Genomic DNA, 57,321 nt, shown 5'->3' with positions numbered 1-57,321 from the left:
CGGCCGCGATCCGCCCCGGACGGCCGTACCCGCAGGTGGGCGCCGGGGTCGAGCCGGGCGCACGGAGATCCGCCGGGCGGGCCCTACTACCCGGCGGTGCCGTACAGCCGGTCGCCCGCGTCGCCCAGGCCCGGGACGATGTAGCCGTGCTCGTTGAGCCGCTCGTCGATCGAGGCGGTCACGACGGTGACGTTGGCCTCGGTGTCCTGAAACGCCTCCTGCATCACCTTGACGCCCTCGGGCGCGGCGAGCAGGCAGATCGCGGTCACGTCGTGCGCGCCGCGGTCCAGGAGCAGCTTGGTGGCCGCGATCAGGGTGCCGCCGGTGGCGAGCATCGGGTCGAGGACGTACGCCTGCCGGCCGCTGAGGTCGTCCGGCATCCGGGTCGCGTAGGTCGACGGTTCGAGGGTGTCCTCGTTGCGGATCATGCCCAGGAATCCGACCTCGGCCGTCGGCAGCAGCCGCACCATGCCGTCGAGCATGCCCAGCCCGGCCCGCAGGATCGGGACCACCAGCGGACGCGGGTAGGAGAGCTTGACGCCGGTGGTCTCGCTGACCGGCGTGCTGATCGCCACCGGGTCGACGCGTACGCCTCGGGTTGCCTCGTAGGCGAGCAGCGTGACCAGTTCGTCGGCGAGCCTCCGGAAGGTCGGCGAGTCGGTGCGCCGGTCGCGCAGGGTGGAGAGCTTGTGGGCCACCAGAGGATGGTCGACGACGTGAATCCGCATGGTGCGACATTAGCCGTTTGGCCTGGCGGCGACCCTGCCGGGTTGTCGGTTTCGGGGCGTGTTCGGCGGCATTCGCCGCCCGGTCGATCGGCCCGACTCGCGTGTATGCGGGGAATGTCGGGCGAATTGCGTTCGTTGCACCCATTTGCGAACACACATTCGGCGTGACATGCCGGTGTGATGACTGAGCCGGCGTGTCCCGGGAACTACAGCCACGTTGGTTTCGGCGGCGTTTCGAGCCCTGGGGCGTGGTGATGGAGAGTCGGGAACCTCGAACGACGGCGGCCGAGCGCCGCGAGGAGGAGGCGGCGCGCCGACGCCGACGCACCCTTTTCCTGCGAGAACTGGCCGAGGCGCGCGAGTTGCGGGCCCGCATCCAACCGCGACGCGTGCGCAATGAGCGGCTACGGCAGATGATGCGGATGCGTACGTTCCGTTACTGAAACCGGCCGTCCCTTGATCGTCTCGGCGACCTTGCCCGTCTACGTGCGCCAATTCCCGTCGTGGTGGTCCGATATCTGCCACGATGCGAGGGACAACGCCGAAGCGAACGATCTTGGAGAGTCCCGTGGCGTACTTCGCCGCAGTGCTCGTGCGTACAGACGAGCAGTGGGAGGCCCGTGAAGCCGACCTCGACGACGTCGAGGACTCGGCGGGGATGACCGCGCTGGCACGGTCGGCGGCGGTGGACGACGAGCCGGTGCTTTTGTTCGTCGAACAGGAGGACACCTGGTTCGCGGTCGTCCGAGTGGACGGTGAGGAGGATCCGCGCATCTACGTCTCCGACGTGGCCGCGGTGTCCCGTAGCGCCTACGCGGACGCGTTGCTGACGGCCGACGTGCTGGACGGCCTGGAGGAGGACGACGAGGCCGTGCTGCCGCCCGGCCCCGCCGGCGACGAGACGGTGCTCGTGGACCTGGGGGTGTCGGCTCAACTGCTTGCCGACCTCGCGGGCGAGGCGGGTCTGCCGGCGGACGCCATCGCGGTGATAGCGGAACGCCTGGGCTGCGCGGACGAGTTGGAGACGGTCCGCTGAGCACGATGCCCCCGCCGGTGCCCGAGCCCCGGTTCGACCCCGCACTGCGTCGGTACGAGCCGGCCATGCGGCTGGCCTTGGCCGAGGCGGCCCTGGCGGTCGACACCGGGGATGTGCCGGTGGGGTGCGTGGTGCTCGGCCCGGACGGCGCGGTGCTCGGCCGCGGCCGCAACGAGCGCGAGGCGCACGGCGACCCGACGGCGCACGCGGAGATCCTCGCCCTGCGCGAGGCCGCCAAGGCCGTCGGGGAGTGGCGCCTGTCCGGATGCACCCTGGTGGTCACCCTGGAGCCCTGCACGATGTGCGCGGGCGCCATCGTGCTGGCCCGGGTGGACCGGGTGGTCTTCGGCGCGTGGGACCCCAAGGCCGGCGCCGCCGGCTCGCTGTGGGACGTGCTGCGCGACCGGGGCCTCAACCACCGCCCCGAGGTGGTCGGCGGCGTCGCGGCGGCGCAGTGCACCGCCGTCCTGCGCGACTTCTTCACCCATACCCGCCCCCCGGAAACCGGTTACGAAGCACACCCCGGCATCCGGTAAGCTCTCTCTCGGTAGCGTGTCCGAGTGGCCTAAGGAGCACGCCTCGAAAGCGTGTGATGGTGCAAGCTATCCGTGGGTTCAAATCCCACCGCTACCGCTCTTGAGCAGGACATACGAAGGACCCGACCGCGTGCGGTCGGGTCCTTCGTCGTTGTGGCCTTACACCGGTTACTCAGGCGGGGACGGGCTCCAGGGTGGCATCGTCGAAGGGTGGGTAGCTCTCGCTGCCCGTTTGCTCGGCCGCGTCGATGTAGGCGGTGAGAGCGTCGCGGGATCGGGCGAGTCTGTCCAGCTGATCCTCCAGTCGCCGCAGCCGCGAGCGCATCGCGGTCAGCAACTCGGGACACCCGGGCAGCTCCGGGGCCTCTCCGACCGCGCAGGGCAGCAAGTACGCGATGTCCTCGGAGGACAAGCCGGCACCGAGCAGGTGGCGGATCTGCTTCACCCGCAGCACCGCGTTCTCGTCGTACTCGCGATAGCCGTTTGCGCGGCGGTCCGCCTCCAGCAGACCCTGGGCCTCGTAGTAGCGCAACTGATGGGCGTTGACGCCCGTTCGGCGGCTCAGTTCCCCGATTCGCATCGAAACCTCACTTGACCTTCGCACCGGTATCAACGTTGACGATGCTGCCATGAACAACGAAACCGCTACTCCCGTGACCGTCATCGGACTCGGACTGATGGGCCGGGCACTCGCCGGCGCGTTCCTGAGGGCCGGGCATCCCACGACCGTGTGGAACCGTACGACCTCCAAGGCCGACACATTGGTGGCCGAGGGCGCCCGGATGGCGCCGACGGTCGGCGACGCGCTCGACGCGGGTTCCCTGGTGATCGTCTGCGTCACCGACTACCCGGCCATGTACGAGCTGCTCGGCGCGAGCGCCGTCGAGCCGGCCGGCAAGATGTTGATCAACCTCACGTCGGGCGACTCGGCCCAGGCCCGGGAAGCCGCCCGATGGGCCGAGCAGCGCGGCGCCCGCTACCTGGACGGCGCCATCATGGCCATCCCGTCGGGGATCGGGACGGCCGACGCGGTGATTCTGCAGAGCGGGCCGCAGTCGGACTTCGAGGCACACCGGTCGACGCTTGAGGCGCTCGGGACCGTCGGTTACCTCGGTGCGGACCATGGGCTGGCGTCCCTGTACGACGTGGCCGGCCTGGCCATGATGTGGAGCGTCCTGAACGCCTGGCTCCAGGGCACCGCCCTGGTCCGGACGGCCGGGGTCGACGCCGCGACGTACGCGTCGTTCGCGCGGCAGATCGCCGTCGGAGTGGCCGAATGGTTGCCCGGGTACGCCGAGCAGATCGACCGCGGCTCCTTCCCGGCCGAGGTGTCGGCCCTGGAGACCGACGCGCGGGCGATGGCACACCTGATCGAGGAGAGCGAGGCGTTGGGGGTCAACGCCGAACTGCCGAGGTTGATCAAGGCGATGGCCGACCGTTCGATCGCCGCCGGACACGGCGGGGAGCAGTATCCCGTGCTGATCGAAGAGTTCGGCAAACCCGGCAACGGCTGATCGACACCGGCCCCGACGCAGACCCGACACCGCCCCGGGAGTCGGCCCGGGCCCGTCCGGCAGCGTGCGGCGGGGCCCGATGTGCCGCTGCCGCCTCCGCGGGGTGCGGGGGCGGCAGCGGGTGGGGTGCGTGCGGCGGGTCAGCAGCCCGGGGGGCGGCTCGGGGCCGGCGGGGGCGGCGGGGACAGGATCGCGGCGGCCTGCTCCGGGGTGGCCAGGTCGGTCCAGCCGTCGCCGATCACCAGGTCGACCGAGCCGTCGGTGCGCTGGTCTTCCTTGCCGGTGCTCGCCGCCACCTGGGCCGCGACCACCTTCGCCGGGGTGGTGCCGGGGAAGCCGTGCCGGATCTCGGCGGTGGCCGCGATCGGCTGGTTCAGCGGATCGTTGGTCACCTTGCCGATGAGGAAGCCGCGCGCCTTGAGGGCGTCGCCGACGGTCTTGGCCAGGCCGGTGCGCTTGGTCGCGTTGTAGACGTTCACCGTGATCGTCTTGGGCTCGGGCAGCGCCACGGGCGGGGTGGCCGGCGAGGCCGAGGCCGTCGGCGAGGGGCACGCGGCGGCCTTGTCGCCGCCGTCGTCGGACGTGAAGTGGTACACGCCCCAGCCCGCGGTGGCCAGTACGACCAGGCCGACCACGATCGCGATGACGACGGGCATGCGCCGCCTGCGCCGCGTCATCCGCGGATACAGCTTGCCAGTGATCTTGTACTGGCCTCCCATGCCGCGGGGAGTGAGCATGCTCATCGGTGTGCCCCCGTCCTCCTCCTGCACGGCATGGCCGTGATCCCGGTCGCCATGGAGTCGAGGTTAGCGCCGACGCGGCACCTTGCGTATCTGGGCACGGCCGTACGCGAGACGACCACCTGATCGGGCCGCCGGGGTTGCGTGCTCAGCCGAGTTCGAGCACGCGCGCGTGCAGCACTTGGCGCTGTTGGAGCGCGGCCCGAACCGCGCGATGCAGGCCGTCCTCCAGATAGAGCGCACCCTGCCATTTCACGACGTGCGCGAAGAGGTCGCCGTAGAAGGTCGAGTCCTCGGCGAGCAGCGTGTCGAGGTCGAGTTGCCGCTTCGTCGTGATGAGTTGGTCCAGACGCACGGGCCGCGGGGCGATGTCGGCCCATTGCCGGGCACCCGACCTCCCGTGGTCCGGGTACGGTTTGCCGTCACCGATCCGCTTGAAGATCACAGGCTCAGCCTACCGGGATCGCGGTCGCCTAACCCCCACTCGGCGCCGATGCGAGGGAGCGGGGGTGTGGATCAAGCCGGCTCGGATGGCCGATCCGCCGGGGCAATCGGGATATTTCTTGTCCTATCGGTGTATTCGTCTTCCGCATTTCGGCGAGCGGAGGAGCGAATGAGCGAGCAGGACGACACGATCGCGGCCATCACGGCCGGATACGCCTTCACCGGGCCCGCGCTCGAACTGGGCGCGGCCGTGGTCGAGGGCGTCGCGCATCCCCGGGCGCGGGTGCGCGTTCCGCTCGCGGTGCTCAATCGGCACGGCCTGGTCGCGGGCGCGACCGGCACCGGCAAGACCAAGACGCTGCAACTGATCGCGGAGCAGTTGTCCGCGCAGGGCGTGCCGGTCTTCCTCGCCGACGTCAAGGGCGATCTGTCCGGCGTCTCCGCACCCGGCGTTCTTGGCGACCGGGTCGCCGCGCGTGCGGCCGAGGTAGGGCAGGAATGGCAACCGGTCGGCTGTCCGGCCGAGTTCCACGCGCTCGGCGGGATCGGGCCGGGTGTGCCGATCCGGGCCACGATCACCGACTTCGGGCCGACCCTGCTGGCCAAGGTGCTGGACCTGAACGAGACGCAGGAGTCCTCGCTCGGCCTGATCTTCCACTTCGCCGACGAGCGCGGGCTGGAACTGGTCGACCTCAAGGACCTGCGCGCGGTGATCCAGTACCTGACGGACGATCAGGGCAAGGCCGAACTCAAGGGCATCGGCGCTTTGTCTGCGGCCACCGCCGGGGTGATCCTGCGCGCGCTGATCACGCTGGAGAACAACGGTGGCGGGGCGACGGGCGGGCCGACGCCGACGGCCACGCCTTCGGACACCGGCCTTGGCCTGCTTCCTCGGCCTACTCCCTCGGCATCTTCGCGAACGCCTCGATCCAGAACCGCTGCTTGTCCACGGATTGGCCGACCAGGTAGCTGGAGCGCAGCTTCGGCGGCAGGCCGGCAAGCAATTGCGCCACGGTGTCCAGGTGTTCACGCAGCTGCGACAACTCGGCGTTGGCCAGCACCTGGTGCACGATGTCGGTGTCGTCGGTGCCCTCGCCCGATTCCTCGTTGGCGGCCTCCAGCCGGCGCACCCACTCGGCCAGATTGGCCGAGATGTCGCCGAGGCCGGTGGCCGGGTTCTCCGCGAACCGGGCCTCCAGCGCGTTCAGCGGCACCGGCGCGTACTCGCCGTCGCCGAGGTAGACCTTGGCCATCTCCAGCGGCAGTTCGCGCTTGTGCAGCTTGATCAGCCGCTCCAGGGTGCGCTTGGTGATCCAGTCGCGGCCCTCGTCGTCGATGTCGTTCTTCCACCACTCCAGCACCGTCTCGGCGACCGGGCCGTAGGTGCTGATCAACCACTCGTTGGCGGGGATGTCCTCGGGACGGATGGTCAGCGACGCGGTGAAGCGGGTTGCCTGCGCGATGTTGTTGCGCGAGACGAGCATCTTGCGGCCGAGGTGGTACGGCGGGTTCTGCAGCGCGATCTGGGCGCGCAGGCCGGGAATCGGGCGGCCCGCGATGGACCACTCCTGGGTGACCTCCATCAGCTTGGCGAAGGTCGACTTGTCCTTGGGCCGGTTGTACTCGTCCCAGACGATCACCTTGGCGCCGGGATCGGTGAACTTGGCGGCGAGCAGGTTCTCCAGCGAGCCGTCCGGGGTGGGCACCGGTGCGCACAGGTCCTCGACGTTGGTCACCGGCAGCGAGAAGTAGATCGGTTCGCGACCCAGTTCGGCGCGCACCACCTCCCGCACCACCTCGGTCTTGCCGCAGCCGGGCGGGCCCTGGATCAGCACCGACCAGCGGCGGTGGATCGCCTCGCGGACGATCCGGCGCACCGAGTCCGGCGTCTGGTCGGGGTTGCGCACGTTCAGGCCTGCGGCGATCCGGTCGAGCACCTCGTCGGTGCGGTCCGGGCCGGGGGAGCCGTCCTTCTTGGTCTCGGTCAGCGCGAGCCGGTCGCCGTTGACCAGCGGCAGCCCCCACACCAGCGGGAAGCCGGCCAGCGCGCAGTCGATCACGTGCTCCAGGGTGCGCGGGGACACCAGTTGGCGCAGCGCCGGGGACAGGCTCGTCCAGACCTGGAAGACCGGGGTCAGGTCGGTGCCGGCGAAGCGCTCGGCGAGCTTGTACCGCCACGCGGTGTCGGTCGCGGTGATCTTGACCGTGACCATCCGGTCCAGGATGGCCAGGTCGGTGCGCCGGGTCGCGGTCTCGGCCAGCGATTCGTTGTCGGTGAGAAAGACGCCCACGCAGCCCAGTTCGCGCAGGTCGTGCTCGCCGAGCGTCCAGTTGCAGGCGATCTGCATCAGTTGCGACTGGATCGTCTCTCCCGCCTGCAACGCGTCGTCGATCAGCAGCACGAACCGTTTCCCGGGCCGCAGTTGACGCATGATCAGCTGACGCAGCACCAGCTCGCCGGTGCGCGTGTCCCGGACGGGCGCGTTGATCAGCAGATCGTCCGGGGTGAGGTTGGCGGCGGGTACGAAGACCAGGACCGTGTCCTCGTGCCGGTCCGGGATGTGGCTGAAGAACGTCGCCGTCTTGCCGATGCCGTGCTCGCCGAAGATCTGGCCGGTCTGGCCGAGGTCGATCATCGCGTCGATGAACTCCTCCAGCTTCGACACGCCCTTCCAGCCCTTGGGACGTTCGGGGTAGGTGGCGGTGGCCTTCCACTTGGGCTCGGACGCGGGGCGGCCGGCGCGCGTGGTGTCAGCGGTGATCGTCATGGTTCCTTCCGGGTGCTGCGCACGGCGTGCTGCGGAAAGCTCTTCGGCGAGGCGCGTCGGCATGGACGGGCCCCGATCAGTGGTCGCCGGTGACGACGCGATGGCAGTCCATCGGCGGGTTGTGCCGCTCCGGCCAGTCGTCCCCGCCCTGGGTGATCAGCCAAATCCACTTGTCCGGGTCGGCGGGGGTGATCGCCGGCGCGTAGCCGTCGGTGAGCATCACCACCGCGTCGACCGATTCGTCGAAGCGGCCCGACCCCTCGATCTCCAGTCGGCCCTCGACGTAGTCGGCCACGTTCTGGAAGTTCGTACCGCCGCCGCCCAGCACTCGTTCGCCCGGCTTGAACGGCATCACGGTGCCGTCGAAGCTGAGCCAGTGCGTCTCGACGCCGTCGGCCTTGCCGACCAGCTCGGTCAGCCAGTCCACCACCTGGTCGGGCATCGACCCCGAGGTGTCGTAGGCGATCACCACGACCTTGGTGCGCTCCAGGCCGCGCCGGGCGAGCATCGGGTCGTGGCCCAGCGCGGCCAGCAGTGCGCCGCGTTTCTTCGGGTAGACCAGGCGCTCGCCCTCGCGCAGCTTGGACGCGAGCACGTCCACCAGCCATTGCTGCCACCACTCGACCCGGCGGGTGCGCTGGGTCTCGCCGCGCAGGAAACCCGCGCCCAGGTCGCCCCACAGCTTGGAGGTGCGGTCGGTGGCGCCGTCGGTGCGCGCGAGCAGGTCGAGCAGCTCCTGTCGGGCCAGCCGTTCGCCCCGGCGCGCGGCGAGCAGGACGCTGCGCAGCACCTCGGAGGCCACCCGGCCGACGGTCTCGCCGTCCATGCCGTCGTTGACGCCGGTGCCGTCGCCCAGGATCACGTGCACGCACAGCGGGGGCGGCACCGGCGGGTTCTTCATGCGCTTGAGCTCGGCGTAGACGGTCGCGTCGGTGTCCACGAAGTCGTCGTAGGACAGTGCCGCCAGGCCCTGCTCGGTGAGGTCCTGGACGTAGGTGCGGTGGATCAGCCGCGGGTCGATGCCGGTGGGGTCCTCGATCAGGGTTCCGCTGTCCGGGTCGACCCGGCGCAGGATCGGCAGCGTGCTGCGGCCCAGGCGGGCCATCGCGACGTGGTTGATGGTCACCTCGGCGGCCAGCGTGAACACCGGGTCGGCGCGCAGCTCGGTCTCGGTGAACAGGTGTCGCTGGATCAGGTGCCGGGCCTCGTGGAAGAGCACGAACTTCACGCCGTCCAGGCCCAGATCGCAGAAGAACTGCGGGTTGTACAGCAGTAGGCAGGTGCCGTCGCCGGAGGCCATCACGGCCGCGGTGTCGATCGCGGTGGTCGGGATGTGGTGGTGGCACTTGGTGTACAACCACGAGGCGATGACCGACAGTTCCATGCCGAAGTCGAGCAGCGCCTCTTCCTTGAGTTTGCGGGCCCGCGCGATCACCTCGTCGTCGGCCGGTCGCCAGGCCTCCAGCGCCCGACGGTCGGTCAGGCTCACGATCGGCGCCTGCGGGGCACGTTCGCCGTACGCCACGTCCGTCACCTCCCCTCGGTGTCGTTCGATGATCCCAGTGCCGACCGACAGCGGCTCGACCGGCCCGGGGCACTGCCGGCCGCCGCCGCGGCGGTCGCGGCCGGCTCGGTCAGGCCCATGCCGGCGCCGCCCTGGGCGAGATGCGCGGCGACCACCCACCCCCGGGTGTCGGCGCCCAGGTGTTCGCGCAGGATCCTGGCCACCGGCCGGGCCAGGCGGGGCCGGCGGGGTGCGGCGTCGAGCACCTGGACGGCGGGTGCCTCGGCGAGGAAGCGCTCGACGGTCAACGCGCCGCTTTCGAGCAGGTCGATCAGGTTGGGCCGGTACGGGTGGGCGCGGCCGGGCGCGGCGAGGGCCACGTCGTGGTGTCGACCGAAGCTGCCGCCCGATGGGTCCCGCTCGGCCGAGGCCCGGGCCAACGATGCGCTCACGTCGGGGCGTTCGCCGAGCCGGCGGCGGACGATCAGTTCGGCGCCGACCTCGGGGCCGGTGTGCCACAGCAGATCCCGCACCGCGTTGCCCACGCCCCGCCCCCATCCCCCTCGCCCGGTCCGCCGGATTCACATTGTGTGCCGCGGTGGGACCCGGGGTCAGGGGGTTTTCCCGCGATCGGCCGGCGGCGGGACGGGCGGGAAGCCGATGTCGCTTCCCGCCGCCCGATCGGGTGGTCGGGCCGCCGTACGCCCGGCCCGAGCGCAGTGGTGAACCGGCTGGGGCGGCGGCGAGCGGACTCGCGGCTCACGCGGCGACGATGAACTCGCGCACCTTCTCCACGAACTCCTCCTGCTTCTCGAACATCACCACGTGTCCGGAGTCGATCTCCGCGTACGTGCTGCCTGCGATCGCGCCGTGCAGCGCACGGCTGTGCTCCACCGGGATGGTGGCGTCCTGCGTGCAGCCGACGACCAGCGTGCGGGCCCGGATTCCGGGCAGCAGCGGGCGCAGGTCGGCGGTGAGGTTGTAGTCCACGTGCCGCAGGGTGCCCGGTGTGGGCGGCATGTTCGCCAGCATCGCCTCAACGGCGTCGCGACCGATCGAGTTCAGGAAACCCCGGCTGAAGCCGGTCATCGTCACGTTGCGGGAGAACGACTCGGCGTCCGTGCGACCCAGCCGCTGCCACACGGTGAACAGGTTGCGCAGGTATTCGTCGCTGTCCACGTGCGCCCACCCGGCGACCAGGACCAGTCGGCGGACCAGATCCGGGCGCAGCGCGGCGACGGCCGCGACCACGGTCGAACCCATCGAGAAGCCGAGCAGGTCCACCGCGCCCAGGCCGGCGTCCTCGATCACCGCGATCACCTGGCCGGCCAGGATCTCGACGGTGAGCTCGCCGCCGTCGTCGGGGGTGGCGTCGGTCCCGGACAGGTCGGGTGCGATGACCACCCGCTCGTGGTCGAACAGGGGAACGGTCGAGCCCCAGTTCACCGGCGCGCCCACGGATCCGGTGCCGTGCACGAGCAGGAGCGCGGGACCGGAACCGGTGCCGGAGACGGTGTAGTGGACCTGGGCGTCGGCAACCTCGACGACGGTGCACTGAAGCGAAGAGGTTTGCCTGTTCGGAAAGGCCGCCGGCGGGCCGGGGCGCCGAGGGGGCGGATGCGGTCACCGGGTCGGGAGGGCGTTCGGGTCGCCATAGGGGATCGCGTCGGTGAGCGTGGTGTACGTGCCGGTCTCGAACATTTCCCGGGCCGAGCGGCGCACCACGGCGTACGGCCTCGGCGATCGCGGAGCCGAGGCTGTCCCGGGCCACGCCGAGCTTGCCGAGATCGGCGACGGTGGGGGCGCCGGGGCCGACCAGTACGTTCAGCGGGACGGGCAGGGCCTCGGTGAGGCCGGCCACGGTGGTCGGGTCGGTGGCGCCGGGGCTGGGGCAGCCTGGCCACATGCGGCAATGGGTGCCGGAGCCGAGCGCTGCCCCCGGGCGACGTGCACCCCCGCGTACGGCGGCCGGCCACGTTCACCGGCCGACCGATGACGCCCCGGAGCGTGGTGCGGACAGCGTGGTGCGGAATTGCAGCGTCGCGCACTCGGCGAGAGGCTGGATGGGAAAGCCCTGCGGCGTCCGGTGACCTGCAAGCCACGGGCGGCGCCGGGGCATCGGCGCACGATTGCTTACCGAGGGTCGGCCGGCGGGAAGGCCGAGCGGGTTTGCGGTCCGCGTCCCGTCAGGGAGATGGTCATGGACGGCAATATCCTCGAAGACATGCGCGGCGCGCTGCGCGGCCCGGTCATCGGACCGCAGGATCCCGACTACGACCCGGCACGCCGGATCTACAACGCGATGATCGATCGACGGCCGGCCGCCTTCGTGCGGTGTGCGGACGCGGGGGATGTGATGGCCGCGATCGACTTCGTCCGCGAGCACGACCTCGAATTCGCGGTCCGCGGCGGCGGACACAGCGGCCCGGGCCTGTGTGTGGTCGACGACGCGGTCACCCTGGATCTGGCGCCGATGCGCTGGGTACGCGTGGATCCCGTCGCCCGCACGGCCCGGGTCGGCGGCGGCAGCCTGCTCGCCGACCTCGACCACGCCACGCACGCCTTCGGCTTGGGCGTACCCGCCGGAATCATGTCCACGACCGGTGTCGGGGGCCTCACCCTCGGCGGCGGGCACGGTCACCTCACCCGCAAGTACGGCCTGACGGTGGACAGTCTGGTGGCCGCGGACGTGGTGTTGGCGGACGGCAGCTTCGTCACCGCGAGCGAGTCCGAGCACCCGGACCTGTTCTGGGCCCTGCGCGGCGGTGGCGGCAACTTCGGCGTGGTCACCTCGTTCCGCTTCCGGCTCCACCCGGTGGGCACCGTGATCGCCGGGGTCACCCTGTGGCCGGTCGCGCAGACCCGCGAGGTGCTGCGGTGGTACCGCGAGTTCCTGCCACAGGCGCCCGAGGACCTGAACGGGTTCTTCGCGGCGCTCACGGTCCCGCCGGGTCCGCCGTTCCCGGAGGAGATCCACGGCCGGAAGATGTGCGGCGTCGTATGGTGCTGGACCGGGGACCCGGAGACCGCCGAGAACATCCTCGCGGTGGTGCGCGAACCGGGCCCGCCGGCCTTCCACTTCACCGCGCCGATGCCCTATCCCGTGCTGCAGACCATGTTCGACGAACTGATCCCCACCGGCTTGCAGTGGTACTGGCGCGGCGACTTCTTCGACGCGATCCCGGACGACGCGATCGACGTACACGCCAAGTACGCGGAGAACCTGCCCACGGACCTGTCCACGATGCACCTCTATCCGGTCGACGGGGCCGCGCATCGGGTCGACGCGCAGGACACCGCGTGGGGTTACCGGGACGCCATGTGGTCCGGCGTGATCGGCGGCATCGACCCGGACCCGGCCAACGCCCGGGCCATCCGGCAATGGTGCGTCGACTACTGGCAGGACCTGCACCCGCACTCGATGGGCGGCGCCTACGTCAACTTCATCGGCGCCGACGAGAGCCGTGATCGGGTGGAGGCCACCTACCGCGACCACTACGACCGGCTCGGCGGGATCAAATACAGGTACGACCCGCACAACCTCTTCCACGCCAACCAGAACATCAAGCCGACCGCTTGAGGCGGCGATCGGTTGAGCGCCGATCGGCCGGGGCGCCGATCGCCGCGCCGGTCGATCGAGGCGGCGACCTGTTGAGAAGAACACGTCCGGGGGCGTATCGGCTTGGCCGTTCGACCGGTTCGGCCCTCGTGGCGGGCTTGCGGGCGGTCGATCGGTATGGGGGCGCAGCGCGGTCGCGGCCGAGGCGCAGACGCTGCGCCGGCTGGAACGGGATCTGCACGACGGTCCACAGCAGCGGCTGGTACGGCTGACCATGGACCTGGAGACGGTGGCGCGTCGGCTGGACGACGATCCGGATCGGGCGAGGCCGCTGGTGGCCGAGATGATCTCGCAGAGCCACGAGGCGTTGTCCGAACTGCGCGCCCTCTCCCGGGGGATCGCCCCGCCGATCCTGGCCGACCGGGGCCTGGCCCCGGCGCTGACCGCGGCGGCGGCGCGTCGTCCGATCCCGGTCGAGCCGACCACCGATCTGCCTCGTGGGCGACGGTTCGCCGCGGCGGTGGAGAACACGGCGTACTTCGTGGTCGCCGAGGCACTGACCAACGTCGCCAAGCACGCCCGGGCCGAGCACTGCACGGTGTCCGTGAGCGTGGACGAACGGGCGCTGTTCGTACGGGTATGGGACGACGGGTGCGGCGGGGCGCATCCCGGCAAGGGGCACGGTCTGGCCGGCCTGATCGATCGGCTGGCCGCGGTCGAGGGCAGGCTGGACGTGGACAGCCCGGTGGGCGGGCCGACCACGCTCACCGCCGAGGTTCCGTTGGGCGGTGTGGGGGAGCATTGATGCGGGTGGTGTTGGCCGAGGACTCGCTGCTGTTGCGGGAGGGCCTGGTGCGGTTGCTCGAGGAGATCGGCGCCGAGGTGGTGGCGGCGGTCGGCGACGGTCCCGCGCTGGTCGAGGCGGTTACCGCGCATCGCCCGGATGTCGCCGTGGTCGACGCAGGATGCCGCCGACCTTCACCGACGAGGGCCTGCGCGCGGCCCTGCGGATCCGCCGCGAAGTACCCGGCACCGCCATCCTGGTCCTGTCCCAGTACGTGGAGGAGGCCTACGCGGAGGATCTGCTCGCCGACGGCGGTGGTGTCGGCTACCTGCTCAAGGACCGCGTCTCGCGCCTGGACGACCTCTCCGACGCCCTGACCCGAGTCGCGGCCGGCGGCACCGTCCTCGACTCGGAAGTCGTCTCCGCCCTGTTCACCCACCGCCACCGCCACGACCCGCTGGCCGCCCTGACCCCACGCGAACGCCAAGTCCTCGGTCTGATGGCCGAGGGCCACCGCAACAGCGCCATCGGCCGGATCCTGTCGCTGACCCCGGGCACCGTCGAGAAGCACATCTCGGCCATCTTCGAAAAACTGACCCTCCCGCCGTCCCCTGACGCCCACCGCCGAGTTTTGGCGGTGTTGACCTGGCTCCGCACCACGACGACCTGAGCGTTTCGGGGAGGGGGCGCGGGGGCGATCGAGGGCTTGGGCTTGCGATCGGGCTCGGGCTCGGGGTTTGGCTTGGGCCCGCGTGACCGGCTGCTGCGACGTGGATGTCGACCCTGGTGATCCCGATGCAAACCGCCGAGTCGGGGACTGGCCGACGCGGTTTCGGCGCGGGTTCGGGGCCGCGGAACCCGTTCGGGGTTCGGTATCGGCAAGCGGGCCGAGCGGGTGAGGGACTCCCGGCGGACTCGGTCGGTACCGTGCGATGAAATGATCGCCTGCCACGGGTAGTTCGGGGCCTTGGCGCCCCGACGCCCTCGGCGGAGCGCACGTCGCCGACGGGCGGAAACTCGGGAGCCTACGGGGGAGCGGGGCATGTGGGGTTTGGGCACGGTGCTGGGCGGCCGGTACACGCTGGCCGAGCGGCTGGGCGGCGGCGCCATGGGCGAGGTGTGGCGCGCGGACGACGGCGTACTCGAACGGCAGGTCGCGGTCAAGATCCTGTTGCCCGCGCTGCTGGCCGACGTCAAATTCGCCGAGCGCTTCCGGCGCGAGGCCAAGGTGCTCGCCGCGCTCGACCACCCCGGCATCGTCGACGTGCACGACTACGGCGAGAGCGGGTCGGAGCCGCGCGTCGCGTACATCGTGATGGAACTCGTCGCCGGACGGCCGTTGGACGCGGTCATGGCGGACGGTGAAGACGATGGCGACGGCGCGGCCATGCCCACCGGCCGGGCGCTCGGCATCGTCGCCCAGGCGTTGGACGCGCTGCACGCGGCACATCTGCGGGGCATCGTGCACCGCGACGTCAAGCCGTCGAACCTGATGATCGGCACCGACGACCGGGTGACCGTCACCGACTTCGGCATCGCCCACTCCACGGCCGAGACCAAGCTCACCGCTTCACACGCGGTGCTCGGGACGGCTCGGTACATCGCCCCGGAGCAGGCCCGCGGCAGCGGCGCGGTGCCGGCTTCCGACCAGTACGCGATCGGCGTGCTGTGCTACGAACTCCTGACCGGGGAAGCGTTGTTCGCCGGTGACGCGGTATTCGAGGTGCTGCTCAAGCACATTCGGGAGCCGGCGCCCGAACTCCCGGCGGACTTCCCCGAGGCGGTCCGCGCCTTGGTGGCGAAGGCGCTGGCGAAGGAGCCGGAAGACCGCTACGCCGACGCGGCCGAGATGGCGGACGTGGCTCGCGCGGCGGCGCGCGGGGCGGTGGCGGGTACGCCGGAGACCGCGGTGACCGCGGTGACGGCGGTTGCCGTCGCGGGCGCGGTGGGCGGGGACGCGGGGGCGGGTGAGGCGAATTCGGGTACGGCGGGGGCGGCCGACGGGTGTGCCGGGGCCGACCTCGGCGCCGACGCCGGGGTTGCGGTCTCGGGCTGTGTCGCTTCCGATGGCACGGGTGCGGTCGACGCCGACGCGGACGCCGACGCGGACGCCGGTGACGCGGTAGCGAGCGACGCGGCCGGCGTAGGCGCAGCAGCAGGCAGCGCGGGTGGCCTCGATCCGGCTTCGGGCGGAGCCGACCTCGACAAGGCGGCGGCACCGGGCGGGTCGGTGTCGGAATCCGCAGCCGACCACGTTCCCGGCGCGCCCGAGGCATCGGCCCCGGCCGCCGCGTCAGTCGCTACGGACGCTCCGCCGCCCGCCGCCGTACCTGCTTCCGCTCCCGCTTCTGCCGCCGCGCCCGGATCCGCTACTGCTTCCGCGGCAGTTCCCGTCGCCGTCCCCGCGCCCTCCTCGACCCCGCCGGAGTCGACCTCCGTTCCGCGCGACACAACACCACCGCCCGCGAGCACTCGCGCCTGGAAGCGGCACGGCATAGCCGCCGTCTTACTGGTTCTGGGCGTCATAGCCGGAGTCGTCGCCACGGTCGTGTTCGTGCAGCCCCCCACCGGCCGATCCGATGCGGACCGCAACGCACCGAACGCACAACCGACCGCAACCGAGAGGTGGACCCCCTCAGCCGCATCGGCCGATCCGGGCCTGGGCTCGGCGCCCCCTCCGACAGCCGCCACGGGCACCCCGAGCACGAACGCCGGCGCAAGCCAATCCCCCGGCACCGCCCAAGTCGGCGGCAGCGCGGGCGGCCCGGTTCCCCCTCCCGGCGGTACCAACGCCGGTGGCGCGAACGGTGGTGGCGCGAACGGCTCCGCGTCCGCTGGGGCAGGCGGCTCACCCGGCGGCGGCAGCGGCGGCACACAATCGAAGCCGCCCGCGTCCACCCCACCCCCGGCCCAGAACACCCCGCAGGGTTGCGGCGGCGACCGCTGGGGCGCCATTACCAGCGTCGCCGACGGACGCAGGATCGGCCTCGCCGCCGACAGCCCCACCCAGGGCAAGGGACTGATCATGGACGGCAACTCCCAGTACGGCTGGGTGCACTCGGTCTCCACCTGGGACACCTTCCACACCTGCAGTTTGAGCGGCCCGGCAATAGGCCAGCCGTACGGGAATTCCGCCCGCCCCGAACTCGCCGTCGGATACACCTACTCCACCAACTGGAGACTGGTCGAAGCTCCCACCTCGGGCGCGGTCTACATCAAGGACTACGCGGGCCAGAACTGCCTGACCAACAACGGCTCGGGCAAGCCGCTGTCGGTCGTCGACTGCACACCCGGGAACAAATACCAGCAATGGCGCATCCCGTAACACCGACCCGCAGGCGACCTGCGTATCCCGAGCCCGCTCCCCGCGCCTCGTCCTGGACCTCTGACCCATCCGCCCCGGGACCGACACCCCTCCCGGCCTCCAGGACCCGATGACGACGAACGCCCCGATCGCATGGCGGTCGGGGCGCTCCGAACGACGTCCGTGGGCTCACCCGCCTCACTCCGGTGGGACGTGCGCGCTTTCGGCGAAAGTCTCGTCGAGGAACCGGACCGTCTCGGGCGAGGCCACCAGCAGGATCTTGCGCAGGGCGTTGCGCAACTGGGCCAGTTCCTCGTCGGTCAGGGCGTCGACGACCATGCGCCGGACCTCGCGCACATGGAACGGAGCGGCCTCGACGATCTTCTCGTAGCCGGCGTCGGTGAGGACGGCCTCGACCGAGCGGGAGCCCTCCGAGCAGTTGCGCCGCTCGACCCAGCCGGCTTTCTCGAGTCGGCTGACCGCGTGTGACAGGCGCGACTGGGAGCCGTTGGCCATCTGCGCCAGCGTGGCCATCTGCATCGCCCGGTGCGGGGCGCCGGACAGGCCGGCCAGGATCGAATACTCGAAGAAGTTCAAGCCCGAGTCGCGGCGCAGCTGGGTGTCGATCACCGCAGGCAGCTGCGTGATCGCGCCTGTCAGTTGCATCCATGCGTAGAGCTGCGGCCGGGTCAGCCAGGGTGCGTCGTCACTCACGCCTCCACCCTAGTGGATTGAACCTTCAACTCAATCGTGGCATCATTGAGCTGCGGGTTGAACGTTCAATCCGCGACTCGTGCCGGGCCGGGAGGTCTGTGTGCGCTCACGACAGGACGAGCTCCAGGGAGTTTCCCCATGACCCTCTTGCGTATCGACGCGAGCATCCTCGGCCCGATCTCGGCCAGCCAAGAGCTGGCGGACCTGGTCCTGGCCGAGTGGGCCGCCGAGCGCCCGGACGAGAAGGTCGTGACCCGCCATCTGGGTACCGACCCGCTGCCCCCGGACGCGTGGGCGATCACCGTGGACGCCGCGCACAACACACCCGAGGACCAGCGCAGCGACGCCCAGAAGGCGGCCGGTGCCCTGGCCGAGGAGCTCTACGACGAACTGGTCTCGGCCGACGCCGTCGTCCTCGCGTTCCCCCTCTACAACTGGGGTGTGTCCGCCCACGTGAAGAACTGGATCGACCTGGTCATCGCCGGGGCCGTCGTCGCCGGGGGCAACTCCGGTGACCGCATCCTCGAGGGCAAGCCGGTCGTCCTGCTGACCACCCGTGGCGGCAACTACTCCAAGGGCACCCCGAAGGAGGGCTGGGACCACAGCACCCCGTTCCTGCGCCGCGTCCTCACCGACGCCTGGGGCGCAGACCTCACCGTCGTCGAGCGTGAATTCACCCTCGTCGGCATCAAGCCCGAGCTCGACCGGTTCGCCGAACTCGGCGCCCAGCTGAAGAAGGCCGCCCACGAGGCCGCCACCACCGCCGGCAAAGCCCTTGCCGCCGGTTGACGTTCACGGTCGGCTTGACGAGCCTGCCCAACGACGACGCCGCGCCCACCCCGCGCGGCGAGCGCGGGCGTCGGTTCCGGAGGTGGTATCTCCACCGTGGTTCGCCTGATGTCAGCCCTGACGCGAGCGCTCGGGAGACGCTGCGCGCCTACCCGAGCTGGTCGACCCGGAGGTGGCGGTCGATGAGGTCACGGCGATCTCCCGCGAGCTGTTCACGCTGTATTACTACATCGGCGCCGAGCGCAGCCTCGTGGATGTCGCCCGACGCCTGCACGTGGCCAGAGGGACCGTGACCTACCGCGTCAAGCGCGCCCAAGAGGTGCTGGGACACGACCTCGCCGACCGCCGCTTCGCCCTCCACACCGCCGACCGCGAGCGCGGAGTGCCCGCGGAGAACATCGGCGCCCTGGCCGAAGCCGGCCTGCTGTCGTTGATGCAGCCCGCCCGTTACGGCGGTCTGCAGACCGACTACCGCACCCTGTTGGAGGTCGGCCGCGAGGTCGGGCGTGCCTGCGGCTCCACCGCCTGGGTGACCGCACTGCTCAATGCCAATGCGTGGTTCGTCGGTCTCTTCCCCGCACAAGCCCAGGACGACGTCTGGGCCGACACCCCCGACGCCCGAGTCGCCGGCGTCGTCACCCCCTCGGGTACCGCGCGCGTTGTCGAAGGCGGGTACCGGGTGAGCGGGCGCTGGGCCCCGACCTCCGGGTGCGCCTACGCCGACTGGGCGGTCCTCGGGGTCACCCGGCCGGACGCCGAGGGCACCTCGGACTCCGTCGGCATCGTGCTCGCGCCAATGTCGGAACTGACCATCGAGGACACCTGGTTCGTGGCGGGCATGCGCGGGACCGCGTCGAACACGCTCGTCGGCGAGGACCTGTTCGTGCCCGCGCACCGCTTCCACTCCGTCCCCGACGCCGTCGAGGGCCGCTACGCCACACCATTCACCGACGAGGCGCTCTACCGGGCACCGTTCGTGCCGGCCGCCGCGCTCGTGTTGACCGGGCCCCAGCTCGGACTGGCCGCGGCCGCTGTCGATCTCCTTGCGGAGAAGGCCCCGCGGCGAGCGTTGACGATGACGGGCTATGCCTCCCAGGCCGACGCACCCACCATCCAACTCGCCGCCGCGAACGCGGCGTCGCTCGCCGACTTTGCCCAGCTGCACGCCTACCGCGCGGCCGCCGACATCGACGAGGCCGCGCGGGCCGGGGTGTTCCCCGATTACGACGCCCGGGCCCGGATGCGGATGGACGCGGGGATGGCGGCGGTCCACGCGCGTGAGGCGGTCCGCATCGTGTGCTCGGCCCAGGGGGCTTCGAGCTTCGGCGAAGCCAACCCACTGCAGCGCATCTGGCGCGACATCGAGACCGGGAGCCGGCACGCCGTCCTCAACCCCGAGGTGGCCGCCGAGATCTACGGGAAGTCGCTGTTCGGCATCCGGGGCACGGTGTCCGTGCTGGCGTAGCACGATCCTCGCCCACGGCCGACGGCGGCCGGTGCACGGCGCCGATGCTCCGGCTCGGTCGATCGGTGCACTCGGAAACTCGCGATTGTCGCCCCGGCCGGCCCGGCAGGAAGCCCATGTCGTCCTCGCGGCAGGAACGGGAGAGGTTTGATGGCCATCGCTGCAATCGTAGGAACCTCCGTCGTCGACGAGACTTCGGAGCGTGATCCGGACCTGGTCTCTGCCGGTGGCAGCCGGACGTGGTCGGTGTGCGGCCGGAACTTCGTGGTCGCGATCACCGAGCTCGAAGCGGGTGACCGCCTCGCCGAGCACGACCTGCCCGACGAGTACGTGCTGCTCGTCCAGGACGACGCGGTGGTGGGCGTGGAGCACGACAACCGGGCACCTGTGTCCCTGTCCGAGCCTGCACTCGTCGTCGTACCGGCCGGCACCAGCGCTGTGCATGCGACGTCGTCGACCACGGTGGCGCGGGTGTTCACCGCACGTTGCGACGAGCAGATGAGGCGGGCCGTCAACCACGCCGCCGGGGTCGACCTGCGGGCCGCACCGCTACCGGAGCCCATCATGACCGCCGGTGGCAACGGGATCCGGATACATCGCTTGCGCGACATACCCGACGAGGAGGGACGCCTCGGCCGGATCTTCCGGACGACGTCGCTGATGGTGAACTGGTTTCCGGTGCACGAGGGGCCACGTGACACCGAACGGCTCTCGCCGCATTCCCACGGGGACTTCGAGCAGATGTCGGTGACCCTCGTCGGGAACCACGCCCATCACCTGGGGGTCCCGTGGACCCCCCGGATGAGTGAGTGGCGCGAGGATGAGCACGTCCAGGTCGGTAGTCCCTCGATGACACTGATCCCGCCGACCGTCGTGCACACCACCCGCGCCGTGGGCGCAGGCCCGCACACGCTCATCGATGTCTTCGCCCCACCACGCGAGGATTTCCTCGCGCGGGGTTGGGTGCTCAACGCCGGCGAACTGCTCCGGGACGCCAAGGTTCGCGAGAGAGCCGCCTGCACGACGCCCCTTGGCGTCCCCGGCCCACGGGCGATCGGCTTCGCTCGGCCGGGGTGCCCAGGGTCTGCCGGGTGTCGCCGCATCGCCGAATGCGGCCCGGTGCAACCCTTGCGCCGACCGGTCTCGCGGATGGCAAGCCCGGTTCGGCGTGCGTTGCCGAACAGGTCACGGCGTTTTGGTGGGTGTCAGGCATCCGCAGCGAGTGCGGTGGTGCTGCGGGGTCGACGACGTCGGATGAGCAGCGCCGCGGCAATCAGTAGCGCTCCGACCACGCCCACCACGATGGGCACGATGGTACCGACGAGCATGATGACGTCGTGGCCGTCACGGGCGTCGTTCGCGGCGGCCTTCACGGACTTGGGGGTCTGCTGGTAGGAGACGTCGGAGACCGGCAGCAGTGGGAGGAAGGCGCCGCTGCTCGGATCGACGACCCCGGCCACGCGCTGCTGGGACCGCTGTGTGTCGATCACAATGCCGGTCTCGGGTTCGATCCAGAACGTGTCGCCACTCGCCAGCGTGTAGGAGAGCGGCACCGGGTCGCCCAACGTCGGGAGCAGCGCGGCCAGTTGCTGCTTGGCCGTGGCCGGAAGGGTCCCCAGCTGGGCGACCAGTGCCAGGGTCGTCCGCGGGACGGCCGCCGGCAGACCGGCGAGCACCTGGGAGTCGGTGATCCGGGTGGGCGCCAGCTTCGCCTCGTACACGTACGTGCTCAGGCCCGACTTGCTCGCCGTACGCACGTACGTCAGCGGCGTCGTGCTCCCGGTCTCCGGCCGCCAGCCGGTGTACGTGCGCTTCTTCGCACCGAGCGGCCAACTCACCGTCAGGCCTTGGGCGTCGACCACCGTCCAGTCCGCCGGATGGCCGGTGACCGGCTCCAGCGTCTTGCGGTTGACGGCGTACTTCCAATCAGTCTTCTCGACCTGGTTGCCTGCGGCGCTCGTCGTCCGGGTGTCGCTGACCAGAGCCGTGTTGCCCGAGGTCTCCTCGACCTTCACGGTCCGCTCGACGGCCAGGGGGACGTCCCGCTTGACGGCTGTCACCAGGTTGCCCTTCGCCACCTCCTGGGCGTCGAGCAGGGTCCCGAAGCTGCCGGTGTAGGAGCGCTTGGTGTTGGTGTCGTCGGGCAGTCGGACCACATAGTCCGGCGTGATGACGTACGCGAGCACGAACGCGCAGGCGATCAGGACCAGACCCACCACGACGCCGACGCTGCGGAGCACCATGTTCGTCCGCATGATCCGCTCTCCCACTGAACTAGGTCCATGATCAGGCTCCCGGCTGAGCCCAGTGTTCCCGAGACGCCCAGCCGCCGCGCCCGCCGACAGCCATCCGGGTGACGACACCACCGACAGGGTTCCGAGCGATGGGGCCCTGTCGGCAGGCCACCCGCCGCGCAGCGTTGTCCTGCGGCGTTCATCCACCTTCCGACCTGTGCCTCTCCAGTCGCCGGGTAGGCGATTGAACCGGCCTGGACGACGATGAATGCGACCGGAACCGAGACCGCGGCAGGATCTCAGGCACCTTCTCCGGCGGAGTCCATGAGGCGGCTCTCCCAGGCCCAGGCGGCGATCTCGACGCGGTTGCGGACGCCGAGTTTGTTCTGGATGGTCGCCAGGTGGCTCTTGACGGTGCTCAGGGTGATGAAGAGGGCGGCGGCGATCTCCTGGTTGGTGCGACCCCTCGCGATGGCCCGGATCACCTCCGTCTCGCGGGCCGAGAGCGGCTGGGCGCGTCGGGCGACGGGCGTCGTACGGGTCGAGGCGAGATTGCGGAGCAGGCGCAGCGTGATGGAGGGGGAGATCAGCGCGTCGCCGAGCACGGCCTTCTGCCGACGGAGGATACGAGTTCACCGATTGGGGCGCCGCCCTTCCCTCGGTGGCCGACTGCGGTTTTCGGGGAAGGGTCCTACGTCGGGCTGACCAGCCGAAACTCGGGGCTTCGGATGTCCACGGCGACCGCGTGGCCGTTGGTCGATCGGAAGGTGGCCTTGTTGCCCTTGACCTCGATCTCGTTGAACGGGTTGGACAGGCCCAGATGGACCACCCACACCAGTCGCCGAGCCGCGTCCAGACGTGCGAACCATCCGGCGGACCCGTGGTACGAGCACTCACCGCAGCACAAGTAGCCCTGGCCCGCGTCGAGGTCGGCAACCTGGAAGGTGCCGAACGCGGTCGTTTCCTCGGGCTCCTCGTCGAGGGCCTCGACAACGTCGAACATCTCGGAGATTCGCAGTCCCGCTGGGGCGGACGAGTCCTGGTCCAGATCGAACGCGTGGCCGTCGGCGTAGTAGACGGCGTCCCAGACCGGGATCTCGTATTGGGCCCACAGCCGGGTGACCTCGCTCATTTCTTGCATCCTCCGTTCTGTCCGGCAGCCTGCTCGCGCGCCCCGACCATCTGACCCGGCAGCGAGTTCAGCGCTCCTGGGGCGTTGCGTGCCGGTGAGGAGGTCGTCGACGAGTTGCCGGAGTGGAGGACGGTCCTCGGCACCCGGTACCCGATGGCACCGCCTGAGACGTACAGCCCCGGGCTGATGCTCGCGGAGGGACACACGTACCTATTGAGTGGCGGCGCGGGCGGAGATCTTTCCGGCTTTGTCGGCGTGGAAGAGGGCGTCGTTGTAGTGGCAGCCGGACGGCACCCACTCGAAGGTCTTCTCCTCGGAGAACTTGTAGTACAGCGCGCGGCGGCCGGCGCTGGGGCCGGTCGGCGGCGGGGTGCTGTGCATGATGTCGCCGAAGTGCAGGGTGAGGTCGCCGGGCTCGGTCTCGATCTTGACCACGGGCAGGTCGCCCTCCTCGCCCCACTTCAGCCAGTGGTTGGCGTAGCGGTGGGAGCCGGCCAGGACCATGAGCTGCCCGTTGGCGGGGTTGGCGTAGTCGAGTTGGATACCGGCCTGGATCAACGGGCACAGGGCGGGGTGGCCACCGATGCCGTCGTCGGTGTGCCAGCCCAGGTTCCCGTCGCCCTTGACAATGTCGGAGGACTTGATGAACACCATCGGGCCGTCGAGGCGGTCGTCACAGACACGGAACTCGGGGTTGGCCAGGTGGGCGAGCTCGGTCATGCGGGGCTCGAAGCACAGCTCCTGGAGTGCCTCGGAGTAGCGGCCGAGGTAGTTGATCCGGGTGACCACCTCTTCACCGTCGGCGTTGAGCGACCACCACGAGAAGCGGTCACCCGGAGTGGTCCGGGAACGCACGTGCTCGACCTCTGCACCCAACCGTGCAACCTCGGCCTCGGCATAGACGCCCTTGACGTGCAGGAAGCCCGCGGTGTCGAGGAAGTGCCGCATCTCCTCACGGCTGCCGTCGGCCGGGAAGCTGCGGTGCAGGTCCAGCGGGTTGCCGTCGCGGTCGACCAGGGTCTCCCGGACGGCGTTGGTGTAGATGGCCCGCCCCGTCAGCAGGGCCCGGGTGGCCGGCTCCCACCGCTTCCAGTCCTGCAGGGTGCCGCGGACGACCTCCGCGCGCTCGGTCCGCACACAGCCGGTGGCGGTCAGGAGCTCGTTGACGTACTCGGAGAAAGTGAGCTCGTCGAGTTCGATCACGGTGGCCGCGCCCGCGTCGCCCTCGACGGCCTTGACCCCCTCTGGACCCGCGATCCACGTGTAGGCGCGGCCGTCGGGGACGCGGAACGCCAGCGGCGGCACGCCGCCGAGGTCGTCGATGACGAGGTCGCGGTGCTTGGTGTCGAGCGCGGGGAGGTGGACGGTGTGGAACTCGCTGAACGAGTGGCGGGGAAGGGAATCCGCGATCGCCTCGACCCAGGGAAGGCCGGTGCCGGTGGTGTCGGCGCCCATGGTGACGCTCCTGTCGTGTTACTATGTAACATGATTGTGTTTCATGGTGATGCTAGGAGAGCTGAGTGTCCTCGGTCAAGGAAATCCAGTCGGTAAGGAACGCGTGCCGGCTTCTCGAGGAGGTGGCCCGGCAGCAGCCGACCGGAGTCAGCGATCTCGCGCGGATCACCGGGATTGACAAGAGTGCTGCTCATCGGCTCGCGGTAACCCTCAACGCCGCGGGGTGGCTGCAGCGCACCGTGGACGGTCGCTGGTACCTCGCTCCCGGACTGCTCGCGGTGCTGCGCGAGTCCTCCTCGGCGTCGCTCGCCGAGAGCGCCCGCCCGTTGATGGAGGCTGCTCGTGACGCGACCGGGGAGACCGCGATGCTGGTGGTCCCGGAGGGCAATCGGCTCTTGATCGCCGGTGTCGTCGAAAGCAGTCACACGCTGCGCGTCTCGATCACCGTCGGCTCGGAGATGCCGGCGAAGTCGAGCTCGGCGTTGCGTGCGATCGCGGCCCGGCTGCCCGCGGAGCACTTGCCGGCCTGGCGTCGCGTCGATCCCGAACTCACCGAGGAGGCCCTTCAGGCCACCCGAGACCGTGGCTGGGGTCTGAACGACAACGAGGTGGCCGACGGCACTCGCGCCGTCGGTGCGGCGCTGTGTGGTGCCGACGGCGTGCCGATCGCCGCGCTCGTGGTGGTCGGGCCCTCGACACGCTTCGGTAGAGAGCAGATGCCGCACCACGGTGAGCTGGTGGCGCGGCTCGCTGATGACTGGGATGGACGTTGATGCCCGCGGAGAACATGGTGCAGGTGGTGCAGGTGCTTGATGCCGTGCGCCCACGCGCACCCACGGATTGGGACGGGGGTTCCGTAGCGGATCAGTGGGCGTCGAGCGTGTCGCCGCGAGGGCGGCTGGGCTTGGTCGGGACGGCGTGCCGAGGGCTGCCGCGAGCATGTCCGTGGTCAGCTCGACGAACCGCTCGTGGTCCGGGTGGATATCGGTGTGGGGGTGGTCTTCGATGCGGCGAGCCCGGTCAGCGAGGACGGCGACCCGCATTTGGACGATGAGGGCGAGGCGTTCGTCGGCGTCGCTGATGACCGTGCCGTCGAGCCGGTCGTGCAGCAAGGTGAGGACACGGGCTTGGGCGGAGGCGACGTCGGGGCGTCCGGAGCGGATCTGGGCAAGGTGCGCGACTTGGGGCAGCAGGCGCAGGTAGTCGCGGCCTTCCAGGTGGGGCGGGTCGAGTTCCAGGCTGCTGAGGGTGCGTACGGTACGACCGCCCGGGCGCCGGAAGCGACGACTGAGCCGTGATGCTTCCCACGTAGGGGAGCCGCTGGTACGCGTCGACCAGTCGTGGCCTTGGCGATTGCGTGCTGCCCGTACGTGTCTCCACGGTCTCGTCAGCCGATTCCGTCCGACAGGTTGCTCGGTTCCTGGCAGGATGCCAGCCGAGTCGGATGCGGCGCCGCCGCGAAGGGTACGTCGGGGCGGGTCGGGGGCGAACGCGGTGACGAGAGGCAGTCGATGGAGTTCGAGGATCGGGTCCCGTTCGTGGTCCGACTGGAGTCCGAGGATCGGCAGGCGCTCTTCGCGTGCGGAACTCGACTGGTCTTCCCGGCACGTCAGGTGCTTCTGCGCCAACACGAGCCATCGGCACACGTGTTGATCCTGCTCTCTGGTTGGACGAAGGTCACCTCGGCTGCGGCGAACGGCTACGAGGCGCTGCTGGCACTGCGCGGGCCCGGCGACATCATCGGAGACGGCGCGGCGGTCAGCGGACGGCATCGGTCGGCGACCGTCACGGCTTTGGGGCAGGTGGAGGCGTTGGCCGTCGACACAGATCGGTTCGGCGCTCTTCTCGACGAACGGCCGAGCATCACCAAGAAGTTGCTGGCGTTGACCGCAGACAGGACCCGCGACAGCGACCATCGACGTGTGCAGTACGCGGCCATGAACGTGCAGGAACGACTCGCGCTCCTCCTCCTGGAGCTGATGCGCAGTGATGGGCAGGACTCCCAGGGTGGGGTGCGACTCACGCCCGGGCTTACCCAGAGTGAGTTGGCGGGTTCCGTGGGCGCGTCCCGGGAAGCGGTCGCACGTTTGTTGAAAGACCTACGGGAGCGCGGAATCGTTCGCACCGAGCGCCGCGGCCTCGTGGTCATCAGGCCGGAGGCGCTGCGGAGGATGGCCCGCCATGGGGCTGTCTGAGCGGACACACGCCCACACGGACCGCAGGTCCCGTTCTGTGCAGGCGGTCACATTTCGAGAGTGCCGGTTTCCATCGCCTCGCAAGCGTCTCCTCTGACACCGTCGTGGGTGTCCAGCCGGGCCTTGCGGGCCCGTTCCTCCAGCGAAAGGCAGCCATGGGCGAGCCTGTAAACCGGACCATTTTGCTGTTCGACACCGAGCAGTTCAGTCGTCGTGACGACGTCGTGCAAGCCGTCCTACGGCGAAGCCTGAACGCGATCGTCGACCAGACACTGGTGGCTGCCGGTGTGGAGGCGACCCTCCAGTACCGCGAGGACCGCGGCGACGGCATGATCGTGCTGCTCGGCGCCGATGTGGCCAAGACTGCGGTCCTGCGTTCCCTCCTGACGCTCACCCCCGAGTTGCTGCACGACCACAACCGCCTCGCCTCGCGTAGTGCGCAGATGCGGCTGCGGATGGTGCTGGCCGCCGGCGAGATCACCCACGACCCTCAGGCCGGCACCGTCGGCGGGATCGTCGGGCACGATCTGAACCAGGCATGTCGGCTGCTCGACTCGGACGCGCTGCGCGACGCGTTGGCCGAACGGACGGACGAGGAGTGCGTGCTGATGGTCAGTACGCAGGTCTACGAAGGCGTGGTGCGGCACGGCTACCGAGGGGTTCGGCCGGAACTCTTCCAACGTATTGACGTGGAGGTGAAGGACGGCGTGCTCTGCGCGTGGCTGCACAGCCGGCACGGATCGTCGGGTGTTCCCGAGACGGTGGATCCGAGTCAACCTGCTCAAGCTCGGTACGCCTCGCACGCGGCGGCGGGCGCGGAAGGAGCGGGCACGGCAGGCGACGCCCGGGTGCAGGCTCAAGAGCGGCCTGCCGGGGCGGTGTTCCATTTTCATGGGCCCCCGAGGTGCACGGCTCCGTCGTCGGCGGCGACCAGCACGGAGTCAGCGGCGGTCAGGTTACCGGTGATGTCGTCCTCGGCGGCTTCGTCACCGACGGAGCCCCGACTTCCTACGCCGACGCCGGCAGGACGTCGTCGTGAGTCCTGCACAGGGAGCACAGGCTCCCGTACGCGATGAGGGCGCGGCGGGACTGGGCCGAGAATCCACGCCGTCGGAACCCGTCCTGACGCCCGGTGAGCCGGGGACGCCCGCCAGTCCGGAGCAGCTTGATCACGACGACGAGGCCGACGCCGGCGGCGAGCACGCGTGGGACTCATGGCGCGACCTGTACCGGCATAGCCCCGGCATCATGCTGGGCCGCTCCGCGCAGCTGGGCGGCTCGCTCGTCGGCGGGGATCAGCACGGGGTAAGCGGCGGCTATGTCACCGGCGACGTCATCCTCGGCGGCAGCAAGATCGAATACCACCTCGGCGGCGACGGCGAAGAGACGTCCGGCGAGATCCCCATCGCCGAAGTCGAGGCACTCGCCCTGCACTTCGTCCATCCGGCGGGTCCGCAGGACGAGGAGCCCGGCCGGTTGTCGGCCGCCCGCAGCGAGGCCGACGGCACATGGCAACCCGACAGTCCCTTCGGCTGTGCACTCGACCGGCTCCGGCGGCAGCGGGTCGCGGTCATCTCCGGCCCGGCGACGACCGGTCGCCGCACCGCCGCTCTCATGCTGCTGCGTGCCGCCGGATCGGCCACGTATCGGGCGCTGGATCCCGCGCTCCCGCACGGGCGCTACGCAGGGGAACTCCGCCAGCGTTGTGGGCACTTGCTTGCCGACTTGGCCACCAGCGCCGAACGGCCTCTGCGTGAACACCACTTGCGCGCTCTGAGCGAGAAACTGCACGCCACCGACAGCCACCTCGTCATCGTGGTCGGGCCTCACCCGGTGGTCCAAGGCGTCGACTGCGTGTCGTGGCAGCCGCCCGAACCCGATCAGATCCTGCGCGGACACTTACGTCACAAGGATCTGGGCGGACGCGCGATCGAGGAGCTGTTCGCCCTGCCCGCGGTTCAGTCGGTGCTCGCGCACCGGCGCCCCGTGGCCGAACTGGCCCGCTTCGCCGACCGAATCGCCCAACACGCCTGTGGCGCTCTTTCGCTGGACGGCCTCGCCATGTTCGGCCACTACGCCGCCGAACGGCAGGTGCGACGGTGGTTCGACGGCACGGATCAGACCTTGCACGACAAGGCGTTCCTCATTGCCCTGGCCGCCTTCGACGAGGCCCCCTACCCGCTGACCGCCGAGCTGAGCGACGTCTTGTTCGGACTCTTGCAGCGGATCGAGAATCCCGACGAGCCGGCCCGTATCCCCGTCTTCGGTACCTCCAGCGCCCAGCGTGTCGAACTCGCTCAGGCGGACCGGTACCAGGAGGCCGAGGTAACCGAGTGGGGGCCGGTCCTGCAGACAAAGATTCAGTTCCGGGACCGACTCACCGCCATCACCTTGCTCCGCGAGGTCTGGACCGGACATCCGTCGGCACGTCCCGCCGTGGTCGCGTGGCTGCGGAGGCTGGCATTCGATCCCCGTCCGCTCGTTCGTAACCGTGCCGCCTCCACGACCGCCGTACTCGCCCAGGCGGATCTTCCTTCGACCATGGCCCTGCTCATCCAGCCCTGGGCCGCCGACCGGCGATTTCGCGCCCGGCTCGCCGCCGCGAACGCGCTCGCCCTCGCCCACCACCTGAATGCCCCGCACGTGCCCCGCATTCTTCGGGAGTGGTGCACCGCGCCCGATCACCACATGCGCCGGACGGCCGTACGCACCTATGCACTTGTGGGCGAGACCTTTCCCGAGCAGGCCGTCACGGCGCTGATCGAGGCGGTGCGCGCCCTGGAGACACGAGGCAGCGGTCCGGCTCGTGCGTGGCCCGAGGAAATCGACGAGATCGCCCAGTCCACCGCGACATTGCTGCTTGCCGCGGACCGGCACGCTGCCGTGCCGGGGGACATCGGGCAAGACGACGGCGAGCGGAGCACTGAGGACATGGGCGGCTGCGGCGCGGGTGCCGGAGCGGACATCGCGACTGTGCTGTGGCCCAGACTGGTGCCGTTGACACGCGAGGGCGCGACGCGGAAGTTCGTCCTTCACACGGTCATCCACGCCTGTGGTCCCACGGACGGCGCGCCTGACACCGGACGCCCGCTCTTGCTCGACCTTTTCGCTCGTGCGAAGAGCACGCCGGCGACCCCGGGTGCCTTCCTGCGACAGTCCCTCGCCGCCCTGTGGCGCAGCGTCCTCAACGACCCGATGGCCTCCGCGTCCGGCCTCGAGGCCATGCGCCGATGGATTCGGGCCGCCGACCTCGACCCGGATGCCGAACGCGCCCTCGCGGAGTTGCTCCCCATGCTGGTCGTCTCGGCCGAGGACGCGAAACGACTCGTATATCTCGTGGACAACCTCCGCGACGGCGAGACCGAGCAGTTCCCGCCGGCTGTCGCGCAACGGCTGCGGGCGACTCTGCGGGTGCCGGGACCCTCGGCGCGGCCGTCCTCCGGCCCGACGCCATAGGCGCAGCCGACACAACGCCTGCCGGGACCGGTGCTGATCCGCCCGCGCCGGTTCGACGCGGTTCCTGGCCGATGCGGCGAACCCGCACCCATTCCTGCCGTCCGGACCCTCTCAAGGAGAGCCAACGCATGATGAACCCGCCCCCACAGTGGGAACAGAACGCGAACCGGGACACGAAAATCGTCGATCCGGTTGTCACCATTCAGGAGCTGTCGCGCTTCAGACCGCTGCGCACCACCAGAATTGACTACGCTCTGGTTTTCACCACCGCCAAGGGAGGTCTGGACACCTTCCTGCCGCCCAACCGCCCGAGCCGCGCCGAGGTTGCCACCCGCCGGTGGACCAGCGTGTACGCGGTTGAGGTGGGCCTGCACGAGGCTCGGGCCGTGCTCACGCTGCCCAGCAGCAACGACGCCTTCCCCTTCGAGGTCACCGTGGGTTGCGACTGGCAGGTCGCGGACCCGGCGGCCTTCGTCGCCAGTGGCGAACGCGATGTCCCAGCCATGGTGCAGCGGCTCGTCGACGGTCTCATCAGGCCCGTGCTGCGCGCGTACGCGATGGAGGACAGTGCCGTCGCGGAGAAGGACGCACAGGGTGTGCTGGTCGCGGCCGGTCCGCTGGGCACGGCGGCCGGACTGCGCGTGCGGTGCGGAATCCAGGTCCGCCGGGACGAGGCCGCCCTGGAGCATGCTCGGAAACTGCGCGAGATCGAGTTCGCCCGGCAGACGCTCGATCCGCAGCACACGCTGATGATGCGGGAGGAGGAGCTGGCGGCGGAGCGTGCGCTCGCCCAGGGCCGACACCGGCATCTGATCGAGCTGCAGAACCAGAACCTCGATCACAAGCGGGAGTTGGTCCGCGGCGAGCAGGAACTGGAACGTCAGGCGATCGAGGCCCAAAAGATCCGGTACTACGCCCACTACCTGGAGCGGGGCGGGCCGAGCGCGATGGCGTTCCAACTCGCGCAGCATCCGGAGGACGCGCGTCTGGTCATGGAGAACCTCCGGCAGGATCAACTCAACGCCATGCAAGCCCAATTGCAGGTCGCGCTGCAAGCGCTCGGCGGCGGCCCCGGCGGGTTGGAGGAACACCAGTTGGACGAGCCGCGCAGGCTGGCGGCGAACGTCATCAGGGAGGTTCTGAGCGCGAGACTCGGGCCCATGGCGCCCGGAGGGGCGCCCGTCGTGGAGGAGGCGCCGCCTGGGACTGCAGGGGCCGAGCCGGCGGAGGGCGAGCCGGTCACGGCCGATCCGGTGAAGGCCGCCTTCGACACCGGCGATGCCGCACCGCCGCCGGACGCGGGCGCCGTGTTCGGCTATCGGGTCCCGACTCCGCCGCCGGTCCCATGACCGCCATGGGACCGGAGCCGGCTTCTCCCGCGCGGCCCTTCGATCTGCGTACCGGCGAGCGACTCCTGAAGGACCTCCGGCAGGAGGCGGCCAGGGCGGACACCAAGAGCTCCGTGCTGGTCGGTGCCCATGGCATGGTCGCGGCCGTGCTCGTCGGTGTGCTCAGCGCGCATGGCTGGCATCCCGGTGTGCTGACCGCGCTCGGGCAGTCGTTGTGGTGGACCGGCGCGGCGTGCATCCTGGTCTCGCTGTCCGCGCTGTTGATGGCGGTGACCCCGCGATACGGGGCGCGCGAGTGGCGGCCAGGAATGCCCATCACCCACTTCGCCGACATCCGGAGTGCTGCCGGCCGCGGGCCCACGGCGCTGGAGACGGCCCTGCGGGACACCGAGCGCGCCCCCGAGGCCACGATTCTTATCGCGCTCACGGAGAACAGCCGGATCGTTGCCGGCAAGTACCAATCGCTGCGGGTCGGCACGGCCTGTTTCGTGGCTGCACTGATCCTGCTGCCGGGTTCTCTCCTTGCCGCGTAGTCGACGGCACGACCTTTTCGGACTCCAGGACGATCCCCAGGAGATCTACCGCTATGTCTGCGTACGAGCCGGACGCCTTCCCGGAGCGAGGCCCGAACGCCGGGGTCCCACGCACCCCTCCGGGAGCCGGACCGCCGCCCTACCCAAGCGCTGTGCGTCCGCCTGCCGGGGACGGCATCGCACCCGCCTACCCTGAGTTGCCGCCCGTATGCCCCGGCTCCGGGGCCGAGGCGGATGAGCCGCCCGAGTACCCGGTCATGGCGGTCCCGGTGGAGGCCGACTTGCCCCCGCAGTACCCCGGACCGATTTTGGCACCACGTGCGGTGCGGTCGGTACCGCGACCCGCCGCGGTCGGCCGGGTGGCGCCGAGCACTCCCCTCGTGTCGGCCACCGGTACGCCGACCTCGAACGTCGAGGTATCGCCGCAGCTCCCATCGCGCGTCGAGATCAGCCCCGAGATCAGCCCCGAGATCAGCCCTGAAATTCGCCCCGAGCAGGACGACTTGGCGTTGTTGTCGGGACGCAGACACCTTAAAGCGCGTCAGCGTGGCGTCGACCGGGCCGCGCTCTGGCAACTCGTGGTGACCCTGCCGACCGCGTTGGTCAGCCTGTTTGTCGTGGTGGCCGTATTCGCCGTGATCAGTCCGATCCTCGGGCTGGTCATGATGGTTGCCTGGCTGTTGTCCGGCCCCCTGGTCTTCCATCGGCGCACAGAGGCGGCCATCGCCCGGCATTTCATGGGCATGCGTCGTCCGGGCCCGGCGGACGCGCGGCGGCTGAATGAAGTATGGGGGGAGGTGACGCGCAGGGCGGGTGTGCGGCAAGAGACCTACGAGCTGTGGATTCAAGAGCGTGCGGAACTCAACGCCACTGCGGCGGCGGGTCACATCGTGGGCGTGACCCGACACGCGATGGACCGGTTGCCCAATTCCCAACTGGCCGCGATCCTCGCCCACGAGTTGGGTCACCACGTCGGCGGCCACACCTGGGCCGGGATGCTCGCCGACTGGTACGCGCTCCCGGCCCGGACGTTGGGGCGGTGGATCATCGCCGGTCTGTCCAAGCTCATGTCCTCAAGGAACCGGTACGGCGTCGCCTGGGGCGGTTGTCTTTCCTTGCTGCTCGTGCTGATCCTCTACACGCTGGCCTTCACGCTGGGGATGTGGTGGCTGGTGCTGCTCGTGGCGGTCGCCCCACTGCTCGTCTCATGGCTACACCGCCGTGCCGAAGCCCGGGCGGACGACTACGCGTGCGGTCTCGGATTCGGCGCCGAGCTCATGGCAGTGCTCGCTCAGGAACACCGGAACCGAACCACGCGGCAGACACCCCGTCCGTGGCTGAGCCCAACGCACGCGCCGCGGTCGAAGGCGAGCAACGCACACGCCATGGTGAAGGGACCCCACGCGGACTACGCGGCACGCCTTCGGCACCTACAGCGGGGCGTTCGCCCCCTGGAGCGGTGACGTTCAGGACGACGTCAGCCCCCACCGGTGAGTCGGACGTCCGGATCGCCGGCCGGGGCCGACGTTGTGCCTGCCAAGGCTGGCGGAGGATACGAGATTCGAACTCGTGAGGGTGTGAACCCAACACGCTTTCCAAGGGATCACCTGCCCGTTCGGCGGGCCCCGTCAGCGTCCTGACCTGCGGTGCCGCGCCCGGTTGAGTGCTCGACGGACGCCCTCGAACGGCGCTGAATGCAACCAGAACTGCAACCAAGCTGTCAGGCTGGCTGGGCGTGCGGGCGCGCTCGCCCGTCTCGATGGCGCCACCCACCCCGCTGCTCTCATGCGAGCAGGAGCTACCTTCGCCGCCGGCCTAACGTCGCCGCAGTGGTCGCTCAAACGCTCATTTTCGTCCTCGTGTGAGAACCATAGGGACACCGGGCCAACGGCCCGGCAGGGCGCGTTCTGCCGCGGGAGTGCCCGGTTGCTGGACGACGGGCTCCATGCGGCCAGGACGATCCTGCCCATCCCGGGCGGGCCCGAGCGCGCGGCTGTCGAGATTATGGGCTGGTCGAGCACCGCCATGGCCAAGCGCTATCAGCACGTCCCCAACGGCCTGCGGGCGAATCAGGCCGGCGGCGTGCTGGACGGGACCATCGCTCAGCGGGTTGGTTCAACTGCTGCTGGTGACGTCGTTCCTCGCGCGTCGCTGCCGTCCGAGGGTTCGGGTCTCAGCTCGCAGCGGGGCCATCCGCAAGGATGATGGTTATGACTTCGTCGCAGGCGAAAAGCCGACCGTACGAGCGTCCGGTGATCTCGCGCAGGAGGCCGTGTTCTACCAGCTTGCTCACCGCCGTATTGGCCGCCGCATATGTCACGGAGTGTCGATTGGCAGCTTGAGTGGGGCTGATGAAGGGATAGCCGATAAGCTCGTCTGCGATGCTGAGCGCCACGCCTTTGACCTTCGCCGTGCGCAACCGGCTTTGAACCCTTTCTCTGAACGTCAGAAGGTCCTCGATGCGAGCGACCGTATCGGCTGCCTGATCGATTACCGCCTGGCAGAAGAATTGCGTCCAATCGTCGAAATCACCGGTTTGACTGACATGTAGGAGTAGATCCTTGTATTGCTCTCGGTGGCGCTCCAGCCAGGGAGAGACGTTGAGTACCGGGTAGTGGAGGGCACCGGCGGTGGTAAGCATGAGCACGACGATCAGACGCCCCAGGCGACCGTTGCCATCGCTGAACGGGTGAAGCGTCTCAAATTGGTAGTGGGCCAACGCGGTCTTGGCGATCAGCGGAATGTCATCCTCGGCGTTGATCCATTTTTCCCAGTCGCTCACGCCGTTTTCCAGATGGCTGCCGTGAGGAGGAGGTACGAAGCGGGCTTGCTCGATTCCTCCGTATTGCTCGCCGATGTAGACCTGTCGTTGACGAAGCCGACCTGCGTCGTAGCTGTCACCGCGAGTCCCCTTGACAAGGATGGCCTGCAATTCGGCGATCAGGGTCAGGCAGATCGGCTTCTTCTCGATCAGTTCAAGTCCGCGCTCCGCAGCGCGGACGTAGTTGAGGATTTCTCGGGTCGCGGCACTCTGCTGCTGCGCATCCACGAACTCGGCTTCGAACACTTCCTCGACCGGGGCGTATGTGCCCTCCAGCGCTGACGTGCTGATCGCCTCGCGGCGCAGAGCGGGCCGCACGAGCAGCGCGGGCTCAGGCAGCCTGCGGACAGCAAAGTCAAGGCGCCCGATGGCCATCTGAGCGTCGCCGGCCAGCTTGTATGTGCGCTGCGAGAGGTGCGGCGTGGAGGGCAGGGGGCTCGGAAGGAAGGCCCAGTGCTGCCATGGGCGCTGTTGTGCGTCATGGCCGCTGATGGGGATGAGCTGCCCTGCGGGGGAGCCCTCGAACAGTTCAGGTCGCATGCTCCGCCTCCTGACTGCGAGCCTGCTATAGATGCCTGGGCTCAATTGATAGCAGATCGCGATCTACTATCAAACTGGGCGCTAGATCTATAGTCGCAGCCGGCCGCCCTGTGACTCAGGGGGTGCGGTTGGTCGCCTGGAGCTACCTGGAAGGCGAGGCTTGCAGCGTTCCGCCTGCCCCTGAACCACCTACCCTCGGGCCACGCTGGAGAGCGTGCAAGATCCTTGTCGTCCCTGGCCCACGGGTGGTCGGCTTGGCTCGCCTGGGGTTGCCCAGGGCGCGCGCCCGCAGTGTGTCGCGTAGGTCTTCCAAGGTGACCGGCGGACCCTGAGGCATGAACTGAGCATGGCAAGGGTCTGCCAACAGTCTGATTCATGGCTGACCTTCAGGGCGTAGCGCGATGTCTTTTTGTCTTAAATGACCGATGTAAATGCAACCAGAACTGCAACCACAACGACGTCAGCCCGGACCACGTAGATGGTCCGGGCTGACGTTTTGCCTGTTCAGGCTGGCGGAGGATACGAGATTCGAACTCGTGAGGGGGTGAACCCAACACGCTTTCCAAGTCCTTGTCCGGGGGTTCATCGTGACTCGTCAGCGTCCTGACCTGCCGCGGAGCTCGGGCTCTTCCGGTTTGCGGACCATGATGAACGCAGGTGAATGAGACCAGAACTGAGACCAGCCGAAGGCAGTCGCCTTCATGTGACGAGGCTCGTATCCGGTCGGCGAAGGCGGCCAAGTCGCGGATTCGAGCAGCCGCAGTGCATGGACCGGCTGAAGCCGACATGCGGGCTGCGGGGATTCTGCCTGCCGGCGAACGTCGTGGACGTGCTCGGCCGGATTCCTCGTCATGCGTGATGGCGCGCACGCGCGTACTCGTTGACAACGTCGATCGCCAAGAGGTCGCTCGGCCACTGCCTGGGCCGTGCCGCGAACACCGTGACCCGCCGTGCGAGCCTCAGGCATCGGTGTCTTTCGGATGCCGGGTGGAGGCGTACACGAGGTGGACGGTTCGTCCGATCTCATCCACGAGATAGCGCACGCGGCCACCAGCGGTCACTTCGAATTCCCATTGCGGCAGCTCTCGGCCGCCCAGGACGCGGGTGGCGAGACGACCGCGCAAGCGGTGTTGCCGATCGGGGTCGCGTGTAGAAAGTGGGTCGGTGCGGAGGGACTCGAAGCAGCGACGGGAATTGGCTGCCGCCTCGGTGCAGAGATCACTCCAGCCCTTGGCGGCATCGGTAGTGGCGAAGCGCAATCTCCACTCGTCACCGATGGACGGCGGCGGGACATCGTCACCGCGTTTCGGACTCAAGGTGCGAGGGCCTCACCGTGGTCCTCGTCCTGCAGCGGCCCGGTGAGCCCCGTGGCCAGCTCGGGATCGGCCAGAATTCTGGCCGTTGCGCGCCACTCGACGCCGCCCGCGCTGGACAGTGTCCCGGGGGAGGGTGAGCCCGACGGTCTGGGGCGCGCTGATCACACCGTCGCCGGGCAGCAGCATGCCGGGGACCATCTCGAACAGCGGCGACACAACACCGCCGCCACCAGTGCCACGGTCACGGCGCCGCCCCGCAACACACTCGGATGCTTCACCCAAGCCATGTCCATTGCCTGACCCTCGGCCGTGCACACGACGCGGCTTCTCTCTCGAGAAGGGCACGTCGTCTGCCCCCAAGGCAACTCCGGCGTGAAACGCGTCACTTGCCCGCAGCGCGCTGAAATGCCGGCGCCCCCCGGGGAGGGCCCGGGTACACTGCCAAACGAAGTAATCGGATGATTACATATTGTTATTTTGGTCGGTAGTCACGGGGTGGACCATGGGCAGCGACATCAAGATCAATCCGGCGGACATCCGGGCGACATTACCGAAGTTCGTCGCGGAGGCCGACCGACTGCGGGTGGCCGCAGACGCCTTTCGGTCGGAGCTCGCAGCCCTGGGCGAGCCGTGGGGCGACGACAAGAACGGGCGCGAGTTCGGTGTCACCTTCGCAGCGAACCAGATGGTGATCGTTCGGAGTTCCGGCATTCTGGCGGAGGGGGTGGCGAGTATCGCGCCCACGTTGGAAGCCATGGTGGGCAACACCGTGGGGACCGATGAAGCCAACGCACAGCGCCTGAGCTGAGGTCCCACGCATGGGACTCTTCGGAGACGCAGTGGATCTCGTCGGGGACGGCCTGGACAAGGCCGGGGACATCGTCGACGCCGGCGTGGACAAGGCCGACCAGGCATTCGATTTCGTCGTCGACCTCGCGGAGGCCGGCCTTGATGAATGCATGGAGGCGCTCAAGGGCCTGGTCAGTCTGGGCGACGACGCGGTGGAACAGGTCATCCGGTTCCTGGGACTGCCCTGGCCCAAGGCGGACGAGGACAAGCTTCGGCAGATGGCCGGCACCTACGAGCGGATGGCCGCCACGCTCGACCAGGTCACCGCTGGCGCAGCGGGTCCGGCGCGCGCCATCATCGCCGACAACAGCGGTCTACCGATCGACAACTTCGCCGCGTTCTGGAATCAATACGAGGGCGGCGGCCAGAGCTGGCTGCTGGCGACCGCCACTTCGTGCCGCGAGCAGGCGACATCGCTGCGCAAGCTGGCCGACGGGGTCCAGACCCAGAAGACCGTGCTCAAGGCCGAGATCCTGGCGGTGGCCGCGACCATCCTGGTCGGCGCGGGACTACTGATCGTTCCGGGCGTCAACGTCATCTCCGGCGCGGCGATGTCCGCGGCGACGCTCGCCGCCGAGTCCGCCGCGACCGCGTGCGGCCTGGCTATCAGTGCCACAGTGCTGGAGGTCATCGGCACGATCGTGGGCAGTGCCGTCATCGGCGCGGTCACCTCCGTTGTGCTCGACCTCGCCGTGGCCCAGCCGATCAAGATCGCGATGGGCGCGCAGGACGGCCTGACGGCCGACCACCTCCTGGCGACCGCTGCTTACGGCGCGGCCGGCGGCGCGGTGGGCGGCACGATGTCCGCAGGCGCCCAGCAACTGCCCAAGCTGGTCCTACCGACCCGCCTCAACGCCCTCACCACTTTGACCGCGAAGGCCCCGGCGGTCCTGAACAGCGTCCCGGGCCAGGCCGTCGCCGGCGGCGGCACGGCCGCCATCATCGACGTGGCCGCCGGACGACCGGTCTCGCTTCTCGACGTGCTGGCCGGTTCCGCAGGTGGTGCCGCTGGCAGCGGAGCGGCGAGGGTTGCGCCACGAGCCCGCCCGAGCATCACGGATACGCTCGCTGGCACGGCCCCCCAGAACCGAGGAGAGGGGAACGTCTGGACCGCTGATCTGAGCCACGTCACCGGCAAGACGGCGCAGGCCCGAAATCGTGCCATCGAGGCCGCGATCAAAGAGGATTTTCCACATTTGAAATTTACGCACACGGCAAGATTCAGCCCGTGGGTGAATACGGGTATGGCAAAAGCGAACAGCGGAACACAGATCGGATTCAAGCCTTTTGAAAGCCGGCTGGAACTCAGAAGAACACTTGTGCACGAGGAACTGCATCACCGGTGGTTCGGGCAGGGGAATCATGCAGACCACCATCCCCGGGACGGCTCGGGCACTTCTGCCAGATTCTATGCGACCGTCGACCGCTATCTGCGCATGAGAGGATGGCTGGAATGATCACCCAAGGCGCGCGGTTCACGGACAATTGCGGCAACTGCGATGGCGTCGTCGAGGGGTGGTTCGCCCAATTCGTAGACCACGAAACCCTGCGCTGGGCCGTGGATCGGCGCTGCGAGAGCTGTGGGCTCGTCATCGACGACGGGGGGGCGGGTCCGGCGCCGGACTTCGTCAGAGAATCCCTTTTGGCCGAGCACGGCGCCTGGAGTCTCCTGGTCGGAAAATCTCCTCGGGCGAAAGTCCAGTCGCTCAAGGCATTCCGCGGGGTATGCGAAGTCGATCTCAAGACGGCATCGATGATGACCGCCCAGGCCATGACATCCGGTTGGTCCGGGACGTACGTGGAGGTCGAGTTGCTCGCGAGTATCCTGACGGGAGCAGGCGTACCGATTGAGGTGTCGCCGCCCACCCCGCATGCATGACGTGGTCGGCTTGCCCGGAACCGATCCTGTGCCCGGTCGAGTCTGCCGGGATCGTCCGTATCGCTTCTTGAATGGCATCAGGTGGTCGTCGGGGAATTCGGACGACCACCTCGACCGGTGACACTGCTGGTGGGTCTGGTCCAACCATTGGCGCGGCGGTGCGGGAGCTGGGTGGGGGCGCCGTACTCGAAGGCCCGTCCAGTGGCGGCGTCGGGGCGTGATGTCGCCCTCCCGGCGAGTGGTCGTGCTTGCGTTCCGTACTCCACAAAACAGACGCAAGCACTGCATAACAGTCATCGCATCGCTTGAGCCGAACCGACCGCCGGAAGGCGATCGGACGAAAGGCGGCGTCGTGTCGCTCCTCCGAGCACTGAGCCGCGCCGACTGACCGGAACCGAGACCGACAACGACGTTGCCCCCGGCCGCAAGGCGGCCGGGGGCAACGTTTTGCCTGTTCAGGCTGGCGGAGGATACGAGATTCGAACTCGTGAGGGTGTGAACCCAACACGCTTTCCAAGTCGCCGTCTGGGTGATCGGGCCGACGCGCCGGCGTCCTGACCTGGCGCGGAGCATTCGCGTATCCGGTTCGTGGGCCGGGCTGAACATTGGTGAATGAGACCAGAACTGAGACCAGTCGGGGGCCGAGGAGTTACCTTGTGAGGCTCCTGCCGCGGACGCGGAGCGAGTACCAGGTTCCTTCGGCGCTGCTGCTACCAGTTCCGTCGGGGCCAACCACGACAACGATGGGGCCCTGCTGGCGGCCTCGTGGTCGCGAAGGGCGAGTAGCCCGGCTCGCCACGAGCGGAAGCTAAGGAGAACAGCATGACGGACTGGCGCCCTCTGCCGCTTGGATCGTCGCTCAATGACACACCGTCGGCTCCCGTGCCCGCGCCGGTGATCGGAAAGCTCGAGCTGCTTCCTTTCAATGCCCTTTCCTGGGAGGACTTCGAACGTCTTCAATGGCGGGTGATGCGCGATGTGGAGGGCCTGCGCCATGCTCAGTTGTATGGAGATCGCGGCCAAGCACAGTACGGTCTCGATATCGTTGCCCTAGCGTCAGATGGCAGCGGCACCGCGCTCCAAAGTAAGAAATACACTCGGTTCGGTGCTGCGGAGATAAAGGCGGCTGTCAAGAAATTTGGTACGACGATACGTCCCTTCTCGATCGACCGCCTCATCATCGGCGTGGCCCGCACTGTCCGAAGCACCGGAGCGGTCGAAGAGCTCGCGATTCAGCGCAAAGCGCTCCAGCCGATCAGCTTGGAGCTGTGGGATGCGCAGGAGTTGTCATACCTCCTGAGGGGGCGGCCGGAAATCGTTATCGAATTCTTCGGAATGCCCACTGCTGAAGCATTCTGTCTACCTTTCAAGGTAGACGTGACCGTCGTGCCTCCTGCGGAGGTTGTGGCTGTTCGTGAGGCGATCGCTCGGACACCTGAAGTCACCACCGGCGCACAAAAATTCTTCGATGATGCAGCCGCAGCCTCTGATCCTTCGCAGGCGCTCTCGTTCATCGAGGCGGGGCAAACGAAGCTACGTGACGCGGGATTCGGGCCGCATGCCACGCAACACGACAAGGATCGCGTTCGACTGCTTGCGAGCGTAGGCCGAGCTGACGAAGCCGCGCGCCATGTGCTGGACGACTTCTGGACCGCTCTCGATCAGGGATTGTCGGTGACTGCGCAGATCACGCGATCTCGGCTCGACGAGCTATCAAAGCTTGCGGCGGAGAACGAGCAGGTCACGCTCTATCGACGCGTCAGCGAGGTCGCCATCGATCTCTACTTTAATCCCACCGGGTACGTTCCAGATATCGGCAGCCTCCGGGTCGGGGATCTCCCCGATCAAATTCGGCTCGCGCTACTCGCCGGCGAGACTGCTTTAGCGAACGACGACCGGGAATGGCTGACGAGAGCCATTCCGGTCTTCGTCGATCTTTCAGGCATGTCGTCGATCGACCGGGTTCTGCGCACGCGGCTAAGACTGCTTCTCGCGGAGACCACCGTAGACTGGTCAGAACTGCTTACCGACGCTCGCAAGCTGAATCTCGGACATGACCTATTGGGCCTGGTGACGGCGCGTTACGCGCGCGACTGCGCCCTGCACCAGAAGTTCCAAGAGGCCGATCTCGCGTGGGACGAAGCTTCCGGTTCTGCATCGCTGGCGCGGCAATGGGGCGAAGCGTCAACATGGATCTTCAGCCGTCGAGCCTTCCGAGCGCGCTGGAACCCTTTCACCAGCAGCGACCTACTTCCCCTGCAGACAGCGATCCGTCGGATGGGGACTTCTTCGCCCCTCGTGCCTGCCGCCGATGGCGCTTATGAGGACGCGCTGACGGCATTGAGTGATCAGAAACTCCGGTCTGCAGCAATTTCCGCCCAACGTGCGTTGCGTGACGCTGTGACAGCCAGCGACTGGGCCGGAGAAGAGCGCGCCCGGCGAGTTCTCGCCGCAATTCTCATCGAGTCCGACGAGCCCGCACTGGCGGCTCGTCACCTAATCCGAGCGGGCGCGACCAAAGCTATCGAGGCTCTCGGCAAGTCCCTTCCTCGCGAGTTCATTGATATTCTCGCTGAGTTGGACGCGCCCAATTATTGGTCAGTCGGCACAAGCTACCGCCTGCTCGCGACACAGGCAGACCTTGTACCGGACGACCTCGTCGACGCTGTGTCAGGGCGCCTTGTCGGTGAACTAGCGGCGGCAGAGACGGGGTGCAGGCCAGACCTACCGGCATTCTCCACGTCGAGATACAACAATGCAGTCAAGGCGCTGGCTGGCATTGCGGACCGCCTCGATGCGACTCGCGCGGACAACGTGCTGGGCCACTTCGAGAAGCAGCCACTCGTAGAAGCGAACCATTACCGATACCACGATAAGGACGAAGCCGTCGTGGTGGCCAAGGTTGCGCTCACCCACCTCCCGCTCGCGGCGCGTGCCATCACACATCTAGTAGCGCTGCTCGGCCGTTCTCAGGGAGCGCGCAACAGCATCACGTTCGACGCGATCGAAAAGAACCAACCGCTCGCGCGCGACGTACTCACTGCCCTCGAAGCATCAGGTAACCAGTGGGCAAGCGAGATGCTCTCGTTTGAGGACCCTAAAGATATCGATGCCAGGGTTGCCGCCGAGGCGTTAACGAGACTCACAACACCGCTCGATCACGTGGATGGGGTCTATTCTGTTGGAACGAATGCGGTCGGGGACTCGCTTCTCATTCGCCGTCTCTCTCCAGATGCGATCGCTTCGTCTGTCGCCGAGCTCCTATCTAGAGCCGACCACCCTCACGTCAGCTCAAGCGACAGGGGCGAATACCTAATCGCCGCCGCCAACCTTAGTCCCCATCTCGACGAGTCCAAGCAGGGCGAATACTTCGAGGCCGCGATACGACTGGCTACCTCCCCCACGGCCTCAGACCACGATAAATTTAACGGGCAGTTCACACACAAACTTGGGGGCTTTCGTATAGATGGAACGCCACAGGACAGCCGCGGTCAAGCAGTCGTGCTTGCCGCCACGCTCGCGACAAATGCGGCTCAACGTGACCAAGTGAGACGCCTCGTGTACTCACTGCTGGGCGAGGATTCTGATTTCTGGCCGACTCGAGCTCTACAGCGGCTCGGCGATACGGTCAAGGACGATCTCGCCTTTCTCGCCAGCCAAGGTTGGGCAATCCGTAGCCTTGCGGCAACCTTGTGGGCTGATCATGGGGAACCAGCACACCTGGGCCGTCGCCTGGCCGCTGATCCTGACGTGCGCGTTCGTCGCGCGCTCGCTCGCGCATTGAGCCGGAAGACTGACATGTCCCATCCCGCCGTGCGTGAGCAGTTGGCTGCGGACCCGGCCTACAGTGTCAGAGCAACTCTCCGCGCTTCTCAGATTCAGCCGCCTACCAAGGCGACCTCCGCATAGGAGGCTCTTGATCAGAGACTCATGGGAGTGGATGACAAGCTGGTGCGAGTGGCTACGCGGCCGATGCCACGGAGTCGAGGCTGGAAGGCCTATCGAGGCTGATCCTGAGATCCTGGGAAGACTGCGGCATGCCGTGCTCCAGGCCAACAGCTGGATGGACGTTACGTTCTGAGGGCTGCCGTGCGCCACACCTTCAGCGGTCAACCGGCCCGTTGTCGCTACGTTTTCTATCTCTGCCCAAATTTGCCAGGGACGCTGTGGCGGTACAGCGAACGTCAGGACCTGGCGGTTGCCAGGCTAGCCTCGACCTTTCGCGACGGGTCGTCAGCTTGCTGACGGCCCGTCACGTCGTCTGGGTGGCAGAGTTCCGCCTTCGGGTAGCTTTCCGGCCCGATTATCGTGTTGGGTGGGCGCCGGTTTCCACGGTTTCGGGATTTCTCGTCTCGTCTGGGTGTGTTGGGCGACGTGGAGGTTCGCGAGGGCGATTGAGGTGAGGTGCGTTCCCGCCTGGCGCATATGCGCGCACCCCTGCGGCACTCTGTGCTTTGGAGCCTCGGATTGATCACTATCGTGTCGGGCCGTCTGACTGGAGTGCACCTTTGGCCCACGTTTGGCGACAGATGCTTGGCTGGTTCTTTATCCTGTGCGTTCGTGGTGGGCGGTGAGGGTGCGCTCGCGTTTGACGGTCGCTCCCACGTCGTAGAGGGGCGCGGGTCGAAGGTTCCTGGTACCGGGAGGGCGTCCGGGGCCGGGTTATCCGAGTTTGGGTGCGCTGGCCAGGTGGGCGAGGTTCGGGCGGATGTTCCTGAACCTGCGGCGGACTCGGGCCGGGGTCAGTCGTCCCGGTTCGGCAGGTTTCTATGCCGTACCCGCGAACGCCCCTGAACGCCAGTAAATGAGACCAGAACCGAGACCGGGATGCACAACCACCCGGTCGAGGGAGCTCGGGTGCTCGTCACGGTGTTGTGATCTGGCGGCGCTCTGCGTCGAGTTGGCGGGCCAGGTCGGCGTGTGCCCGGGAGAGGGCATCGCGGATCCGGCGCGAGGTCTGCTCGAAGTCCGCGTCGACCTCGACACCCAGGTCGTGTCGCAACGCGACGCGAAGCAGGTACACGCCGTCCGACAACGGGCCGGTGAACCATGCCTTTGCGTGTCGGCAAGCCGCGGTCTGATCGGTGCTGTTCGGGAGTTGCTTGACCACCGCGTAGCCGAGTCCGAGCGACTGGTTGAGCTCCGAGGTGATGTCCAGCAGTTCCTTCGTCAGCATCATCTGGGCCTGCGCATATAGCTCGGCCCACGCCTCTCTGGCCGAGTCGAGCAGGCGTGCGTCCAAGTTCTCTCCGCGCTCCGTGGCTCGGACGGCGTCTCCAGCTGCCACTCGATAGGCGCGCGCCGTCGCGTTCAGTTGCGCATACTGGTCGCGCTTGGATTGCAGCGCACGCTCGTCACGTTGCTGTTCGCGTTCGAGTTGGGTGCGTTGAGTCTGCTCGGCGAGCTCCACCCGGCGGGCGCGCTGACTGAGCACGGCCCCTCCCAGAGTCCCGCCCATCGTCCCGCCGACACCGATGAGCGCGACAGCCAGCGTCGTCACATCCATGAGGGTCCCCCGTTCGTCTACTTGCCCGTTCGTCAGCGACCGTGACCGATTATGTGCGGCGTCGCCGCGACCCAGCGACCGTGGGTATCACGCAGAGTTCGCGGACTACCTCATCGATTCCGTGGCTCATGTGGATTATCGACCTCCCGGGAATCACGTCCCGCAGTGCCGCACTCTCTTCTCAGGTGCGTTTGCTCGACCCGCCATGGGGCTGGGAGGCTCGTAGGGCGAGTGCGGGAATCTGCGCGATCTTGATTGGTGTGAGGTGATCCCAGAGAATGCCTGGCGGGCGATGCTTTTCGGTCGTTCTGATGACTTCGTCGGGGGTGATGATCAGGTCGACGGTGACGTCGTGTTCGGTGGACGGGATCGGTTCGTCGATCACTTGAAGTGCGTGGACCGTGGTGACGATGAGGGTGTCGGGGCTGATGAGGCCAGCCTCGGTAAGCAGGGCGAACTCGATGTCGGAGTAGCCAGCGCCCTTGCCGATGCGGACGCCGGCGTGGTTCAGGGCGACGCTGCCGAGGACGACGATGTCGATCGGTTGGAGGGAGTCGGCGTCGGCGGTCGGGGCGATGGTTGCCGCGATGTGACTGGTTGCCGCCTGCTCGGGCGGGGCGGTGAGTGTCGCGGGGTCGAGGACGTAGAACGGCTTCGGCGTGGCGAGTTTGGGGACCGCCATGTACACGATCTTGCCCTCGGCCAAGGCTTGCACGCGGACGGGTAGCTGGGCCTTGTCCGGCACGGATTTGATGACGCCGGCGGACTTCCACCGGGCGAGCGCGGCGAGGCGTTCGGCGGCCTGCTCCTTGCCGTGGAAGTCCGGGATTCGGCCGTGACTGGTCGCGTCGTGGACGGCGTCCGCGGCGTCGAGTGCGTCCCATACTCGTTCGCGGACACGTTGTTTGGCCTGGTCGTGCTCGGTGGGCACCGCGCGCTCCTTGGTGTTCAGGTGGCGGTCATCAGGGTGAAGAGGCGGTCTTGTACGTCTTGTACGTCGACTCGGCGATGCCAGGGGCGTAGTTCGCGGCCGGCGGTGAAGATGACGTTCATGCCCCCGCCTCCTCGGGTTTGTTCCAGCTCGTCGATGGCCTGGCCGAGCACGGATACGGCGTTGTCGAGCTCGCCTTGCCTAATGAGGGCGAGTGTCAGGTTTCCGAGGACGATGGTGCGCGACTTCCGCCTCGCGAGCAATTGCTCGGCAGTCGACTGCAGTTGCTGCTGGGCACGACGGTTCTGTCCGAGGTTCAGGTAACACGATCCGGCCAGGCGCCCGAACTGGGTGGGGGAGACGAGGTCCGCGGCGGCGTCGACGGAGGTGACCCGGTCGAGGTGGTGTTCGGCCTGGGCGAGGGCTCGTTCGCAATCGGTGGCGTGCCCGAGCATCGCATGTGCTTCTCCGACGTGGAGGAGGGCGACGGCCAGCAGCGCGGGGCTGGTGGTCTTGGCGGCCTCGGCTGCCCGCAGCGAATAGTCGAGGCCCTCTTGCGGTTGACAGGTGCCGTAGAGCGCGAGGTATCCGGTGCGTAGGAGGGCTCGGCCTTCCAGGGTGCGGTCGTGCAGGTGGCGGGCGAGATCGATGCCCTGTGCGTAGTAGGTGTGGGCTGTGGTGTGGTCCGAGCGTTGCGAGGCGTCCCAGACGAGTTGGCCCATCAGGGTCGCCGCCTCGGCCTGCAGGCAGCGAAGTTCGCGTTGGGCTCGCCCGGTGCGGGCCTGGTCGGCGGCCATGGTGACGCGAGTCAGGAGCTGGCCCGCGTCGGCGAGTAGCCCTGCGGAAGGCGAGTTGTCGTAGCGTTCGGCGACATTAGAGAGGTCCGCGCGTAACACGGCTCCTGTGGCCTGGTCACCATGGCCCAGGCTTCCGATCACCGGCGACCGATCGCAACTGCTGACATCACGCAGGAGAGTGTCGAGCTCCTCCTGGGACAGACTCAGCGCTCTCGCCAGATTCGGACGCATCCACGGCTGCGGACCTTTCCCGTTCTCCCAGCGGGCGATGGTGGTGCGGTCGACGCCGAGCCGCTCGGCGAGTGATTCCTGGGTGAATCCCCGGGACTCGCGGCGCTGTACGAGTCGATGGCGCTTGAACATCATGGCGTGGCCTCCCGATTGCCATGGTCCGCCGATTCCCCAGGTCATCACCCACAGTGCCGCATGGATGCAGCATGCGTGCGGCTTTGGCGCCCTGTTCCCCAGCCGCGCGACGCGATTCGGTGGGTCCACGCCAACGGACCGGGACGTGAAGTCCCGCTCACCGCGATGCGTCGGGGGCGGCGGCAACTCGCCCTCGCAACCGAAAAGGAGGAATGCCATGCCTGAGATCATGCCCACCGCGGCCAAGGCGGAGGACGGCCTGCTGGTCGCCCACCGCCGCATCGTGGCCGCCCGCTCGCGCGCCGAGCAGCCGTCCGACGGCGGCTCGACCGGCGTCAGCGACACGAACGACTGACGGCCCGACATGACGACCGCCGATACCTCGGTGGTCGCGCGCCTGGGCGGGGAGACCTTCCTCGCCCGGGTGTTCGGCCGAGAGTTCCGTATCGCACGCGGCGACGCCACCACCGTCGCCGGCCTGCTCGGCTGGGAGGACGTGAACGCCATCCTGGCCCGGCACCGCCTCGAACCCCCACGCCTTCGCCTGTGCTCGGGCGGCGAGATGCTGCCGCAGCATCTGTACACGCGACCGGTGACCACCCGCCGCAACACCGTGTGGAACCGCATCCAACCGGCTGCCCTGCACGAGCGGTTGGCGGCTGGCGCCACCCTCGTCCTGGACGCCGCCGACGAACTCCACGCCCGCATCGGCGACCTCGCTGCCCAGTTGGAACGCGACTTCCGCACTGGGGTGCAGGCCAACCTGTACGCGTCGTGGACCGCGAACGAAGGCTTCGGGACCCACTGGGACGACCACGACGTCGTTGTCGTCCAAGTCGCCGGCGCGAAGCGGTGGCGCCTGTACGGTCCCACCCGTGTCGCGCCGATGCACCGCGACGTCGAAGCTCCCGAACGGCCGCCCGACGAACCGATCGCGGACCTCGTACTCACCCCGGGCGACACGCTGTACGTGCCGCGCGGCTGGTGGCACGCCGTCGCCGCCGAGAACGGCGGGAGGTCCCTGCACCTGACCTTCGGCCTGCAGAGCACGACCGGCGCCGACCTGATCGGCTGGCTCGCCGACACCCTGCGCACCCATCAGGCGATGCGCGCCGACGTGCCGCGGCTCGGATCGGCACAACAGAAGCGGGACTTCGCCGAGACCCTGCTCAAGCTCGTCACGGCCGAGCTCGAAGCCGAGGGCGTGGTCGATCGATACGCCGAGTTTCGGGATGCGACCGAGCAGCCTCGGCAGGCACCCTCATTGCCCTACGTCGACGGCGTGCCCGCATCGGCCGGGTTGCCGGTGAGACTGCTCGTCTCACGGGCATCGGTGACCCGGGACCCCGACGGCCGGGTCGTGCTCACTGCAGGGGGCGAGGAGTGGATCTTCGCCCCGCAGGTACGTGCGATGCTCACCCTTCTCCTGGACGGTCGTTCCCACCGGCTCGGCGAGCTTGCCCAGGCGTCGGGGGTACGGGTCGAACAGGTGGCCGCCGTGGTCACCGAGCTGGTGTCCGGCCAGGTTGCGCACGTCGGGACGGTGACCACGTGACGGCCACGCTCGCCTTGGGCACCTATCGCTGTCCCGACGTGGCACTCGCGGCGACGGTCGCGGTGGCCGCCGGGGTCGAGTGGATCGACACCGCGCCGAACTACGGCGACGGGACGGCCGAGTGCGCTCTGGCGCCGATCCTTGCGGCACACCCTCGAATCCGGGTGTCCACGAAGGTCGGCTTCATGACCCCGGAGACCGCCGCCGACGCACTCACCGCAGGGGTGCTCCACCGACGCGAAGCGGGTATCCGGCACAGCCTGGCGCCCGAGTTCGTGCGATGGCAGATCCGCCGCAGCCGCTCCGACCTCGGGCGACGACCCGACGTCGTCTTCCTGCACAACCCCGAACACACCCCCGAGGGCAGCCGCGAGGCCCAGGCCGCACGACTGCTGTCGGCGATCGCAGCCCTCGAAGAAGCGGCGGACGAGGGCACGATCGGTGGCTACGGCATCGCGACCTGGACCGGCTTCTCCACCGGCCGGTTCGACGTCGGGACGCTGTTGTCCATGGCGCGGACCGTCGCCGGTGAGGGGCACCACCTGCGGGCGGTGCAACTCCCCGTTTCCCTGGTCCACCTCGAACCGCTCGTCGCCGCACTGGCGGGCGGCGGCGTGCTTCGAGACGCCCGCACCGCAGGCGTCGAGGTCTTCGCGTCGGCCCCACTGCACGGGGGCGAGTTGCCTGCGATGCTCACCCCCGAGGCCGTCGAACTCGTCGGCGACGGACTGACGGCCGCACAAGCCGCCCTGATCGTGGCGGCATCCGCACCGGGAGTGTGTCGTGTCCTGCTCTCCAGCAGCGACCCGCAACACTGGAGCGACGCCATGAGAGCCTGTGCGCGTCCGCCGCTCGAACCGAGCCGACTCCGAAGGATCAGCGATGTTTTCGCCGCCTGACGACCCGCGCGAAGTGGCCTTGATGCGCGATGCCTACCGGCGTTCCGCAACCGCTCTAACGGTCCTTCCCGACGACGGCACCGAAGTGTGGGGATGGCGCGGCAGGACCCTGAGCGGGCCCGTCACCGGTGACCACGGCCTCGGGTGGCTGCGACTCGTCCGCGCACCCGCCGACAAGGCCGGCGGCCGGTTGTGGCTCGGGCCGGAGGACGCCGAGAAGGCCGTCCCGGACTCGGTGCCGAGGCCCCGGTTGCGCGGCGTCGAGGACTGGGCCGACGGCGACCACGCCTTCCGCGCCGAACTCCACGACCGCGTCACGGCCCGCCCGATCACCACCACCGGCCCCGTACTTCGCGAGGACCCCGGACTCGACGACACGTGGTGGCACGACCTGCGCCGGGCACTCGACCACATCGCCCCCGTGACCACCGACCGCGTCGCCCTGCGCCAGGCATACGTCGACCGCGCCATGCCCGAGTACCTCGGACGCCCGATCGACACGACCGTGCCCAACTGGACCACCGCCCACGGCGACCTGCACTGGGCCAACCTGACCGCACCCCGGCTCGCCATCCTCGACTGGGAAGGCTGGGGCACCGCCCCGGCCGGCTACGACGCCGCGATGCTCCACACCTACAGCCTCCTCGTCCCGGACGTCGCAGCCCGAATCCGAAGCGAACTCGCGCACGTCCTGAACACCCCCGCAGGCCGATTCTCCGAACTCGCCGTCATCACCCAGCTCCTTCAGACCACCACACGCGGCGACAACCTCGACCTGGAACAACCCCTGCGCGCCCGAGCAAGCCGAATTCTCGGCGCCTGACCCTTCGCTTCCTCCCAGGAGCCAAGCCGACGGGATCGGCTTTGGATGTGGGCGGCGGCGCGTGGGCTCCGTACCCGGAGAACCCCTGAACGGGGCTCCGCCCGTTCCGCAGCTCTCAGCCCGAAACTCCGCCCTACAGCGGACCACGGTTCGCGTACCGGTGTCGCGATTCCGACCTGGGCTGATCGCGCGCTCGCTCATGCGCATACACGAATGGTTTTCACCACGAATCCCGAGAAGTCTGAGGACTACTGTGCCCAGCGATATTCTCGAACTTCCCTCCGTCCTGCGGTTACGCGGTCCTCGACCCGTACGCATCGCGCGTGAGCACGCCGCAGCCAAGGCACGAGTCGCCGGCGCCCACGAGGACGACGTCGCCGAGGTAGTCAGCGAACTGACCACCAACGTCTTCGTCCACGGCCACCCGACGAGCGCCGTCTTGGTGACGACCCACACGGCCGACGGCCTGTTCTGGGTAACGGTGCTGGCCCGCCAACGTGCGGTGACCCTGCCGCAACCCGTCGAGGAGCCGGACGCCGAATCCGGACGGGGACTGCTCTTGGCCCACGCCCTGACGACCGCCTTCCGATGCGAGCGTCGACAGAACGGCTACCAGGCGTTCATCGCCGGATTCGCGGTGCACCCGTGATCGGCCGATTCGTCCCACGGGCGGACGCCGGGGTTGCCCAGGGTGTCGAGCAGGACATCGACAACGTTCCATACCCGCCGCGTCTCTCCACTTTCGAGCGGGTCCGCGCCGGTTGCTGGGCTGCCGTGGAGGGGTGGGACGTGCACGTGCGTTACCGCGAGCTGCATCGCCGGCTCGATGGCGTGCGGGCGGATCTGGTCGGCATGGGCCTCGACTCTTGGGGCTTCGCCGCCTACGCGGATGCGCTCCGGACGCGCCTCGACCCACGGCTCGCGGACGGCGCGCCCCGCACGACGAGCGAAGCGTCCGATGGGGACTGGTGCGATACGGGGGCCTTCTTCGAAGGCATCGCCCGGGAGTACGCGGCGTTCCAGGCGTTCCGCCGTGACGGGATGGCCGAGAAGGAAGAGGCGATGCGGCACTCGGTCAGGCGTGTGGGCACCTACAACCTCTTGAACGGAGGGGGCGATCGCTTCCCCTCGCAGATGGCGGTTCTGCGGGCGATGGACCTGGATCTCGTCGCCCTGCAGGAGGTGCAGCACGGTACTCGGGACGATCACGCGTTGGAGTGCACGATCGCGAACGAGTTGGGCATGCAGACGATGTTGGCTCCGTCCGCGAGCCATGGATGCCATCTCGTGCTCGCGTGGAATCCCGTCAAGCTCCGGCGCGTCGGCTACACCGCGGACGCGGCGGAGGGGAAGTTCCACCACACGCTCCAGCGCGTCGAGTTCGTCGTCCCGGACACCGGCGCGCCGCTTACGGTCCTGCACACACATCTGGATCCGTTCTCGGGCGACGACCGCGAGAGCGAGGTCCGCTGGCTCACCGAGTACGCGGCGCCCGGCCATCGCACGCTGCTGCTGGGTGACCTGAACACGATCGGGGCGTTCGACCCCGAACCCGACTGGTCGACCTTGCCCGCCCACCTCCACTCGCGCCACCGGCTGTGCCACGAGGACGGGACCCTTGGCCCCACCGATCGGCGGGCGATCCGTCTGCTCGACGCGGCCGGGTTCGTTGATCCCTTCGCGAACGTGCGATCAGGGCGCGACACGGTCGGCCACTGGGACGAGAAGGAGGACGGCATCCGCCGTCGGAGCGATCACATCCTCGGCAGTGGACTAACGTTCCGCACGGCGGGCGTCATCGATGACCCGGACGTGCGGCGGCTCTCGGACCACCTACCCGTCTATGCGGTTGTCGAGGTCTGAACCGGTGCCTGTAGAGCCTGTTCCGGTCGCGTGGGTGGTCCGCGACCGGAACGGCCACTTCTCGGCGCCAGCCCGTTCCTTGCTCCAGCACCCTGTCCTCGCGCGTGCCCAGCGCGGAGCAGAATCCCCCGCAGAAGGACCTGCTGCCGCGACGTACTGCCGCGCTGCCATTCTGGCGTGGGTGGGCAGACTGTTGTTCGGACCGCCGGGCGACACACGCGCTCGCCGCTACGAGCTGCTGGCCTATCACCTACTTCCTTCTACGCCGAAGCTCCGAAAGTCCTCGGTGGGCGGGCAGGCGCTTGCCCGCACGCCCGGGCGCGGGCTGGCGACGGGGCACCTCGAAGGCAGGGGACTTGAGATCTTCCCCTCGGGGCACGAAGCATCAACGGTGCGGCCATACCTCCGGGAGGCGGAGCATCACCGCCGGGCATCCGGGGCCGGAGTACCGCATGCGTTCGGGAGAGACCACAACCTGCAGGTCGCAACGGTGCGCCGTTGAAACCCGCAGACGAAGGAAGCCCGGAATCCGAACGTCGGGCGGAGCTGCGAGAGCTGGCCGCGCTGGTGGCGGATGGAACCCTGGGCGGAGATCGCCGCAGCGGCTCATACCGCCGGGATGCTCATGCGGGATTGTCTGGTCGCGAGCGGCCGGTGGGAGGTGCCCCCCGCAGGTGAACAGGCCGCCGTGCACTGTGCGATGGCCACTGGCCACGTACTGGTGACCACGCCGCAGCGCCATTGGAACGTGGACGAGGACGGCGCGCGTCTGTGTCGACTCGCGGAAACGGCCTGTCACGTCGCCGACCTATCGACGGCTGGACACGCGAAAAACGCGAGTGTGACGCACGTCGTGCCGAAGACCTCGGCTTTCGCATGGCGGCGCTGCCACACGGATGGCGTGGGGAAGCCATACATCAGGTGATGGACGACGAGAACCCCTCGACGGTGTTCACCGAGGCGCACATCGCCCTGAACATTCTGCGGTACGGCATCGACGCGCGCACGCCTTGACAGACGAGGTCAAGTTCGTCAGCCCACGAACCGCGAGTGGCGCCGAGCAGGAACGCTGCTCGGCGCCACTCGCGTGGATTCCGGTGGAGAGCACGTATTTCGGTGTTTTGTAGTCCTCGGGAACCCCTGCAGGTGCCCGCCTCCTACTTTCCGCTTGGCCACGTCCGCGAGCAGGAACCCCCTGCACTCCGCACCTTGGTGATGGGTGGAACTCCGAGGCTGGAACCCAACACACCATCGAGATCACTCAGACATCGGCGGCAAAATGCTTAGGTTCGCTGTCGCGGAGCAGCATCCTCCGCTCGCACTCAGCGGTAGCGGCCAGCGGAGCCCGGAGAGAAACTGAGATGCATGGCTGAGTTTCGGATCGGCGACCGTGTCTTTCGCACCAAGGAGAGGGCGCTCAAGGCCGTCCAGGCCGTGCGGGACCGCTACGCGGTGGGCGAGAGGGTCGAGCAGCCGCAGGACGACGCGTTCCTTCGAGATCTGCTCGATCTGCACGACTTTGCCGCTGTCAAGATCGGCTGCGGAGTGGACCACTTCATCATCGATGAGCCCTACCTGGGGCAGTCGTCGGGCTTCCGCATCATCCGCACTGATGGCTCGGACGTGGACTTCTCCTTCCGCCAGATCATCTACCCGAAGAAGGTCCGCACGGAGGTCTTGGGCGCGCTGCGTGCCGAGGTCAACGACATCACCAGCGGCTACTACGAGAGCCGCAGGCAGAAGGGCACCCTCACCTCGGACAAGTCAGGTGATGCGCTCGACCCGGAGCACTGCCGGGTCAGTCACCACTTTCGCGGCCCGCGATTTGTCGACATCGCAGCTGAGTTCATCGGCCCGGAGGGCAACTGGGAGTCGGTCGAGATCACGTCCTCAGAGGAGGAAGGCGTCGCGCTCCTCGCAGACCCCGAGGTGCGTCGCCGGTGGCGAGACCACTACGACAGACGCAAGGTGCTTGCGCTGCTCACCGAGGACGAGCACAAGCAGCTCGGCTCGGGGCGCAGAACCTCTCCCCACCCACGCCCGTGAACGAGTAAAGACCGCCAGGGGCTTGATGCTGATCTCCCGAAACCTGCAGGTCAGGCTCATTCCGTGCACTACGGCTCGTTCACAGGTGCGAACCGGCGAAGGTCCCGTCGAAGCCGAGGCTGACGAGGGCCTCGTCGTAGGTGGCCCAGTAGCGGTCCGGTGGCCCGGCGGCGAGGGTCTCGAAGTCGTCGGCGTCGAGGTCGGGTTCGTGCCATTGGTGTGCGCAGCGGCAGCGGATGAACGTGTGGCCCCGGTGGTGGACGAGGAGCCAGTCGCGGCCGGCGCCGCAGGCCCGACAGCGCACGGGGATGCCGGTGACACGGAGCTCGTCCGGGTACTCGGTGCACGTCACCAGGGCGGCCTGGTCGTAGGTCCCGGGTTCGGGGATGGGGTGCAGGTTCGGGACGGGCGGGAGCTCGGGTCGGTCGTCGGGGTGGGGTTCGGGCATGGTGTCCTCTCCGGTCGGGGACGACACACCATGCCCCCGACCGGCTCTACAAGTCCATCGTGTTCGGCGGCCTCCTTGGGGCCGCGTTCGCGCAGGTCACAGAAGTCCTGGCGGGTTCTGTGGTCAGCGTCTGTGGCGATGCTCCTCCGTGGTGGGGCGGATCGGGGTGGGGGCGACGGGTCGGGTAGGTGTGGTGGCGGTGCGCGTGGTGCTGCGGGTGGTGGCGGCTCGTGATTGGGCGGTGGGTTGGTGGAGTTGGCGGCGGATGCGCCAGGTGAGGACTTCGGCGGGTGAGGCGGCGGTGTCGAGTTCGCGCTGTCCTATGGCTTCGAGCAGGACGGTGGTCTGTGCTTTGCCGGTGCGGGCGGCTTGGGTGAGCGCGGTGTTGAGGGCGGGCCAGGCGGGGTCGGCCAGGATGCGTTCGGCGTGCTCGGGCAGTACCTGCCGCAGGGCGTCGAGGAGTTCGGGTGGCGCCGGTGGCGTCTCCTGACGGCGTGTTTCGGTCGAGATGCCTGGTCGAGTCGGGCGAGTCACCGTGGGACGCGCGGCGGTGGCGTGGTGGTACGCGGCCTGGAGGTGGCGTAGGGCCTGGCAGGCCGCAGCTGCCTGCTGGTGGTGGTTGCGGGCCCGGTGCCAGTGGGCGGCGGCGATCGCGGCCAGGACGAGGGTGCACAGGATCATGGCGGTTGCTCCGCCGTCCTGTTCGCCGCGGCCGGCCCACAGGAGGTCGCGGGCCGCCGAACGCAGTGCGTCTCCGGCGCGTTGGTCGGCCTTGATACGTGAGCGGGTGGCGCGTTCGAACGCGATCGAGGCTCGGCGGACCTCGATGCGGGTGGGGCCGGTGGTGACGACGACCATGGCGGAGAACGCCTCGCCCAGCGCGGAGAGTTGCCCGGCCGCCGCTTCGTCCTCGTTGTGGCGCAGGTGCCCGGGGACGGCGTCGAGGGTGGCGGCTGCCCGGTACCAGGGTTCTGCGGTGGGGGCGCCGCGGTCGGTGTCGGGGTGGAAGCGGGCGCGGATCTTGGGCAGGGACAGGTCAGGGGCGAGTCTGGTGCCGCTGAACCAGATGGGTTCGCCGTGGGCGTTGGTGTCCTCGGGGAGTGCGACGTTGTAGCCGCCGACGTCGCCGGAGGGCAGGACTCGTTTCCTGACCTCGACCCCGAGCCGGTCGAGAGCGGCGAAGAACTCCGTCTCGTTCGAGGCTGCCGCGACCGCAGTGCGGACCTTTTCCCGCAGCTGTTCGCGCGGGGTGGTGGTTCGCCCTCGGCGTTCGGCCTTGCGGCGTTCCGCGTCGGTGGGTCGTCGGGCGGCGGTGCGGTCGGGGCGGTCGACTCGGACCAGGCCCCATTCCTTCTCCATGCGGGCGCATTCGGCGCCGGCGCGGAAGACGTCCCGGTAGTTGTCGGGGCGACGCAGGTCGGCCTGGACGAGGGTGGCGAGGATGTGGATGTGGTCGTCGGCGTGGCGGACCGCGATCCAGCGGCACCCGTTGGGGTCGCCCTCGGCGGCGATCCCGGCGGCGGCGACCACCCGGCGGGCGGCCCGGGCCCATTGCTCGTCGGTGAGGATCGGGTCGTCGGGGTGGTTGCGCAGCGAGCAGTGCCATACGTGCCTGTCGGGGGCGTTGGCTCCCGCCTGGTCCACGCGCACGTCCAACAGGCGCGCGAGCCGGGTCAGGGCGGCGGTGTATTCGGGGGTGCCGGGGGCGAGGTGTCCGGGGTCGGGGAGGAAGCCCTCCCACGCGGCGACGATGTGCTGATCGGTGTGCGGGCTGCTGCTCTTGCCGGGGCCGAACAGGTAGTGCAGCGTTCCGCGGGTCCTGGTCCGGTTGACGATCTTGACGATCACCGGGTGGCCGTTCGCCCCAGGCGCCGGTCGGTCGCTGCCTCGACCTGCTCGACGACCCGACGGCAGTGGTCGATCCCGTCGGTGACCGCGGCGGCCAGCGCGGTGTCCTCGGGGCGGGTCGATCCGCCCGCGTTGAGACGGTGGGCGACCTGGTTGAACAAGGTGCCCTGACGGACCAGGGCGGTCCGGGTCCGGACGAGTTCGTCGAGGAGGGCGTCGTCCGCACCGTCGACCCGGAAGCCGGTGGCGCGGGTACGGGCGAGGGCGGCGTCGGCGATGTACCGGGCGAGGGTGTGGCGCTCGGTAGTGGCGGCCTCTTGTAGTTCGGTGCGCTCGGAGACGGACAGGCGCACGCTCACGGGCCTGCGCTGGATCTTCTTGCGCTTGCGGATGCGCGGCTTGGCGGGCGCGGCGGCGGAGGCGTCGACGGGCGCGTGCGGCGGCGTGTCGGCGACGGTGTGAGGCTGCTCCCCCTCCCGTCGCGCCCCCCCGGTGCTGCGGGCCGTGGGGGCCCCCCCCCCCCCCCGGGGGCGCGCCCACCCCCAGGGCGCGGCCCCCCCGCCGTGCCCCTATCAGAACAGAACACTACTGAACT

General features: G+C 68.8%; 50 protein-coding genes, 1 tRNA gene and 4 pseudogenes. 32 read left to right on the top strand and 23 right to left on the bottom strand.

The features are described from left to right. Window positions 1-86 precede the first annotated feature (86 nt). Window positions 87-728 (bottom strand): uracil phosphoribosyltransferase, encoded by a 642-nt coding sequence (gene upp / locus ABZS54_RS15280; protein ID WP_020556778.1) that lies wholly within the window; start codon window positions 726-728, stop codon window positions 87-89. A 254-nt stretch (window positions 729-982) separates the two neighbouring features. Between upp and ABZS54_RS15275 the strand changes: the two genes are divergently transcribed. The 4 genes from ABZS54_RS15275 (at window position 983) to ABZS54_RS15260 (ending at window position 2,397) form a co-directional block, all read left to right on the top strand. Continuing rightward, window positions 983-1,171, top strand: a complete 189-nt coding sequence (locus ABZS54_RS15275; protein WP_026219506.1) for a hypothetical protein — start codon at window positions 983-985, stop codon at window positions 1,169-1,171. Between the two features lie 125 nt (window positions 1,172-1,296). Continuing rightward, the gene (locus ABZS54_RS15270) at window positions 1,297-1,764 is read left to right on the top strand and encodes a tRNA adenosine deaminase-associated protein (RefSeq protein ID WP_355534957.1); all 468 of its coding nucleotides are present in this window, start codon (window positions 1,297-1,299) and stop codon (window positions 1,762-1,764) included. 5 nt (window positions 1,765-1,769) lie between these two features. Beyond that, the gene (gene tadA / locus ABZS54_RS15265) at window positions 1,770-2,300 is read left to right on the top strand and encodes a tRNA adenosine(34) deaminase TadA (RefSeq protein ID WP_355534955.1); all 531 of its coding nucleotides are present in this window, start codon (window positions 1,770-1,772) and stop codon (window positions 2,298-2,300) included. Between the two features lie 10 nt (window positions 2,301-2,310). Continuing rightward, window positions 2,311-2,397 (top strand) — tRNA-Ser (locus ABZS54_RS15260). 75 nt (window positions 2,398-2,472) lie between these two features. Here ABZS54_RS15260 and ABZS54_RS15255 read toward each other — a convergent pair. Beyond that, window positions 2,473-2,880, bottom strand: a complete 408-nt coding sequence (locus tag ABZS54_RS15255) for a MerR family transcriptional regulator (RefSeq protein WP_355534953.1) — start codon at window positions 2,878-2,880, stop codon at window positions 2,473-2,475. Window positions 2,881-2,929: 49 nt separating this feature from the next. Here ABZS54_RS15255 and ABZS54_RS15250 point away from each other — a divergent pair, with 49 nt between their 5' ends. After that, the gene (locus ABZS54_RS15250) at window positions 2,930-3,814 is read left to right on the top strand and encodes an NAD(P)-binding domain-containing protein (RefSeq protein WP_355534951.1); all 885 of its coding nucleotides are present in this window, start codon (window positions 2,930-2,932) and stop codon (window positions 3,812-3,814) included. Between the two features lie 140 nt (window positions 3,815-3,954). On the opposite strand, the gene ABZS54_RS15245 is transcribed toward ABZS54_RS15250, so the two are convergent. Then, window positions 3,955-4,551 (bottom strand): LytR C-terminal domain-containing protein, encoded by a 597-nt coding sequence (locus ABZS54_RS15245; protein WP_355534949.1) that lies wholly within the window; start codon window positions 4,549-4,551, stop codon window positions 3,955-3,957. 151 nt (window positions 4,552-4,702) lie between these two features. Next, the gene (locus ABZS54_RS15240; protein ID WP_355534947.1) at window positions 4,703-4,999 is read right to left on the bottom strand and encodes a type II toxin-antitoxin system VapB family antitoxin; all 297 of its coding nucleotides are present in this window, start codon (window positions 4,997-4,999) and stop codon (window positions 4,703-4,705) included. Between the two features lie 168 nt (window positions 5,000-5,167). Here ABZS54_RS15240 and ABZS54_RS15235 point away from each other — a divergent pair. Continuing rightward, window positions 5,168-5,803: pseudogene (locus tag ABZS54_RS15235) on the top strand (helicase HerA-like domain-containing protein); the annotation flags it as partial. A gap of 91 nt (window positions 5,804-5,894) precedes the next feature. Here the strand turns inward: ABZS54_RS15235 and ABZS54_RS15230 are convergent. The 5 genes and pseudogenes from ABZS54_RS15230 to ABZS54_RS15210 form a co-directional block, all read right to left on the bottom strand. Further along, window positions 5,895-7,766 carry an AAA family ATPase gene (locus ABZS54_RS15230; protein ID WP_355534945.1) on the bottom strand — a complete coding sequence of 624 codons (1,872 nt, stop codon included), beginning with the start codon at window positions 7,764-7,766 and terminating at the stop codon, window positions 5,895-5,897. Window positions 7,767-7,842: 76 nt separating this feature from the next. Continuing rightward, a complete protein-coding gene (locus tag ABZS54_RS15225; RefSeq protein ID WP_355534943.1) occupies window positions 7,843-9,300 on the bottom strand; it encodes a hypothetical protein in 1,458 nt (485 codons plus the stop codon). Further along, window positions 9,297-9,815, bottom strand: a complete 519-nt coding sequence (locus ABZS54_RS15220) for a hypothetical protein (RefSeq protein WP_355534941.1) — start codon at window positions 9,813-9,815, stop codon at window positions 9,297-9,299. The genes ABZS54_RS15225 and ABZS54_RS15220 overlap by 4 nt, the downstream gene beginning before the upstream one ends. Before the next feature lie 214 nt (window positions 9,816-10,029). After that, window positions 10,030-10,752 (bottom strand): alpha/beta hydrolase, encoded by a 723-nt coding sequence (locus ABZS54_RS15215; protein WP_355534969.1) that lies wholly within the window; start codon window positions 10,750-10,752, stop codon window positions 10,030-10,032. A gap of 307 nt (window positions 10,753-11,059) precedes the next feature. Continuing rightward, window positions 11,060-11,176: pseudogene (locus tag ABZS54_RS15210) on the bottom strand (hypothetical protein); the annotation flags it as partial. A 294-nt stretch (window positions 11,177-11,470) separates the two neighbouring features. On the opposite strand from ABZS54_RS15210, the gene ABZS54_RS15205 reads away from it, so the two are divergent. The 4 genes and pseudogenes from ABZS54_RS15205 (at window position 11,471) to ABZS54_RS15190 (ending at window position 16,938) form a co-directional block, all read left to right on the top strand. Next, window positions 11,471-12,850, top strand: coding sequence for an FAD-binding oxidoreductase (locus ABZS54_RS15205; RefSeq protein ID WP_355534939.1), 1,380 nt, complete (start codon window positions 11,471-11,473; stop codon window positions 12,848-12,850). A gap of 22 nt (window positions 12,851-12,872) precedes the next feature. Then, window positions 12,873-13,634 (top strand): histidine kinase, encoded by a 762-nt coding sequence (locus tag ABZS54_RS15200; protein WP_355534967.1) that lies wholly within the window; start codon window positions 12,873-12,875, stop codon window positions 13,632-13,634. After that, window positions 13,634-14,283 (top strand): annotated as a pseudogene (locus tag ABZS54_RS15195) (response regulator transcription factor). The gene ABZS54_RS15200 and the pseudogene ABZS54_RS15195 overlap by 1 nt, the downstream one beginning before the upstream one ends. Before the next feature lie 372 nt (window positions 14,284-14,655). Next, window positions 14,656-16,938, top strand: a complete 2,283-nt coding sequence (locus ABZS54_RS15190) for a serine/threonine-protein kinase (RefSeq protein WP_355534937.1) — start codon at window positions 14,656-14,658, stop codon at window positions 16,936-16,938. 177 nt (window positions 16,939-17,115) lie between these two features. Here ABZS54_RS15190 and ABZS54_RS15185 read toward each other — a convergent pair whose 3' ends face one another. After that, window positions 17,116-17,631 carry a MarR family winged helix-turn-helix transcriptional regulator gene (locus ABZS54_RS15185; RefSeq protein WP_355534935.1) on the bottom strand — a complete coding sequence of 172 codons (516 nt, stop codon included), beginning with the start codon at window positions 17,629-17,631 and terminating at the stop codon, window positions 17,116-17,118. Window positions 17,632-17,769: 138 nt separating this feature from the next. Here ABZS54_RS15185 and ABZS54_RS15180 point away from each other — a divergent pair, with 138 nt between their 5' ends. Together ABZS54_RS15180 and ABZS54_RS15175 are read left to right on the top strand one after the other, a co-directional pair. Next, complete coding sequence (locus tag ABZS54_RS15180; protein WP_355534933.1) at window positions 17,770-18,420, top strand: NAD(P)H-dependent oxidoreductase; 651 nt, start codon at window positions 17,770-17,772, stop codon at window positions 18,418-18,420. A 172-nt stretch (window positions 18,421-18,592) separates the two neighbouring features. After that, entirely contained in the window at window positions 18,593-19,885 is a 1,293-nt protein-coding gene (locus tag ABZS54_RS15175; protein WP_355534931.1) for a helix-turn-helix domain-containing protein, read from the top strand. A gap of 1,205 nt (window positions 19,886-21,090) precedes the next feature. Here ABZS54_RS15175 and ABZS54_RS15170 read toward each other — a convergent pair. From ABZS54_RS15170 to ABZS54_RS15155, 4 genes are all read right to left on the bottom strand, one after another. Further along, entirely contained in the window at window positions 21,091-22,140 is a 1,050-nt protein-coding gene (locus ABZS54_RS15170; protein ID WP_355534929.1) for a porin PorA family protein, read from the bottom strand. A gap of 278 nt (window positions 22,141-22,418) precedes the next feature. After that, window positions 22,419-22,724 carry a response regulator transcription factor gene (locus ABZS54_RS15165; protein WP_355534927.1) on the bottom strand — a complete coding sequence of 102 codons (306 nt, stop codon included), beginning with the start codon at window positions 22,722-22,724 and terminating at the stop codon, window positions 22,419-22,421. A gap of 86 nt (window positions 22,725-22,810) precedes the next feature. Continuing rightward, window positions 22,811-23,251 carry a hypothetical protein gene (locus tag ABZS54_RS15160; RefSeq protein ID WP_355534925.1) on the bottom strand — a complete coding sequence of 147 codons (441 nt, stop codon included), beginning with the start codon at window positions 23,249-23,251 and terminating at the stop codon, window positions 22,811-22,813. A gap of 210 nt (window positions 23,252-23,461) precedes the next feature. Then, a complete protein-coding gene (locus ABZS54_RS15155; protein ID WP_355534923.1) occupies window positions 23,462-24,706 on the bottom strand; it encodes a phytanoyl-CoA dioxygenase family protein in 1,245 nt (414 codons plus the stop codon). A 65-nt stretch (window positions 24,707-24,771) separates the two neighbouring features. Between ABZS54_RS15155 and ABZS54_RS15150 the strand changes: the two genes are divergently transcribed. From ABZS54_RS15150 to ABZS54_RS15110, 9 genes are all read left to right on the top strand, one after another. Continuing rightward, window positions 24,772-25,479 carry an IclR family transcriptional regulator gene (locus ABZS54_RS15150; protein ID WP_355534921.1) on the top strand — a complete coding sequence of 236 codons (708 nt, stop codon included), beginning with the start codon at window positions 24,772-24,774 and terminating at the stop codon, window positions 25,477-25,479. A gap of 204 nt (window positions 25,480-25,683) precedes the next feature. Beyond that, entirely contained in the window at window positions 25,684-26,004 is a 321-nt protein-coding gene (locus tag ABZS54_RS15145; RefSeq protein ID WP_355534919.1) for a hypothetical protein, read from the top strand. A 213-nt stretch (window positions 26,005-26,217) separates the two neighbouring features. Further along, window positions 26,218-26,901 (top strand): Crp/Fnr family transcriptional regulator, encoded by a 684-nt coding sequence (locus tag ABZS54_RS15140; RefSeq protein WP_355534917.1) that lies wholly within the window; start codon window positions 26,218-26,220, stop codon window positions 26,899-26,901. 155 nt (window positions 26,902-27,056) lie between these two features. Continuing rightward, window positions 27,057-27,977: a hypothetical protein gene (locus ABZS54_RS15135; protein WP_355534915.1), complete on the top strand. Its 921-nt coding sequence runs from the start codon at window positions 27,057-27,059 to the stop codon at window positions 27,975-27,977. Further along, a complete protein-coding gene (locus ABZS54_RS15130; protein WP_355534913.1) occupies window positions 27,937-30,357 on the top strand; it encodes a hypothetical protein in 2,421 nt (806 codons plus the stop codon). The genes ABZS54_RS15135 and ABZS54_RS15130 overlap by 41 nt, the downstream gene beginning before the upstream one ends. 128 nt (window positions 30,358-30,485) lie before the next feature. Continuing rightward, window positions 30,486-31,706: a PE-PGRS family protein gene (locus ABZS54_RS15125; RefSeq protein ID WP_355534911.1), complete on the top strand. Its 1,221-nt coding sequence runs from the start codon at window positions 30,486-30,488 to the stop codon at window positions 31,704-31,706. Between the two features lie 5 nt (window positions 31,707-31,711). Continuing rightward, on the top strand, window positions 31,712-32,239 hold the full coding sequence (locus tag ABZS54_RS15120; protein ID WP_355534909.1) for a Pycsar system effector family protein: 528 nt from the start codon (window positions 31,712-31,714) through the stop codon (window positions 32,237-32,239). Window positions 32,240-32,619: 380 nt separating this feature from the next. Continuing rightward, window positions 32,620-33,702 (top strand): M48 family metalloprotease, encoded by a 1,083-nt coding sequence (locus ABZS54_RS15115; RefSeq protein ID WP_355534907.1) that lies wholly within the window; start codon window positions 32,620-32,622, stop codon window positions 33,700-33,702. A 463-nt stretch (window positions 33,703-34,165) separates the two neighbouring features. After that, entirely contained in the window at window positions 34,166-34,444 is a 279-nt protein-coding gene (locus tag ABZS54_RS15110) for a hypothetical protein (protein WP_355534905.1), read from the top strand. On the opposite strand, the gene ABZS54_RS15105 is transcribed toward ABZS54_RS15110, so the two are convergent. Further along, window positions 34,413-35,600 carry a Fic/DOC family N-terminal domain-containing protein gene (locus ABZS54_RS15105; protein WP_355534903.1) on the bottom strand — a complete coding sequence of 396 codons (1,188 nt, stop codon included), beginning with the start codon at window positions 35,598-35,600 and terminating at the stop codon, window positions 34,413-34,415. The genes ABZS54_RS15110 and ABZS54_RS15105 overlap by 32 nt on opposite strands. A 959-nt stretch (window positions 35,601-36,559) precedes the next feature. Then, on the bottom strand, window positions 36,560-36,859 hold the full coding sequence (locus ABZS54_RS15100) for a hypothetical protein (RefSeq protein WP_355534901.1): 300 nt from the start codon (window positions 36,857-36,859) through the stop codon (window positions 36,560-36,562). A 559-nt stretch (window positions 36,860-37,418) separates the two neighbouring features. On the opposite strand from ABZS54_RS15100, the gene ABZS54_RS15095 reads away from it, so the two are divergent. The 4 genes from ABZS54_RS15095 (at window position 37,419) to ABZS54_RS15080 (ending at window position 43,553) form a co-directional block, all read left to right on the top strand. Beyond that, entirely contained in the window at window positions 37,419-37,724 is a 306-nt protein-coding gene (locus ABZS54_RS15095) for a hypothetical protein (protein WP_355534899.1), read from the top strand. Between the two features lie 10 nt (window positions 37,725-37,734). Next, window positions 37,735-39,222 (top strand): hypothetical protein, encoded by a 1,488-nt coding sequence (locus tag ABZS54_RS15090; protein ID WP_355534897.1) that lies wholly within the window; start codon window positions 37,735-37,737, stop codon window positions 39,220-39,222. Next, a complete protein-coding gene (locus tag ABZS54_RS15085; RefSeq protein WP_355534896.1) occupies window positions 39,219-39,644 on the top strand; it encodes a hypothetical protein in 426 nt (141 codons plus the stop codon). Before ABZS54_RS15090 ends, ABZS54_RS15085 begins: the two co-directional genes overlap by 4 nt. Before the next feature lie 822 nt (window positions 39,645-40,466). Continuing rightward, window positions 40,467-43,553: a hypothetical protein gene (locus tag ABZS54_RS15080; RefSeq protein WP_355534894.1), complete on the top strand. Its 3,087-nt coding sequence runs from the start codon at window positions 40,467-40,469 to the stop codon at window positions 43,551-43,553. Between the two features lie 636 nt (window positions 43,554-44,189). Here the strand turns inward: ABZS54_RS15080 and ABZS54_RS15075 are convergent. The 4 genes and pseudogenes from ABZS54_RS15075 to ABZS54_RS15060 all read right to left on the bottom strand — a co-directional run. Then, a pseudogene (locus ABZS54_RS15075) lies at window positions 44,190-44,411 on the bottom strand (transposase); the annotation flags it as partial. 97 nt (window positions 44,412-44,508) lie between these two features. After that, window positions 44,509-45,150, bottom strand: coding sequence for a hypothetical protein (locus tag ABZS54_RS15070; RefSeq protein WP_355534892.1), 642 nt, complete (start codon window positions 45,148-45,150; stop codon window positions 44,509-44,511). Between the two features lie 181 nt (window positions 45,151-45,331). Beyond that, a complete protein-coding gene (locus ABZS54_RS15065) occupies window positions 45,332-46,081 on the bottom strand; it encodes a 5-formyltetrahydrofolate cyclo-ligase (protein WP_355534890.1) in 750 nt (249 codons plus the stop codon). Between the two features lie 17 nt (window positions 46,082-46,098). Further along, entirely contained in the window at window positions 46,099-47,244 is a 1,146-nt protein-coding gene (locus ABZS54_RS15060) for a helix-turn-helix transcriptional regulator (RefSeq protein WP_355534888.1), read from the bottom strand. Window positions 47,245-47,461: 217 nt separating this feature from the next. Here ABZS54_RS15060 and ABZS54_RS15055 point away from each other — a divergent pair, with 217 nt between their 5' ends. The 7 genes from ABZS54_RS15055 to ABZS54_RS15025 all read left to right on the top strand — a co-directional run bounded on the left by ABZS54_RS15055 (window position 47,462) and on the right by ABZS54_RS15025 (window position 54,430). Next, on the top strand, window positions 47,462-47,599 hold the full coding sequence (locus ABZS54_RS15055; RefSeq protein WP_355534886.1) for a hypothetical protein: 138 nt from the start codon (window positions 47,462-47,464) through the stop codon (window positions 47,597-47,599). A 9-nt stretch (window positions 47,600-47,608) separates the two neighbouring features. After that, window positions 47,609-48,799, top strand: coding sequence for a cupin domain-containing protein (locus tag ABZS54_RS15050; protein ID WP_355534884.1), 1,191 nt, complete (start codon window positions 47,609-47,611; stop codon window positions 48,797-48,799). Next, complete coding sequence (locus ABZS54_RS15045; RefSeq protein ID WP_355534882.1) at window positions 48,796-49,698, top strand: aldo/keto reductase; 903 nt, start codon at window positions 48,796-48,798, stop codon at window positions 49,696-49,698. Before ABZS54_RS15050 ends, ABZS54_RS15045 begins: the two co-directional genes overlap by 4 nt. Then, window positions 49,682-50,521: a hypothetical protein gene (locus ABZS54_RS15040; protein WP_355534880.1), complete on the top strand. Its 840-nt coding sequence runs from the start codon at window positions 49,682-49,684 to the stop codon at window positions 50,519-50,521. Before ABZS54_RS15045 ends, ABZS54_RS15040 begins: the two co-directional genes overlap by 17 nt. A 253-nt stretch (window positions 50,522-50,774) precedes the next feature. Next, complete coding sequence (locus ABZS54_RS15035) at window positions 50,775-51,170, top strand: ATP-binding protein (RefSeq protein ID WP_355534878.1); 396 nt, start codon at window positions 50,775-50,777, stop codon at window positions 51,168-51,170. Further along, complete coding sequence (locus tag ABZS54_RS15030; protein ID WP_355534876.1) at window positions 51,167-52,384, top strand: endonuclease/exonuclease/phosphatase family protein; 1,218 nt, start codon at window positions 51,167-51,169, stop codon at window positions 52,382-52,384. Before ABZS54_RS15035 ends, ABZS54_RS15030 begins: the two co-directional genes overlap by 4 nt. A 1,365-nt stretch (window positions 52,385-53,749) precedes the next feature. Next, window positions 53,750-54,430, top strand: a complete 681-nt coding sequence (locus ABZS54_RS15025; protein ID WP_355534875.1) for a DCL family protein — start codon at window positions 53,750-53,752, stop codon at window positions 54,428-54,430. Window positions 54,431-54,509: 79 nt separating this feature from the next. Here the strand turns inward: ABZS54_RS15025 and ABZS54_RS15020 are convergent, their stop codons facing one another. The 3 genes from ABZS54_RS15020 to ABZS54_RS15010 all read right to left on the bottom strand — a co-directional run bounded on the left by ABZS54_RS15020 (window position 54,510) and on the right by ABZS54_RS15010 (window position 57,085). Continuing rightward, a complete protein-coding gene (locus ABZS54_RS15020) occupies window positions 54,510-54,878 on the bottom strand; it encodes a hypothetical protein (RefSeq protein ID WP_355534874.1) in 369 nt (122 codons plus the stop codon). Window positions 54,879-55,001: 123 nt separating this feature from the next. Continuing rightward, window positions 55,002-56,726 carry a relaxase/mobilization nuclease domain-containing protein gene (locus ABZS54_RS15015; protein ID WP_355534873.1) on the bottom strand — a complete coding sequence of 575 codons (1,725 nt, stop codon included), beginning with the start codon at window positions 56,724-56,726 and terminating at the stop codon, window positions 55,002-55,004. After that, complete coding sequence (locus ABZS54_RS15010) at window positions 56,723-57,085, bottom strand: hypothetical protein (RefSeq protein ID WP_355534872.1); 363 nt, start codon at window positions 57,083-57,085, stop codon at window positions 56,723-56,725. The genes ABZS54_RS15015 and ABZS54_RS15010 overlap by 4 nt, the downstream gene beginning before the upstream one ends. Window positions 57,086-57,321 lie beyond the last annotated feature (236 nt).

The sequence above is a fragment of the Embleya sp. NPDC005575 genome (assembly GCF_040605455.1).
In the GTDB taxonomy this organism is placed as follows: domain Bacteria; phylum Actinomycetota; class Actinomycetes; order Streptomycetales; family Streptomycetaceae; genus Embleya.
This window is presented reverse-complemented; position numbering and strand designations above follow the sequence as displayed.

What these genes read in the sequence shown, in the direction of transcription:
- upp (WP_020556778.1), bottom strand. Translation starts at nt 728, where the DNA reads ATGCGGATTCACGTCGTCGACCATCCTCTGGTGGCCCACAAGCTCTCC.
- ABZS54_RS15275 (WP_026219506.1), top strand. Translation starts at nt 983, where the DNA reads ATGGAGAGTCGGGAACCTCGAACGACGGCGGCCGAGCGCCGCGAGGAG.
- tadA (WP_355534955.1), top strand. Translation starts at nt 1,770, where the DNA reads ATGCCCCCGCCGGTGCCCGAGCCCCGGTTCGACCCCGCACTGCGTCGG.
- ABZS54_RS15255 (WP_355534953.1), bottom strand. Translation starts at nt 2,880, where the DNA reads ATGCGAATCGGGGAACTGAGCCGCCGAACGGGCGTCAACGCCCATCAG.
- ABZS54_RS15250 (WP_355534951.1), top strand. Translation starts at nt 2,930, where the DNA reads ATGAACAACGAAACCGCTACTCCCGTGACCGTCATCGGACTCGGACTG.
- ABZS54_RS15245 (WP_355534949.1), bottom strand. Translation starts at nt 4,551, where the DNA reads ATGCTCACTCCCCGCGGCATGGGAGGCCAGTACAAGATCACTGGCAAG.
- ABZS54_RS15230 (WP_355534945.1), bottom strand. Translation starts at nt 7,766, where the DNA reads ATGACGATCACCGCTGACACCACGCGCGCCGGCCGCCCCGCGTCCGAG.
- ABZS54_RS15205 (WP_355534939.1), top strand. Translation starts at nt 11,471, where the DNA reads ATGGACGGCAATATCCTCGAAGACATGCGCGGCGCGCTGCGCGGCCCG.
- ABZS54_RS15190 (WP_355534937.1), top strand. Translation starts at nt 14,656, where the DNA reads ATGTGGGGTTTGGGCACGGTGCTGGGCGGCCGGTACACGCTGGCCGAG.
- ABZS54_RS15180 (WP_355534933.1), top strand. Translation starts at nt 17,770, where the DNA reads ATGACCCTCTTGCGTATCGACGCGAGCATCCTCGGCCCGATCTCGGCC.
- ABZS54_RS15170 (WP_355534929.1), bottom strand. Translation starts at nt 22,140, where the DNA reads ATGCGGACGAACATGGTGCTCCGCAGCGTCGGCGTCGTGGTGGGTCTG.
- ABZS54_RS15160 (WP_355534925.1), bottom strand. Translation starts at nt 23,251, where the DNA reads ATGAGCGAGGTCACCCGGCTGTGGGCCCAATACGAGATCCCGGTCTGG.
- ABZS54_RS15155 (WP_355534923.1), bottom strand. Translation starts at nt 24,706, where the DNA reads ATGGGCGCCGACACCACCGGCACCGGCCTTCCCTGGGTCGAGGCGATC.
- ABZS54_RS15140 (WP_355534917.1), top strand. Translation starts at nt 26,218, where the DNA reads ATGGAGTTCGAGGATCGGGTCCCGTTCGTGGTCCGACTGGAGTCCGAG.
- ABZS54_RS15135 (WP_355534915.1), top strand. Translation starts at nt 27,057, where the DNA reads ATGGGCGAGCCTGTAAACCGGACCATTTTGCTGTTCGACACCGAGCAG.
- ABZS54_RS15125 (WP_355534911.1), top strand. Translation starts at nt 30,486, where the DNA reads ATGATGAACCCGCCCCCACAGTGGGAACAGAACGCGAACCGGGACACG.
- ABZS54_RS15120 (WP_355534909.1), top strand. Translation starts at nt 31,712, where the DNA reads ATGGGACCGGAGCCGGCTTCTCCCGCGCGGCCCTTCGATCTGCGTACC.
- ABZS54_RS15105 (WP_355534903.1), bottom strand. Translation starts at nt 35,600, where the DNA reads ATGCGACCTGAACTGTTCGAGGGCTCCCCCGCAGGGCAGCTCATCCCC.
- ABZS54_RS15095 (WP_355534899.1), top strand. Translation starts at nt 37,419, where the DNA reads ATGGGCAGCGACATCAAGATCAATCCGGCGGACATCCGGGCGACATTA.
- ABZS54_RS15090 (WP_355534897.1), top strand. Translation starts at nt 37,735, where the DNA reads ATGGGACTCTTCGGAGACGCAGTGGATCTCGTCGGGGACGGCCTGGAC.
- ABZS54_RS15085 (WP_355534896.1), top strand. Translation starts at nt 39,219, where the DNA reads ATGATCACCCAAGGCGCGCGGTTCACGGACAATTGCGGCAACTGCGAT.
- ABZS54_RS15080 (WP_355534894.1), top strand. Translation starts at nt 40,467, where the DNA reads ATGACGGACTGGCGCCCTCTGCCGCTTGGATCGTCGCTCAATGACACA.
- ABZS54_RS15070 (WP_355534892.1), bottom strand. Translation starts at nt 45,150, where the DNA reads ATGGATGTGACGACGCTGGCTGTCGCGCTCATCGGTGTCGGCGGGACG.
- ABZS54_RS15060 (WP_355534888.1), bottom strand. Translation starts at nt 47,244, where the DNA reads ATGATGTTCAAGCGCCATCGACTCGTACAGCGCCGCGAGTCCCGGGGA.
- ABZS54_RS15055 (WP_355534886.1), top strand. Translation starts at nt 47,462, where the DNA reads ATGCCTGAGATCATGCCCACCGCGGCCAAGGCGGAGGACGGCCTGCTG.
- ABZS54_RS15050 (WP_355534884.1), top strand. Translation starts at nt 47,609, where the DNA reads ATGACGACCGCCGATACCTCGGTGGTCGCGCGCCTGGGCGGGGAGACC.
- ABZS54_RS15040 (WP_355534880.1), top strand. Translation starts at nt 49,682, where the DNA reads ATGTTTTCGCCGCCTGACGACCCGCGCGAAGTGGCCTTGATGCGCGAT.
- ABZS54_RS15025 (WP_355534875.1), top strand. Translation starts at nt 53,750, where the DNA reads ATGGCTGAGTTTCGGATCGGCGACCGTGTCTTTCGCACCAAGGAGAGG.
- ABZS54_RS15020 (WP_355534874.1), bottom strand. Translation starts at nt 54,878, where the DNA reads ATGCCCGAACCCCACCCCGACGACCGACCCGAGCTCCCGCCCGTCCCG.